Source organism: Nostoc sphaeroides (genome assembly GCF_003443655.1).
Classification (GTDB): domain Bacteria; phylum Cyanobacteriota; class Cyanobacteriia; order Cyanobacteriales; family Nostocaceae; genus Nostoc; species Nostoc sphaeroides.
Genome location: NZ_CP031941.1, coordinates 6,426,372 through 6,483,797, shown reverse-complemented (window position 1 = coordinate 6,483,797; position 57,426 = coordinate 6,426,372). Strand labels below are relative to the sequence as shown.

Below are 57,426 nucleotides of genomic sequence, written 5' to 3'. Positions count from 1 at the left end.
AACAATTGATAAAAACGGGATGCATCTTACTTTGTACTACAAAAGTATACCTCTCAAAGACGATCCAGATTCGGCACGTCAAGAGATTATTAAAATTCTTAACATTGCTGACACCGCAGAAAAAGACTTGACTGGCAAAGACGAACTTTGAAGAAGACATTAGTGGAAGCAACCCTTGTAAAATTCAAGGCCTCTCTCCTAAAAAGCTACGGTGTACACACAAGTATTCTAAAGTTGTCCCACAGGCTTTTGATCCCCCCAACCCCCCTTTTTAAGGGGGGCAAAAACTTCTCAAAGTCCCCCAATTTATCGGGGGATTTAGGGGGATCTTCAACAGTTTTGGTTTTATACAAAGATGTGTGTACACCGTAGCCTAAAAGGGGAGAGGAATGGAAGCGAGGTTTTCTTTCTAAGAGTGAAAATTCAGAAATGAATTTTGACGACTAATTCCTGAATTTTTCTTGATAAATCAATACGATTCAATATTACAACTTATAGAGTGATTTAAATTATGTGGACTAAATCAGCCCAAAGAATTGTTGTATTCTGCTTGGCTTTCTTGCTCAGTCTGGGGTTTTGTATAAATCACGCGACAGCGCAATCAGTACCTTTTTATTGGGAATTTATTAATGTTGATATTGCCGTCCAAAATAACGGTGATATGTTAGTTTCAGAAACTCAAAAATATACATTCACCGGAGATTACAATAATCAACGTTATCGCTACATCCTCATTGATAAAGTAGACGAAATTACCGATATTTCTGTCTCTGAAAATGGTCAATTGCTACCCAGCGAAACAGGTATAGAAAATCAGCAATTCTGGATTCGTTGGTCACATAAACTCAAAGCACCTGAAAGCCATACTTTTGTTTTGAAATATCGCGTTGTTGGTGGATTACATGTAGATGAAAATGATGTAAAAGTATACTGGAAAGCAATCTTTGCTGACCGTCAAGCTCCCATAAAACAGGCAAAAGTGCGAATTGAACTCCCTCAAGAAGTTACTGATAGTATCAATAATTATGAAAGTTTTGGAGTTCCTGCAAAACTTCGCAAAGTCGATGCTAAAACCATTGAGTTTGTTGCTCAAGGAACTATTGAACCACAGCAAGAGTTAGAAGTACAAGTAGCATTTAATAAGTTAGGTACTGACATAAAAATTCCTCAATGGCAAAGTTCAAATTCGTTTAATCCCTTGATTTTTTTGGGAATTTTTATTTTCATAATATTTAGTATATTCCGTGGAAGTTCTGGCAGTAGTTCCACAGGCAGCCCTTCTGGTGCTAGTGACGGAGGTGGTGGTGGCGGTGATGGGGGTGGCGGTGACGGGGGTGGTGGTTGCGGTGGCGGTTGTGGTGGCGGTTGTGGTGGCGGTGGTTAAATGAGTTTGGTTGCTACTCTTTGGACAGAAACAAACGCTGTACGCATTTGAAAATCACTGGTTGTAAAAAAAAGCGTTCCTTGTTACCGTCTTTGATGGTTTCTACTAATGCCCTGCGCTTTAAGGATAAAAGCGCAGCCAAAATATCTCCATTTGAAGCATAATTTCCCAGGTGTAATAGTATTTCTTCACGAGTTAATCCCTGCACTTGTGTAGCCAAACACTTGATTAGGGTTTGTTCCAATATCGAAATATGTCTCAACCATTGCGCCACTAGTGGCTCAAATTCACCAGTAACTATGGTTCCAGAGGCTAAAAACTCTCCCACATCCCCAGCAAATAATTCGTGAATAAAATTTGCTGCCATGTTCAAAAATAAGGGATTGCCACCATATTGATTTACCAAGGCAATCCACTGCTGGGCATCAAAGGTGAGTTGATGATGCTGCAAAAGCTCGATCGCACCTTCCATCAAACCACCGAGTGGGAAAATAACTGCACCATTCCCACTCAAGAGATTTAATCCCTCTGGTTGTTCTCGACTGGTTAAAATCACACAACTTGAATGATTTGTTTGGACTAGCGATCGCAGAAAACCAGCGTAGAATTCGTATTCTAAACGATATTGCCCCGCGCGTTGGCGTAGATCACCACCTAAAATCCGATCCCAACCATCAAAAACTAACAGAGTTTTTGGTGGTAAAGACGGAAGCGAATCTATTGTTGGTGGAGTCAAATGAAACCCAAACCACAAAGTTTGCTGAAAACTAGATTCAGAAGCTGCGGCAAGTTTTGCTGCTACTGCCGTTTTACCGATGCCCCCCATTCCGGTAATTGCAATCAAGCGCGTTCCTTGCTCAATTGCCTGGGTGAGTGTCGCCAGTTCATAACGCCGCCCAAAGAACAAAGGAATATTTGGGATTTGGGTTTTACCAGATAGAGACGAATTGAGGGGACGTTCGAGCAAGTCTTGCCAATTCAAACTCAAAACTTGACAAAACGCTTTGAATACAGAAGCATCAATGGCATTACCTTGGAGAAAGCGTTTCCATGTCGGTAAAGATATACCTGCTGCATAAACTTCCGCATTTTCCCAGTCACGCCCAGGTTCGAGAATTTGACTTGCTTCCTCTAACCAGCGTGGATTATCAATTGTCCAACCTTTTTCCTGACGAGCTTGTTTGACAATTTGCAGTCCATTCAACGATAGTTTCAGGCTAGGCATTTAGACGACAGATAAGCAATTCAAAATTCACGCATTCAAGATTAAACTGTATTCTGACTGCCGACTCTATGCAAATTAAATATAGAACAGGTTATCAAATCCCACCTACAAGCTACAGTATATACCTATAACATAAGAATGAATTAGGTAATATTTGCCTCTTGACTAATGACTCAAGTAGATATTCTCATCCTTTCAAATGGCCCTGGTGAGGTAACAACCTGGGTGCGCCCAGTAGTAAAAGCGTTACGGCAAAAATTCGGCGATGACCGAAATCAAGTGAGGATCAGTGTAGTTCTATCGCCTTGCTCAAATGCTAGTGGAAAAGAAGCTGCGATCGCTCTTTCTTACCCAGAAGTAGATAGAGTACAAGGAGCAGAGCATTTTTGGCAATTTTTGCTTTGGGGTAAAACCTTTGAGAATTGGGATTGGAGAAGTCACGGTGTAGTTGTGTTTCTCGGTGGCGATCAAATTTTCCCCGTAGTCATAGGCAAAAAGCTGGGATATCGCACAGTAGTTTACGCCGAATGGCAAGCCCGTTGGCATAAGTGGATTGATCGCTTTGGCGTGATGAAACCTGAAGTTGCTGCCCGTGTCCCCCAGAAATATGCTCACAAATTTACCGTTGTCGGTGATTTGATGGTAGAAGCACAAGAAGAAGTCAGCACTCCCTACTCCCGTTCGGCTACGCTCACGGCAAGCCTACTCCCTACTCCCCACCCCCCAATCATTGGTTTACTCCCTGGATCAAAAGCGGCAAAATTAGCCCAAGGAGTGCCATTATGTTTAGCGATCGCTCAATACATTTACGCTAAAAGGCCCCAAACTAAATTTGTGATTCCTGTAGCCCCAACTTTGGATTTACAAACTTTAGCTAGTTTTGCTGATCCCAAAAATAACTCTATTGCTGAAATCTTTGGCTTTGGCGGTGCTGATTTAATTATCCCAGAAGACGCTAGCAGTAAGGCATTGCTCAAAACAACAACGGGCTTAACTGTGGAACTGTGGCAAGAAAACCCTGCATATCACTTATTATCCCAGTGCTGCATCTGCTTGACTACAGTGGGGGCAAACACTGCTGAACTCGGTGCTTTAGGAGTACCAATGATTGTTTTGTTGCCAACACAGCAACTTGATGCCATGCGTGCTTGGGATGGTTTACCTGGGTTGCTGGCAAATCTACCAGGTGTAGGTACGCCCTTTACCAAGGTAATTAATTGGTTATTCCTAAGATTTGTCAGACGCAAAGGTTTATTAGCATGGCCAAATATCTGGGCACAGGAAGAGATAGTTCCAGAACTTATGGGTAAACTTCAACCGCAAGAAATTGGGGAAATGGTTTTAGACTTTTTGGCGCATCCAGAAAAATTGGTTGATATCCGCGCTAAACTCCGTAAGATTCGTGGCGAAAGCGGTGCAGCCCAAAAGATAGCAACTTTAGTAAGGGAAGAGATTGTTAAATAATTCGTAATAGCTAAAAAAAGAGTTCAACAACAGATTAATGCCACAGATAGACAAATAAATCAATTAGTGTATGAACTCTATGGATTAACTGATGAGGAAATAGCTATTGTTGAAGGTGTATGAATTTAATCCGAAGATTCGCCATCCCTGCGCCCAAGTTCATAAATACCGGCACCCATACAAGCTAATATACCTGTACTAATTCCCCAACTTTCACCTAAACTAATTTCTAGAATCCAGTTACATAAAGCACCGACTACTAAAAAAGGTACAATGCTAAATAATGAAGCGTAGAAAGAGTTTTGGGATTCTCTAGCTTTACGAGTCTTTTCAAATTCTGTCTGGCTGGTATAAAGCGATCGCTCGGCAAAGTTAAACCAGCGATTGAGTTGCTCGATTACCCATTCATTAACTTGGGAAAAACCTAGATATAGCGCCAATGACCACAAACTCGCTCCGGCGATCGCGATCGTGTCTAACTCAAAGGAAAAAGGTAAAATTTCAGTCAGCATTGCTTATGGGAGTCCTGCAAAGGGTTGACTTTAGCTTTTAGTAGATGCTAAATAAACCTCTTGTGTAATTTTAAGCATAAAGGTTGACAAGATTTCAACTAGTTGCTAACTCTTTTGCTCTTTTAATCCTCCGTTACTTCACAATCTGTCAACAACTCATCTAAACTGTCTGGAAATGTCCCTCGTTCAACCATCTTAGTAAACATCTGGTAGCAGTCATTTTTCGCTCCTTCTTTACGTGGAAATCCTAACCACAAAATTACAATCACTTTCAACTGTTCCGTATCAAACGCCTTAAAAAACAGGCGATACCGTTCCGGTAAACCCATCTTTTTCACCCGTCCATAGCGTTTTAACGCCCCTGTCAAAGCAAAATGACTTGCAAACGGGTCAGAGGGAATCTTAGTTTCAATTGCAACAGTAATTGCTGCAAACAATTTTACCGTTGCATGGGTTTTATATTCAGCCTCTGGTAATTGCTCCCGTAAACGGGAAACGCGCTCAAATAATTCTTGATATTGAGTACCAAATAGTTGTGGGTGAAAATAAACTTCCCATCCACTACTGACAAACTTAGCCATCTTCTAATGACTCATCGTCTAATTCTACACCTGCAATTAGTTCGTGGGCAGCCTCAGACATTTCAGTTGTATAAGGTTGCAGTGTATTATTCTTGAGCGCTTCTTTCATAGCAAAATCGAGAAACAGCCGCATCATTACTGAGTCTTCTGCGTCTTCATCATCACCAGATGGAGTTAAAATCCGCAAAATTGCTGTATCCGGCGACAATACCTCTATCCAACCATCTGCATTGGCAAACTGAGGATGTTCCCGATAAAACTCAGCTGGTAGCCTAAACCCTGCACTGTTACCAATTTTGGTACTACGAATGCTGTAGGAGTTGCTCATCTTCAAGCGTATGTACATCACGTACTTACATGATAGCAATTTATAAACTGTTATCGATTTTGGTGCTATTTTCGCTACCTGAACACGCAATACATCGGTCTGCATTCTTAAGGAAATGCGGTGATACATGTCGTTTGCCAAATTAAATGACCACTTGACAAATTAATGTCTTCAAAAATATTGAGTTTAAAACCCTTACTTGATAAGGGTTTTACTATTTTAGCCTGAAAATAAGCTACTAGAGGCTTATTGCCAAAATACCTGTCCTCTTTTGGAATTTTGACAAAATATCTGTCCTTTCTTCAAAAATGCTGTGAGCATACATTTTTATAAAAATTGACAAAATAAATGTCCTTTAAATAGTACAATACAACTACGTTTGTATTAAACAATTATGTAAAAATGCTGGACGATCATACCAATAGCGAGCAAGAGGCAGAAAAGGATGAGATCGTGACGGAACTCTCAGCAGCTGATAGGCATTTGCTGGATATGATTCAGCAACTACTAGAACCGTGCGATCGCATCACCTATGGAGAAAGACAAAGGGAGGTCGCAGCCAAACTAGGCAAGTCTGTGCGAACGGTACGGCGACTGGTAAAAAAATGGGAAGAGGAAGGTTTAGCTGCACTTCAAACTACGACACGGGCTGACAAAGGCAAACATCGAATAGACACTGATTGGCAACAGTTCATCATCAAAACTTATAAGGAAGGCAATAAAGGTAGTAAGCGAATTACTCCCCAACAAGTGGCAATCAGAGTACAAGCAAGGGCGGCTGAATTAGGACAAAAAAAATATCCCAGCTATAGGACTGTGTATCGAGTTCTACAACCCATTATTGAGCAGCAAGAACAAAAAGCAGGTGTTAGAAGTCGAGGTTGGCATGGTTCTCGATTATCAGTTAAAACCCGCGATGGTAAAGACTTATCAGTAGAATATAGCAACCATGTTTGGCAGTGTGACCATACTCGTGTAGACCTATTGCTGGTAGATCAGCATGGTGAACTTTTGGCTCGTCCTTGGCTGACAACTGTTGTTGATACTTACTCCCGTTGCATCATGGGGATAAACTTAGGCTTTGATCCTCCGAGTTCTCAGGTAGTAGCATTAGCACTGCGCCATGCAATTTTGCCAAAGCAGTATGGGTCAGAATATGGACTTCATGAAGAATGGGGAACCTACGGGAAACCAGAACATTTTTATACCGATGGTGGTAAAGATTTTCGCTCAAACCATTTGCAACAGATAGGTGTGCAATTGGGATTTGTTTGTCATTTACGCGATCGCCCCAGTGAAGGTGGTATTGTTGAGCGTCCTTTTGGCACTTTTAATACCGACTTCTTTTCTAATATGCCGGGATACACAGGATCAAATGTGCAGGAACGTCCAGAGCAAGCTGAGAAGGAGGCTTGTCTGACTTTACGGGAGTTGGAACATAGGTTTGTACGCTACATCGTGGATAAATATAACCAGCGTCCTGATGCGCGTCTTGGCGATCAAACTCGCTATCAACGATGGGAAGCAGGGTTAATTGCTTCTCCTAATGTAATTTCAGAAGAGGAGTTACGTATTTGCCTGATGAAGCAAACTCGACGCTCTATTTATAGAGGTGGATATCTGCAATTTGAAAATCTGACGTATCGGGGAGAAAATTTGGCAGGTTATGCAGGTGAAAGCGTTGTACTGCGCTATGACCCCAAAGACATTACAACTGTGTTGGTTTACCGCCAAAGTGGTAATAAAGAAGAGTTTTTAGCTAGGGCATTTGCTCAGGAGTTGGAGACTGAGCAATTATCTTTGGATGAGGCTAAAGCTAGTAGTCGTAAGATTCGGCAAGCAGGGAAGATGATTAGCAATCGCTCAATGTTGGCAGAGGTACGCGATCGCGAAACTTTCCTGACCCAAAAGAAAACCAAAAAGGAACGTCAAAAAGCGGAACAGGCTGTAGTACAAAAAGCTAAACAACCATTGATAGTTGAACCAGAAGAAATTGAAGTGGCATTGTTTGATAGTGAGCCAGAATACCAGATGCCAGAGGCCTTTGATTACGAACAAATGCGTGAAGATTACGGGTGGTAAAAGATGACTTCAAAACAAGCTCAAGCAGTTGCCCAACAATTAGGTGAAATTTCAGCCAATGGTGAAAAATTACAAGCAGAAATTCAAAGATTGAACCGGAAGACTTGTATCCTCTTGGAGCAAGTTAAAATTCTTAATGACTGGCTAGAAGGAAAGCGTCAAGCACGTCAGTCTGGTCGTATTGTAGGAGAGTCCAGAACTGGTAAAACAATGGGTTGTGATGCCTACAGACTCCGGCATAAACCCAAGCAAGAGGTAGGAAAACCACCATTCGTGCCTATTGCTTTTCTCGAAGACATTCCGTCTGATTGTAGTGCTAAAGATTTGTTCAATGAGATTCTTAAGCATTTAAAGTATCAGATGAATAAGGGAACTGTAGCTGAGATTAGAGAACGCACATTTCGAGTTCTTAAAGGTTGCGGGGTTGAGATGCTGATCATTGATGAAGCTGACCGCTTGAAACCCAAAACTTTTGCTGAAGTGCGAGATATTTTTGACAAGTTAGAAATTGCGGTGATTTTGGTGGGTACTGACAGATTAGACGCTGTAATCAAGCGAGATGAGCAAGTTTATAACCGCTTTCGTGCCTGTCATCGGTTTGGTAAGTTTTCTGGTGAAGATTTTAAGCGAACTGTGGAGATTTGGGAAAAGCAAGTTTTAAAACTGCCAGTTGCTTCTAATCTTTCCAGCAAGACGATGCTAAAAACTTTAGGTGAGGCAACGGGGGGTTATATTGGTTTGCTAGATATGATTTTGAGAGAATCAGCAATTCGGGCGTTAAAGAAAGGATTACAGAAAGTTGATTTGGAGACGCTGAAGGAAGTTACGGCGGAGTACAAGTAATGGAAGTTGTAGAAATTCAACCTTGGCTGTTTCAAATAGAACCTTTACAGGGAGAAAGTTTGAGTCACTTTTTAGGGCGTTTTCGACGGGCAAATGATTTAACGCCTACTGGATTAGGTAAAGCCACAAAACTTGGGGGTGCGATCGCCCGATGGGAAAAATTTCGGTTTAATCCCCCACCGTCTCGCCAGCAATTAGAGGCATTGGCTAAGGTTGTAGAGGTTGATGCTGATAGGCTAGCGCAGATGTTACCGCCTGCTGGGGTGGAGATGAAGCTTGAGCCGATTCGGTTATGTGCTGCTTGTTATGTTGAGTCAGCTTATCATAAGATTGAATGGCAGTTGAAGATAACGCAAGGGTGCGATCGCCACCAATTAATTTTGTTGTCAGAATGTCCAAACTGTGGGGCAAGATTTAAGGTTCCAGCAGTGTGGGCGGATGGTTGGTGTCAACGGTGTTTTCTGAGTTTTGCCGAGATGGTAAAGTATCAAAAGTCTTATCGATGACAGAGTTTGTGCAAATAAAGTAGTACTTTTCAAATGTTAGCTACAAATTATCCCCCCGTACTTTCATGGAAAAAAATGAGCAAGGGGAGATATCGTATGTTTCAATAAACAAGAGAATTTGCTACAAGTTAAGTTGACTTCCAGAACGACAGAATCATGGGGTAATTTGCTCTGGTTGCTCGACTGCTGGATTGAAAATGATTGTGAAAGTTGCACTTGGTATCAGTCGGTGTAGAGCTTGTGAATGAGCCTCTGCGTCACTGCGGCGACGAAAACGAGCAACTATTTGATGTTGCATACTAGGAAAATGGCGAACTATACACCAAGGATTTAGCTTTTCAATGTAGGTCATAAAAACCTCCTGCTCATACTTATGATTTAGCTGGTAAATTGCAGTCGAATAATAGACAAAAGTGACTTAAACATTCTCAAAACTAAAGCCACCCTACTGTGAGAGTGGCTGGTAAAAAAATATCAGTATGACATTGCAATTTGTTGACTTTTCGATTCCTACTGATGCCCTGTCAGAGAACAGAGTATCTTCAGAAATTCTTCGGGAATTTCCTCGAAGTGTTCTAGCAGGAAGTCCATCAGGGCAAGATGGCGTAAATCACTGGGCATGGGACTGCGGTAATTGCGACCCTTGGAAAACCAACGCCGGACAGTTGAAAGTGAACGAGAGCAAATACGAGCGATCGCTTCATGATTAACATCCCATTTGGCATAAAAATTCTTGGGTGTCATTCCTAATTGACAATGACTGTATAGATCAATCAAATTTTGCTCTCTTACCTGTAAAGGACGCGGATTAGTCATAGCAGCGACCCTTCCACTGGTTCTAAATCTTGTTCCCAAGCAATATCGGCAGATGTCCAAGTGGCACTAGGGCTATCTTTGCTCAACCAAATCAGGTAGCACCAAGTCCAGCAGCAAAGATGGGGAGCAAAGCTATAAAATCTGCCGATCGCAGTTCCCCAATCAGTGTCAGATCCAATCCAACGCAATTTGTCGCCATATAAGAAGCGGGGTGTCTTTGCTGTAGTAGGAAAGTCGTCAGGTAAATCAACAGAACTAGCAGAAAATTTCTGGTTGATTATTCTTGGGAGTAAATCGTGGCGATTGAGCGCGATACCTTCGGCAAGGCTAGGAGCCAACGCACTCAAATAACTAGCAACTAATTCAGCATCAAGACTCTGAGTTAATTGGGAAATCAATAACCCTGCTAAACTTTCTTGCTCTTGCTGTTCACAATAATTGCTGAGTTTCGCCAATAGTTCAGCAATACCGAAGTCATCTAAAGCTTGTAGATAACTTCTGTGTTCATCTGTTTTGTGGCAAACAGGTCTTAACATGGAATATGTCTCCTGTGAGAAGGAGCCAGAAGCCAGTGCGTCAGCCCTGAGAAAGTTGCGCCCTGGCTTTTGACTTATCAGTAATTATACATAAATTTTATGTGCTTCTATTTAAATTTATTTGTTTTTAGTGATTTAATATAAAAACACATAGAGAAGCTGATAATAGTTACATGGGAAAAGTAACATTGAGTATTTACATGGAAGAAGAAGACAAAGAAGCTCTGCAACAACTGGCGGATGCAGAGGAGCGTTCTTTGTCGCAAATGGCAGTGTTAATTCTGAAACGAGCTATTAAACAAGCGCAGGCGGATGGAACGATTTCGCCGCCTGGTAAGGGCAAGTGAGGCGATGCACGATGGAAAAGTTTCGTTTTAATCCTCCTCCTTCTCGCCAGCAGTTGGAGGTATTGGCTAAGGTTGTGGGGGTTGATGCCGATAAGTTAGCGCAGATGTTACCACCTGCTGGGGTGGGGATGAAGCTTGAGCCGATTCGGTTATGTGCTGCTTGTTATATTGATTCGCCCTATCACAAGATTGAGTGGCAGTTTAAGGTGACTCAGGGCTGTCAGCAGCATAAATTAATTTTGCTGTCAGAATGTCCTAATTGTGGGGTAAGGTTTAAGTTCCAGCATTATGGGGTGACGGTTAGTGTCAAAGGTGTTTTTTGCCGTTTGGTGAAATGGTGAAGTACCAAAAAGGAGTAAATTAGAATTTCACTAAAATTAAACCTAAAAATTATTTCCATACTTTAAAGAGTAAAGAACTAAAGTAAATGAATACAAATAAAATTACACTTTCCCAGTTAGAAAACTTCTTAATGGGAGCGGCGGATATTCTGCGGGGCAAAATGGACGCATCCGAATATAAAGAATATATTTTTGGGATGCTGTTCTTGAAACGGATGTCTGATGTTTTTGATGAAAAACGGGCTAAAATTCGTAAAGATTATCGGCATCTGCCCGAAGATACTATTAATGAGTTATTAACAGACAAAAATAGCTATGGTGAGACTTTCAGTTTGATATTGTAATTGCTAATCCGCCCTTTGCTCAAAATTATAATAGTGCCGCACTCCAGCATCAAAACCGTTTTAGTTATGGATTTGCACCGGAAACGAAAAAAGCTGATTTAATGTTTGTGCAGCATATTCTGGCTAGTTTAAAACAGGACGGACGGGCGGCGGTAGTTATGCCTCATGGGGTGTTATTTCGCGGTAGTGATGAGAAGAAAATCCGCGAGAAAATGTTAAAAGATAATGGTGGAGTGATTGAAGGCATTATTAGCTTACCTCAAAAATTGTTTTATGGGACTGGTATCCCTGCGGTGATTTTAGTATTGAATAAAAATAAGCCAGATGCACTACAAAATAAAGTATTTTTTATTAATGCTGATGCCGAATATGGAGAAGGGAAGAATCGTAACTTTTTAAGGTCTGAAGATATTGAAAAAATTGATTATATCTTTACCCGTAAGGAAGAAATAGACAAGTATTCTCGGTTGGTGGATATTGCAGAAATTAAGGGTAATGATTGGAATCTTAACGTGCGTCGTTATGTTGATAATACCCCAGAACCCGAACCGGAAGATGTTAGGGCGCATTTATTGGGGGGTATTCCTAAGCCAGAAGTGGGTGCTAAGTCTCATATACTGGCAAAGTTGGGTTTAAAATCTGATTTGGTGTTTCAAGATAAAGATGCTGATTATTATGATTTTCATGCTCATTTTCAGGGAAAAGATGATTTAAAAACTCTAATTGAAAGCAATCAGGATTTATGTAAAATTATTGATAATATGGATATTTTGTTAGTGGATTGGTGGCAAGAAGCTAAGAATGATTTTGCTAGTTTAGCCCCAAGTTCACCCAATGCTAGAGAAGTCAAAAATAGCAATCAATTACCTCATGTCCGACAAGAATTGATTGATTCTTTGAAAAATAAATTAGTGCCTATGAAGGTGTTGGATTTGTTTCAAGTAGCGGGTGTGTTTGTTAATTGGTGGGATAATATTCGATATGATTTGAAAACGATTATCCAAAATGGTTGGAGTCCTACTTTAATCCCTGATTCTTATATTATTAGGGCATTTTTTCAAGCTGAGGCTGATGAAATTGAGCAGTTAGAAAGTGATATCGCTCAAAAGGATGCTGAGATTGATTCGTTGCTGGAAACAGCACAAGAATTATTAGAGTATGAAGCTGAAGAAGATGAGAAGATTACAGCTAAGTTAATGAAGGATGAACTAACGGCAAGGGTTAAAAGGAGTAAGGAAAAAATCGCTCTGCCTTTATTTTCTGGGGAAAATGCTAAGGAGTTAAAAGCGGAAGTAAAGGGATATGAGCAAGTTTTGAAACAATTTAAAAAAGCGGACGATGAGTTAAAGAATTTTAAGGCAACTCTTAAGCAGAAACAACTGGAGTTTGAGTTAAAGATTTTATTAAAGAAATTTGGGGCTGAGGATCAAATTTATGAACATAAACAGTTATTAATACAAGCTAGGAAAGAGTTGGCTGAGTTGGGGACGGAAGAGGAAGTTAAAAAGGATAAGGATAAGGATAAAAAGAAAAAGTTTACAGCTTTGACGGGGGATATTAAAAAGTTAGAAGCAAGAATTGTGAATATTCAGGATTTAATGGCAAGTTTTGGGGGTGTAATTACGGAGGAGGAAGCGAAGGAGTTAATTTTGCAAAAGCATTATGATTTAGTATCTGAACAGTTAGATAGATTTTTAAATGGAATTAGAAGAACGGTGATTTTTGTGTTTGAGAATTTTTGGGATAAATATGCGGTGGCGGCTGGGAGTGTGGAACGGGAACGGGAGGAGACGTTACAAGAGTTAAATGATTTTTTGAGTAAGCTGAATTATATTTAGAGGTTGTTTGAAAAGTCGCAAAGTATCCTAGAAACCCCTCTCCAAACCTCTCCCCGAAGCGGAGAGAGGCTTTGAATTGTTCCCCATTCCCCCTTCGGGAAGGGGGAATGGGGGTTAGGTCTATTTGGATACTTGTACCTCACCGGATTGAAAATAACTATAATTGTAGGTTAGCTATAACGCAGTAAAACTAAACCTACAGCTTAATACATAATCATGAGGAAAAATCATCATGGTACTGTCATTATCTAGTAGGTTATGTATAATGCAGTGAAAACCAATATTTTCGTGTTTTTGTTGGGTTTCGTTCCTCAATCCAACCTACAAAGTATATTTAATTTTTTATAGGGTTTGTGGTGGTTAATCAATTGGATGATAATCGAGAGTCAAAAGATTCAGCTTTAGGGATGATTCCAAGGGATTGGGATGTTTGGAATATTGAATAAATAATTTATACAATTATTGATTTTAGAGGAAAGACACCGCTAAAAATTGGTATGACATGGAGAGGTGGAGATATACCCGCTTTATCTGCGAATAACGTGGAAATGGGAAAAATTAATTTAGCAAAAGAAACAAACTATGGTTCAGAAGCTTTATATAAAAAGTGGATGAATAAAGGAGATACAAAAAAAGGCGATATTATTATTACAATGGAAGCACCATTAGGTAATATAGCTCAAATTCCAGATCACAGAAAATACATATTAAGCCAAAGAGTTATATTACTTAAAACAAAAGAGGATTTAATTTATAATGACTTTTTGAAAAACTTCCTACTCTCTGATTTATTTCAGAATAGGCTAAAAAGTTATTCTAGTGGAACAACAGCAACAGGGATTCAACAATCAAAACTACTTAAATTACCTATAATTGTTCCACCTATTCCACAACAGCAGCAAATAGCGAGAATATTAGACACAGTAGATAAAGCGATCGCACAAACAGAAACCCTCATCGCCAAGTACAAAAGAATCAAAATCGGGTTAATGCAAGACCTTCTAACTCGCGGGATAGACGAAAATGGTCAACTGCGCGATCCAAGAACTCATAAATTTAAGCGATCGCCTTTAGGGATGATTCCCGATGAGTGGGAAGTGAAAGATTTAAGTAGCATTACATTTAAAATTATTGATGGGACTCATTTTACTCCAAAGTATATTGATCATGGAGTTCCTTTTCTCAGGGTAACGGATATACAGGATACTGAAATACATTTTGATCATGTTAAGAAAATCTCTTTACAAGAACATCAATTTTTAACTCAAAGATGTAAACCTGAGTATGGAGATATTCTTTACTCAAAAAATGGAACTATAGGATTAACTAAGGTCATTGATTGGTATCGAGAATTTAGTATTTTTGTAAGTCTTTGTTTAATTAAACCAATTTTATCATTAGTTAACCCCTGGTATTTAGAAGAGATTTTAAAATCTCCCGTTGTGAATGAACAAATTAGAATGCGAGCTAAACAAGGAACTATTATAAATCTTCATTTAGAAGAAATAAGAGAGTTTTTAATTCCTGTTCCTAGCTGTAATGAACAAAATAGATTAATAGAAGCTTGGAAAAAGTATAATAATTGCCTTATTAACGAAGAGTTATACTTAACCAAACTCCAAAAAATCAAAACCGGATTAATGCAAGACCTCCTAACCGGAAAAACCTCCGTCAAACCCTTACTAACAAACCAACCATGAGTGCATCCAAAAGCCAAAGAGAAAACCTCCGACTGGATGAAAAAAACCACGTTGAAGAACCCTTATTAAACCAACTAGAAGGCTTAGGCTGGACAGTCATCCGCCTAGAAATGCACCAACAAAAACCCAGCGATAGCTACCGTAACAACTTCAGCGAAGTTATCCTTTTACCCCAACTCCAACAAGCCTTACAAAAAATTAACCCATTCCTGCGAGACGAACAAATAAACGAAGTCGTCCAAAAAATTATCACCTTTCCCAGAAATACCTTAATCGAAAATAATAGATATATTCTCAACCTACTCCTAGAAAATACTAGCGTCTCCATTAACCACAATACCCAAGAACAAAGCCCCACTGTTCGCTATATTGACTTTAACCCTCAAACTTTTTTACAAAATAACTCCTTTATTGCCATCTCTCAATTTAAAGTCCGCATTCCTGGCACAGACAACCATATTATTCCTGATATCACTTTATTTATTAACGGTCTTCCCGTCGTCGTCATTGAATGTAAATCACCAAAAGTTAAAGATGCCATTCCCGAAGCTATTGACCAATTAATGCGCTATAGTCAACGACGCGGCGAAACATCCGAAGGCAACCAAGAACTATTTTATTATAATCAGTTTATTATCACCACTTGCCGACAAGAAGCGAAATTTGGCACAATTACTACCCGCACCGAAAAACGCTTTTATCGCTGGATAGATCCCCATCCTTTTAAATTAAATGATATTCAAAATAATATCGGTACATCCCCCAACGATCAACAAAGATTGGTTACAGGGATGTGTTACCCCGAAAACATTTTAAGCATTATTCAAATCTTTACCATATTTAGCAACAATGACAAAGGCGAAACCATCAAAATTGTTGCCAGATACCAACAATTCCGCGCCGTCAAACTAGCCGTTGAACGCTTAATTACCGGAAAAAATCGCAAACAACGCAGTGGAATTATTTGGCATACCCAAGGTTCAGGCAAATCTTTAACCATGCTGTTTATGGTGCGAGAAATGCGAAAACATACCCAACTAAGTAGTTGGAAAATAGTTTTTATTACCGATAGAACTCAACTACAAGACCAATTACAAGGGACAAGTCAAGGAATTGGGCAAAATATCAAATTAGCCGAATGGATAAAACCCAAACCAGACGAACCTAATAAAAGTTTACATGAACTACTTGCCAATGATACCCCCGATATTGTCATGGCAATGATCCAAAAATTTCAAGAAAAAGACTTAGAGATAATTTTCCCAAAATTAAACGAAAGCCCAAATGTTTTACTGATGATTGATGAAGCGCACCGTTCCCAATATACACAACTGGGGACAAATTTAGACCGAGCTTTACCCAATGCAACCAGAATCGCCTATACAGGAACTCCCATTGATAAAACCGAAGAAACCTTTGGCGACTATATCGACAAATACACCATGAGGGAGTCCATTGCAGACGGAACAACCTTAGAAATTGTTTACGAAGGACGTACCCACAACGCCGAAATTAGCGATAAAGCCGGAATGGATGCTAAGTTTAGCGATGTTTTCAGTGAATATAATTTGAGTGAACGCTTGCAAATTTTGGGTTATGGAACTCGTGACGCTTATTTAGAAGCCATGCCCATCATCGAAGCAAAAGCCCGTGATATGGTAGATCATTATATCGAATATGTCTTTTCTGGAGGATTTAAAGCCCAAGTCGTCGCTACATCCAGAGAAGCAGCTTGCAGATATAAACAATGTTTCGATGCAGCCATTCAAGCTAAAATTACAGAATTAGAAGTCAACAATCCCTTCAATATCAATATAGCCAGACTGCGAGAATTAGAGACAGCTGTAGTGATTTCTGGGAATAATAACGATTTGCCTCATATTAAAGCTTACACCAATAGTAATTATCACAATACCAGCATTCAACGCTTTAAATTATCCTTTGATGCAACTGAAACAGCCGGAAATACTTCTATCAATGGCAAAGTCGGGATAATTATCGTCAATAATATGCTATTGGTTGGTTTTGATGCTCCCATCGAGCAAGTTTTGTATTTAGATAGAGTGATTCGTGATCATAATTTATTACAAGCGATCGCCCGTGTCAATAGAGTAGGAGAAGAACACAAAGATAAAGGTTTTGTCGTAGATTATGTTGGCATTGGACATCATCTCAAAAAAGCTTTAGATACTTATCAAGAGAAAGAACAACAAGAAATCATTAGCCAAATCCGCGACGAACAACAAGAAATTAATGATTTAATCTTAGCAAATCGAGAAATCTGGAACTTCTTAGAAGAATACAACTTAACAGATTTTTCTGATGCTGATGCCTTCTATGATTTATTCTATGATGAAGATATCCGCTTTGCCTATATTCTCGCCTTCAAAAAACTAACCAAAGCCTTTAATGTAGTTATGCCACGTAAAGAAGCCCTGGATTACTGGCAAGATTACAAAAATTTTATTGTGATTAATCACCTAGCTTATAAGCATTTTCGGGATGCACGTTTTAGTCTCAAAGGCATACCTAAAAAATTGCGTAACATTGCTGATGAGTTTCTCAAATCTCACGGCATTGAGCAGAAAGTCGCACCAATTTCTATTATAGATGATAACTTTGAAACCCTTACCAACAGCCGCACCCGCACAAAGACTAAAGCCGCCACAGTAGAACACGCAATTAGACATTATATCAACTTAAATCTTAACGAAGATCCTGAATTATTCCTTTCCTTCGCTGAAAAATTAGAAGAAATATTAACAGAATTTGCCGATAATTGGGAACGCATATATGAAGAAGTAGAAAAACTGAGAAAAGAGATTAAATCAAAGGAACAGGAAAATACTTACGGGCTAGATCGGAAAACTCAAATGCCAATTTTTCGGATTTTTAAAGCCCAACTATTTGATAACCGCGAACTTAATGAAGATGAGATTGCTCAAAATGTCAACTTAACTTTACATACCTTCAATTTAATTAAGCAAGAAGTTCAAACTGCTGGATTTTGGGCTTCAATACCCGCACAAAGGGTTCTTGCGTACTTAACGTGCTAAAATATTAAGATACATCTTGATTTATTTAGTAAAATAAATTATGAAAAGAATCCTTACCCAACTTTTAAATTTACCTGAAGTAGTAGTGGAATCAAGTATAGAAGAGGATTTAATCCTCTTTTTAACAGTAAGTAAAAAGGCAAAAAGCGCAGTATGCCCGCAGTGTGGGAAAAAGTCAGAACATCTACACCAAAATCAAAAATACTTAGTAAAAGATTTACCGATGGGAGATTTTGAAGTAATACTAAACGTAAATAGACGAAGATTTAAGTGTAAAATATGTCGAAAAACATTTAATGAAGAGCTTGATTTTGTAGGGGCGAGAAAAGGGTATACGCATCGATACGCGGAAAATATTGTTAAACAACTTATTAATAGTAATATAAGTAATGTAGCAAAAAATAATGGATTAACCGATGAAGAAGTTAATTCAATGCTTGAAGATATAGCCAAAAATGTGCTGCCAATAGATGTGAGCAATTTAAAAAGGTTAGGAATAGATGAAATTAGCTTGGTCAAAGGGCAAGGAAAATTTATTGTTGTACTCGTAGATATAGATTCAGGGAAATTAATAGGGTTAGTAAAAGAAAGAAAACAAATTGAAATAGAAAATGTTATGAAAAAGTGGGGTAAAGAAGTTTTAGAACAAATAGAAGAAGTTAGTATGGATCTGACCGGGAATTATAAAAATTTAGTGCATAAGATATGCCCAAACGCCCTTGTGACAGTGGATAGATTCCATGTTACAAAAATCATACATGAAGAGTTAAACCAAGCTAGAATAGCAGAAAAGAAAACAGCATCGTCATTAAATGTTGAGTTGAGAGAAAAAGTATTTGATAGTTTAAAAGGTAACAAATATACAATTTTAAAAGCAGAAGAGAATCTAACAGAAAAACAAAAAGAGAAATTAGATATAATTAGAGAAGCGTCTCCTTTAATAGGAATGATGCATTCATTGAAAGAAGAGTTTCGTAATTTATTTGATAGGAGTGAAGATTTAGGAGCAGGAATGTTAGGACTAATTGATTGGTTAAAGAAAGCTGAACCTTATTATCAAAAAAGTGTTAAGACAATTAAACGGTGGTTTGGAGAAGTAGTAGGATATTTTGAAAGAAAAACTACTAATGGGGTAGTAGAAGGAATTAATAATAAATTGAAGTTAATAAAGCGAAGTGGATTTGGCTTTAGAAATTTTCGTAATTTTGAAATTAGAGCTTTACTTTCTTGGCACTATAATATTAATTTAGCACGTTAAATACGCAAGAACCAAAACTGGTTACGCGATAACGGAAATAGCTTAGAAGTAGATTTTTTAGACAAAAAGTTGGAATTGACTACAGCAACAACTGATTAACCTATATATAGCGGTGTGCAGTTCAGTGAGATACAAAAAAAATGCTGGAATGATTTGACAGCAAGGACTTTGGTGTTCTCATCCAATCGATAACCGCTATAATCTAACTTTTCTTATTTGATAGCTTCAATTCTAAACGGCTATAAATAACATCCAACCACACTGGAATTACAGGCTTACCTTCATCCAAAGATGCGATCGCTTTTTTTCTGTCAAACTCCACAAGCTCAAGCGATCGCTCATGCGCTTGGGACAACAACATAAACCGCTTACCTTTACCTGAAGTAAATAACTCCGGTTCTTGGTCTTTCAGCTTTTTCAGCGTGGTGCTGGCTATGTCAAAACTTAACCCCACAGATAGCCAATATGACATTGCAGCTAGTTCCAGCAAATTAGACTTTGAGTAATAAATACTACGTCCTGTTCCAGTATCACTGATTACAGGAACAATCACCCCTCTCTCTCGCCAATACTGTAGCTGACGAAGGGTGCAGCCTGTGATTTCAGCAGCTTCCTTGCTTGTAAAAAATGTCTCCTGCATACAATTTATTTTACAGAAGACTTGTTTAATACAAATATGTTAGTATTAAACAACAATGTTTTAAAGCAATGAGCCAAATCACTATTCAGTGTCTTCTTGTAGCCTTAGAGTCATCACGCCAGCAACTATGGAAGTTGATGGCTGAGTTAAATACGCCATTGATTAATGAACTACTACGTCAGGTAAGTCAACACCCAGAGTTTGAGACTTGGCGACAAAAGGGCAAACACCCCACTAGTATTGTCAAAGGACTCTGCCAACCTTTGAAAACTGACCCTCGCTTTATCGGTCAGCCTGGACGGTTTTATACGAGTGCGATCGCATTGGTGAACTACATCTATAAATCATGGTTTGCCCTAATGAAGCGATCGCAGTTCCAACTAGAAGGCAAAATTCGCTGGTTGGAAATGCTCAACAGTGATGTTGAATTGCTAGAAAGTAGTGGTGTCAGCTTAGATAGTCTTCGCACTAAAGCTGCTGAAATTTTGGCTCAATTTTCTTCTCTCAATACTGCTGAAACTCCATCAACAAATGTAAAAAAAGCTAAAAAGCGCAAAAAAGCTCAAAACTCAGATAGCGATCGCAATTTATCAAAGAATTTATTTGAGACTTACCGCAATACAGAAGATAACTTGACTCGTTGCGCCATCAGCTATTTGCTCAAAAATGGTTGCAAAATAAACGATAAAGAGGAAGACGCTAAAAAATTTGCTCAACGTCGCCGTAAACTTGAAATTCAGATTGAACGCATCAGAGAACAGCTAGAAACACGAATTCCCAAAGGTCGAGATTTAACCGTTATCAAATGGTTAGAAACTATTGTTGTTGCCACTCACACCGTTCCAACAAATGAAGCCGAGGCAAAATCTTGGCAAGACAGCCTTTTAAGGCAATCTAGCAAAGTACCTTTCCCGGTAGCTTACGAAAGCAACGAAGACATGACTTGGTTTAAAAACCAGTTTGGGCGTATCTGTGTAAAATTCAACGGTTTGAGTGAGCATAGTTTTCAAGTCTATTGTGATTCTCGCCACCTTCACTGGTTTCAACGCTTCCTAGAAGATCAACAAATTAAGAAAAATAGTAAAAACCAGCACTCTAGTAGCCTGTTCACCCTGCGTAGTGGGCGTATTGCTTGGCAAGAAGAGGAAGGCAAAGGCGATCCTTGGAATGTTAATCGCTTAACCCTCTACTGTTCTGTGGATACACGCCTATGGACGACTGAAGGAACCAATCAAGTAAGGGAAGAGAAAGCTGAAGAAATCGCTAAAATTATCACTAATACAAAAGCCAAAGGCGACCTTAATGAAAAACAGCAAGCCCACATAAAACGGAAAAACTCCACCTTAGACAGAATTAATAACCCTTTTCCTCGCCCCACTAAACCTTTATATAAAGGACAATCTCATATTCTTATTGGTATTAGCCTCGGCTTAGAAAAGCCTGCAACGCTAGCGGTAGTAGACGGCACTACAGGTCAAGTAATTACCTATCGCAGCATCAAACAACTACTGGGTGATAATTACAAACTGCTAAATCGACAGCGACAGCAAAAGCATTTTTTATCCCACCAACGCCAAATAGCTCAAACGCTTGCTGCACCAAATCAGTTTGGAGAATCGGAGTTAGGGGAGTATATTGACAGATTACTAGCGAAAGAGATTATTGCGATCGCCCAAACATACTCTGCTGGAAGTATTGTTCTACCTAAGTTGGACAATATGCGAGAGCAAGTTCAAAGTGAGGTTCAAGCCAAAACTGAACAAAAATCAGACTTAATAGAAGTTCAACAAAAGTATGCTAAACAGTACCGAGTTAGCGTCCATCAGTGGAGTTATGGCAGATTGATGGCAAATATTCACTCGTCAGCTGTTAAAGCTGGAATTGTGATAGAGGAGTCAAAACAGCCAATTCGAGGTAGTCCACAAGAGAAAGCGAAAGAATTAGCGATCTCCGCTTACCATTCCCGCAAAATAAACTGATTGACAAAACACCGAACCTTGATAATAAAATAAGAAAATTCAACAGCGCCGCAGTTCATGCTTGTTATAAGCCTCTGTGCTGTGTAAATTTGGGTTAGTTTGACTGCTGCTAAACAGTCTTGCTTTCTGACCCTGGTAGCTGCCCACCTTGATGCTGCTATCCCTTGTGGATAGGAATTAGGTGCGCCCCCAGTGATAGAGGTGCGGGTTTACCGCAGTGGTGGCTACTGAATCACCTCCGACCAAGGAGGAACCCACCTTAATTATTTTTTGGCATGGTAAAGCGGGGGCGATTTCCCTGGGACTCCTGCCAAAACTTTAAATCGCTTGTTTAATAAGGTTTATAGCCTTTAATGTGTGAGTTGATTTACTTTTTTTAAATGTTAACTGACGGGCGATTTTGGGAGACGTGACAAAAATGCCTTCAGAACTATTGGTAAATCAAGAGTTTGAAGGGCAGAGTTTCAACACCCCTCCCAGCTAGAGGCGGGTTGAAAGTAGCTGCTGTGGATTAAGTTGGGCGACAGCCGCGTTTCAACACCCCTCCCAGCTAAAGGCGGGTTGAAAGATTATGAGTTACTGGTTAATTTCGTGAAGAATTATTTGTTTCAACACCCCTCCCAGCTAGAGGCGGGTTGAAAGAGGGAGACATGGAGAGAAGCTTGCTCCGAAACTCATGTTTCAACACCCCTCCCAGCTAGAGGCGGGTTGAAAGGTACATAGCATTGGCGGGATTTTCTGCCATAGGCTAGTTTCAACACCCCTCACAGCTAGAGGCGGGTTGAAAGCAAGAACAATTCCGAAACGAATTCTATCTCACTACTCAAGTTTCAACACCCCTCCCAGCTAGAGGCGGGTTCAAAGGATAAGGTAAGTAATCGGACGCAATTAATTACACCAAATCTGGGCAAAAATTTTAGCCCAGCAAATAATTAGTATGTAATTAATTCTGTCGAGTTACTTATACACAGGCTTTATTGAGGGTTGTGAAGTTTCAACTGCAATATCAGAGTAAGGTGGGTTGAAAGATGGGGCAAATTGAGAATAAAAAAGTTAAACACAACGTGAATTTTAAAAGCTGTGTTATTATGTAGCAAAATAATGTATTAAATAACACACTATGTTGAAAAATCTAACGATATCATTTTGTTAATGGTTAGCTAACACAATTTGATGGCATAGTTAATGGGGACATTATTTTGGCAATACGGACATTAATTTGTCAACGCAGACAAATAATTTGGCAATCGACATATATCAATCCAGATTTTGCAGCCCCATCGCAATCTTACTATGCTTCTCAATTTGCCCCATCACTTGTTTTGCTCGTTGAATAACTACGGCTGGTAAACCCGCCAATCTTCCCGCCTCAATTCCGTAAGACTTATCAGCGCCTCCCGGTTGGACTTGGTGCAAAAAGATAATTTGGTCGGGTAATTCTTTCACCGTCACTTGATAATTAGCCACATTCGGCAAAATACTTGCCAATTCGTTCAATTCATGATAGTGAGTAGCAAAAATCGTTCGCGCCCGAATATCCACTGCTATATATTCCGCCACCGCCCAAGCTATGGAAAGACCATCAAATGTTGCTGTTCCGCGACCAATTTCATCTAACAATACTAGCGACCTAGATGTGGCATGGTTGAGAATATTCGCCGTTTCGTTCATCTCCACCATGAACGTAGATTGACCAGTTGCAAGATCATCTACTGCACCTACACGGGTGAAAATGCGATCGCATATTCCCAATCTAGCAAACCTAGCTGGTACAAAACTACCAATCTGCGCCATTAACTGAATCAATCCCACCTGACGCAAATAACAACTTTTACCACTGGCGTTTGGCCCAGTCAGGATAATTAAATCGGGGAGTGGGGAGTGGGGAGTGGGGAGTGGGGAAATTTCTTCTTCACTACTCCCTACTCCCGATTCCCTACTCCCCAATTGAGTCGAATTTGGCACAAAGAAACCCGCAGGTAAAGACTGTTCCACCACTGGATGACGCCCATCCACAATGTTTATCTCCCTTCCTGACAACATTTCTGGACGACAGTAACCTTGATGCACCGCTAACTCAGCCAAACCACACAACACATCCGCCGCCGCCACTGCCCGAGACAGATTGCGAATTACTTCGGCCTCTTGTGCTACCTCTTCTCGCAAAGCTGTAAAAATCTCATATTCCAACTGATTTAAATCATCCCGCGCTGTGAGAATTCGGGCTTCCCGTTCCTTCAAATCTGGGGTGATGTAACGTTCTTCATTGGTCAGAGTTTGCTTGCGGATATAATGAGCGGGTACTTGGTCAGCTTTCGTGCGGGAAATACTGATATAATAACCAAAGGTTTTATTAAATCCTACCTTCAGAGTGGAAATACCCGTTTTAGCTCTCTCATCAACTTCTAAATTGGCAATCCATTGCTGATCCGCTTCTACAGTTGCCTTTCTCTCATCCAACAAGGGATTTACACTAGGGCGAATCAATCCGCCTTCTTTGATTAGTATGGGTGGCGACTCGACAAGATGCGCGTGTAACTTGTGTGCTAATTCCTCCAACACACTTGGGACTTTCTGCAAAGCTTTGAGAAATGGAGAACGTGCTTCAGTTACCAAGCTGGATAATTCTGGTAAGCGTGAGAGGGAATCTGCCAAAGCTACTAAATCTCTAGCATTAGCTGTACCAGAACCCGCCCTACCTGTGAGTCGTTCCAAATCATAAATTTGGCGTAACAATTGCCGCAAATCTTGACGTAGGGGCGTATTTTCCATCAATTCTTGGATGGTATCAAGACGTGCCCGAATGCCTTTAATATCGATTAGCGGTTGCAACAACCACCGCCGCAATGCCCGCCCGCCCATCGCTGTACTAGTTTTATCTAATGCCCAAAGTAGGGAACCGTGAAAAGTTCCATCCCTGACGGTTTGGGTAATTTCCAGGTTACGGCGGGTTTGATTGTCAACAATTAAATAGTCCGTGACAGTGTAGCTGCGGAGTCTTTGAAGGGGAACTGGGTTTTCTTTTTGAGTATCTTCTAAGTATTCCAGAAGACCGCCAGCCGCACGAACGGCGAGGGGAAGATGATCGCAACCGAGGCCTTCGAGCGATCGCACCTTAAATTTCTGCAATAATCTAGGTCTAGCTTCGCCTTGGGAAAATGGTACTTGCGATCGCAAACTATAGCAAAATGATGGTGGCAAACACTGGGGGAGATGTGGCGAAGTTTCTCCGGGACGTAGCAAACTACCTAAATCGGGCGCATTTGTCGGAACTAGCACCTCTGAAGGTTGCAAGCGCATTAATTCTTGTGTCAGATGTTCTAAATCACTCCCTTGAGTTGTGAGAAATTCCCCTGTAGAGATGTCTGCATAAGCTAAACCCCAATGATTTGCGGCAATTACTACTGCTGCGAGGTAATTATTGCGACTTGATTTGAGCATTCCTTCTTCTAGCAAAGTGCCAGGAGTCAGGATGCGCGTTACTTCCCGCCGCACCAATCTACCAGCAGCTTCTGAAGCATCTTCTACTTGGTCGCAAATTACAACTGCATAGCCTTTTTCTACCAACAGCGTTGCGTAGCGTTCCCAAGCGTGATGCGGAACACCAGACATCGCCACTCGTCCCTGTTCCCCAGCTTGTTTACTAGTGAGAACTAATTCCAATTCTTGCGCTAATTTTACAGCATCTTGGAAATAGCATTCAAAGAAATCTCCTACCCGATACAACAATACCGCGTGAGGATATTTATCCTTCGTCTCGACATAATGCAAGTACATTTGACTTAGCTTACTGCGATCCACCTGTTGATGGTCAGAAATAAAAGTACTTGCATCAGGCTTGGTAGATGGAGTTTCAGAGTGAGAGGCGGTCATAGATGCTATCGAGTTACGCGCGGAAATTCCCCAATATCCGATGATAACGTGATGTTATAGGCAAAGGGCGATCGCTCAAGGATATTTTACCTTTTTGTTCGACTGCTACGACGTGTAGGTGCTGGGGTAGCTGGTTCATAAGCCTTGAGTCCCCCATCGCCCGTAAAAATTTCTACTTGAAATGTACTACTAGTTTTGGCGTAATATTCAGCCACAGTCTTAATTGTTGCATCTCCGATAGAAATCTTTCTAGATGCTAGAGTAGGCCATTCAGTAGCCAACTGTTTCAATTGTTCTGAATTCCAAAGTTCACCTACTTGAGTTTCAAAAACTCCCCAAGGTATAACTCCATCTGCTACTTTAACCAAAATATTACCGAAAGCTTGAGCAATTTCGTATCGCTTAGAATTAGCTTGTGCAATGTGATTACCAGTTTCTATAATTGTTGCTATTGGTAGTATAAACTTTGCACCTTGTTTTTCTTCTTGCTGAAAACGGGCTTCAACTCTTTTTTTATCCCATTTATCATTATCATAACCACAAGTCTCTTTGCCAGGTACACCTAAGTAAACGCAAAGTATTGATGTGTCAATAATCAAAACCTTTCTCATATTTAACTTTACTTATTATTAGAAAGGCTTTTTTCAATTGCGCCTTTAGTTGCTAGTTTGCCTAAAGTGCCTGATGCTAACAAAAGAGGAAGATTTTCAATATCTTCTAAAAGTGTAAGCTGGCTTTCTCCAGTTTCTTTGTCGCGGTGTGCGACAACCACAAAAGGAACTATCTCTGGGCCTAAAGCATCAAGTAAAGCTGGATTATGGGTAGTCAGTAAAATATCAATTTTTCTTTTGCTGCCAATTTCCCTTAGTATTTTGACTAACAATTCCGCACGCGAAGGATGAAGTCCATTATCTATTTCTTCAATTACTAGCTGACTGCCTTCTGGGCGTGTAAGTAATGCTGTGAGAATCGCTAGAAAACGTAAAGTTCCATCAGACATACTTCTAGCATCAATCTCTGTAATATGACCTGGTTTCCATTCTTCTTGACAATAAAGCATGGCATCAGTACCAAATCTGCCAACCTTTTCTGCCCATACTTTCTGAATATCTCCTTCCGGCAAATCTTTGATATATCTAGAAAGAGTTGCTTCTATCTCGGCTTTATTTTTTTCAGGTAATGTTGCTAACACTCCTGCCATATTGGATGCATCACTTTCATATATCTCAGAAACTTTCACATAATCACGCATTTTAGATGGAATAGGATTTAAAATAAAAATATTTTCAATATGTTTTAAAATTTCGTTAAGTGTTATTTCTACTTGGGATTCTCCATCATCTAAAAAAGAAAAATTCATAACATCTAATTTTTTCTGCAATAAATTATATTCATAAGTATGCTTGTGTAAAAAATAACTGGTAACATTTTTTTGATCAGATTCTGTGTCTTCTCTAGCAAGTGTATAATTTTCCAAAATATGAGGAAAAGGTTTTGTCCCTACTGTAATACTATGAATATAATCACTACTATCGTTTTCAAACTGAACCACTACCTTTAGTGTAAATTTTGTTTCAGTTTGATATGCTGCCCACTCGATACCACCTCGAATGGATGGTAGCCTTTTGTCTCCTGCTAAAGCTACTTCAACTTTTTCACCTTGTACTATTCTCTTCAAAAATTCCAAAGCCTCAACTACATTAGATTTACCACTGGCATTTGTACCAATAAGAACAGTCAACGGGTCAAGTGGAAGCTCTGCATAACGGAAACTTTTCCAGTTTTCTAAAATGAGTTGCTTAAGCATGATCAACTCCAAAACTCTAACTACTTAAATTTAGCTCCTATCAGTGGCGATCGCTCCAGCATTCTTACCCTTTTGGTGCGATCGCAGTATAAAGCACTTTCACCCAGGCATGACCGCTTGGTAATTTCAAAGCCATTAAACCAAGCAATACCAAGATCAACACATGTTGAACAGGTATACTTCGGTGTTCTAGACCTTCAATTACAGCCAGTGAACCGCACAGGTGAGCATCACCCATTCGGTGTAGAGCAAAAAGCGAAAAGGATTGGGGCGGATGGGAAGTAACAGACTCATAGAAGTAGCTGAATGCAAAGCTTTCTTTCATTAATACTCTCAACTGTATCTTTAGCATTACAGCAATTCATAAGTTTATAACTTTCGTTGTAACAGATATTTTGATCTATGACGAAAGATATAGAGACATTTACTTAGCAAAAAACTATAATTAAAAAGAAGTTGTCTAATTAGTCTGTGGTGAAATTAGAGACGTTTTTCAGATGTTTATCTTTTCTGGAATCTCTACGATAAATACAGGTCATCAAACATAATTTTGCAATTGCAAAGGATAAGTAGCTATGGCGAATATTGTTGGAAATGATGGCAATAATATCCTGTCTGGTACAGGCAACAACGACTTTATTGATGGCAGGGGAGGAAATGACTTTATCTATGGATTGGGGGGTAATGACACTCTTGCAGGTAGGAATGGAAACGATAACCTTTATGGTCGTACAGGCAATGACATTTTAATAGGCGGTAATGGCAGTGATTTCTTAGATGGTGGTCGAGGTATTGATACACTCACGGGCGGATCTGGCCAAGATACTTTTGGCTATTACGATCCCCCATTTGCTAATGGTTCCCCAGTGCAAAGCCCCAACGGTATTAGCGTGTTGAATCAGCCAGATAACATTACCGATTACCAAATTGGTGTAGATAATTTCATCTTTGAAACTGGGCAACTCGGACTTGATTTTGGTGCCCAAGTTAAATACAATGAAGGCGTTAGCTCTAGACTATCGGGTAATGCTAATGTACTAGTGTTGCTCGATGCATTTCCCAATGCTGCTGCTGCTGCCAAAGCCATTGCTGATAACAATAAGATTACATCTGATGAAGGATTATTTGTCTATTACAACTCTACACTTGGCATTTCAAGAGTAGTGTTTTCTAATGACTTAGATGACGGCGGCCCAATCAGCGTTTTGGCTAATCTGACTAATCTTACAAGCTTGTCTAACCAGGCTAAATTTTCACCTCAAGACTTCTCCTTTATCACCCTGTAATATCAACTCTTGATATTTGATTTTTGAAATACATGTAGGGTGTATTAGACGAAAGTACGGCATCGTCTGAAGACTTTGATACGTTACGCTTTGCTAACACGCCCTACTACATAAGATTTTTGCAAAAATTAAATTAGATTGCAATATATTCTTTCACTAAAAACAACAAAGCCAGCAGACAAAGTAAAAAATTGCATAATTACTCTATCTAACTGGCTACATCTCATTGTGATTTTGGCGATTTATTTTTCTGGCGATAAATCTACACTGTAAACAATTTTTCCTACCAAGTTACGCAGTGTTACCGTCATCACTTTTGTATTTCCATTAATTTTAACTCCTCCAAAGAATTGCAAACCTTCACTTGGGGGACGATTTGCTTTTGTACCTGGAGGAAGACTTTGAAATACCAATTGTGGGCCAAAGGTATTTTCTAATTGATTGGGGCCAAATGTGCCAGAGTTAAGAGGCCCAGCGACGAACTCCCAAAAAGGCTTAAAGTCGCTAAACTGTGCTTTAGCCGGGTCGTAATAGTGGGCTGCTGCATAATGTACATCAGCAGTTAACCAAACAACATTCTGGATATTTTTATTTTTGATAAATCGTAGTAAATCGGCAATTTCTAGTTCTCTTCCTAAAGCTTGGCCATCTCCGTTAGCCCAAGCTTCAAAGTCCGTGCTACCGTCTCGAATTATCAGTCCCAGAGGCATATCACTAGCAATCACTTTCCATGTTGCTTTTGATGATAACAATTGCCTTTTTAGCCATTGTATTTGTGTTCTGCCCAGCATTTCTGTTTCTTTACTTGGTACTGGCTGACGATTAGGCGTGTTTGGCCCCCGGTAAGTACGTTCATCCAGCATGAAAATGTCTAACAATGGGCCATAGTTAAAAGAGCGATAAATTTTCGCTTTATCTGGATCATTTGTTTCATACCCAATAGGCAGATATTCTAAAAACGCTTGCCTTCCTCTTTCTGCTAGTAAGTTAACATCCTTAACTGTGTAGCGGTCATCGTTGAGGAGAAATTCTCCAGGATACCAGTTATTTGTGGTTTCGTGGTCGTCCCACTGTGCCAATATGGGAACTTCAGCGTTGAAACGCTTGATGTTTTTATCCAGTAAATTGTAGATATAGTTACCACGATATTCTGTGAGAGTTTCTGCTACTTTGGATTTTTCTGGTGTGGTGATGTTTTTCCAAATAGTGCCGTCGTCTAAAGTTACTTCTGATTGAATGGGGCCATCGGCGTAAATATTATCCCCAGAATGAATAAAAAAGTCGGGATGTAGTTGGCGCATAGTTTCGTAAATTTTCATCCCACCAAACTCAGGATTAATCCCCCATCCCTGACCGGCGGTGTCACCACCCCAAACAAAGAATACATCTCGCCCAGATTTGGGGGGAGTGCGGAAAGTGCCTTTGACAGGAGCGCTGTAAGTGCCTTTATAATCTAAATCTTGGAAAATTACCCGATAAAATAATTGTTGGTCTGGTGGCAGGTTCCTTAAATAAAGTCGTGCTGTAAAGTCGCTATTTTTTAAAGCATTGGGCCCCACAACTCGCCGGACATTTTTAAAGGATTCGCTGGTGGAATATTCTACGATCATTTTGGCGGGGCGATCGCTCCGGCTCCAGATCACAATGCTATCTTTGGAAATATCTCCGCTAGCTACACCATAAGGTATAGTAGGACGCATTTTTTCAGAGGTAATAATGGCAGGCGCTTGAGCAAAAACTTGTGATTTCGATACAAGATTTGTGGCAATAATTCCACCTGCTGTGATAGTTGAACGGAGCAAAAACTGGCGGCGGTTTAGTTGCAATGGGCGATTGGATTCCATGATAAATAATGGCAAGCTTAAGAAGTATTACAAGATAAGTTCTTAGCATATTCTGTTATGCCAAAAAGTAAAGATTGGGTTATCTAAGGGTTAACAAAAAAGTAAGTTCATTTTAAAATTACACTTAATATAAATTAACTCGTGGTTGAATACTCAATAGGAAAACAACATCACAAAAAGCTAAAGTTAAATCTTGGTTTTGGGAACAGCTAATATAGTTGGAGCTTCAGTTATTTTTATGGAGCAGAATAATAAATAAAATCTAATCACAGCCTATATTCCTTGCTATGACTGGATTTTAAATTTTTGAGCCTTTCTATAAAATGGCTATTTTAATGCCGTACCATAAAAACAACGCAAGAGCCATATAGTTTTTAGCGATCCATTAAAAAAATCGATAATTGATTCAATAAAAAATAATTAAGTATGAAAAAATTGTACTTATTTATTTACTATATCTCAGAGTTTGTTCATTCTATATTGAAAATATAATTCTGAAAAAGCGATGTCTAACGACAAGCTGCTAAAAGTCTACGCTGCCAGAAAATTATTGAATTTCCTGAAGTACTCTACATTTTTACATCTTGCTTGTGAATTTTGGGTAGTAATGTGGGAAAGATAAGTTTGCCACTATTGATTAACTTTAAAATTATAGAGATGGATATTCAGGATGTTACCAGAAATATTACCTCTGTTCAGCAGTCAAGAGTTGAGAATATCCTGGCTATGCGTGACGTGACAAATGCTAACAAGTCGAATTTGCGATTAGAGTCAACTTTGCAAGAATTACCCTTTTGGCAAGTTCACATCGAAGTAGAGCATCCAGGCAATGATTTGGCTATCCTCTTTAAGCAACAGCCTTTACTACCGGGAATTATTCTAAATAATAATCAACAGTATGTAGGGATGATTTCGCGGCGGAAATTTTTTGAGTATATGAGCCAAACCTATAGTTTGGCATTATTTTCTATAAGACCGATTAAGAGGATGTTTGAAAAGTCCTCTTGTCGGTATCAAAAATTTTAGATCCCCCTAAATCCCCCGATAAATTGGTGAGCGACTTGCCTTGAGCGAAGTCGAAAGGAGTCGAAGTATTACTCATTCGTCATCAGTAAGGGATGCAAAAATTTGCATTCGGACTGAACTCACTGATGACAAACAAGTAATTATTCGCATTTCCGATAATGGGACGGGAATTCCAGAGAGTTCCCAAAACCGATTGTTTGACCCCTTTTTCACCACTAAACCTGTTGGCAAAGGAACTGGATTAGGTCTATCTATCAGCTATCAAATTGTTGTGGAAAAACACGGTGGTCAACTGCAATGTATATCGGCTTTGGGCGAAGGGACTGAATTTATTATTAAAATTCCAGCTAAACTTAATTCTTAACAAATTCAGAAGATTAACTGACATATTAAATTTTAACTATAAGTTCCTGCCGTCTCACTGGTAATCTTTATAGGTTCTGCCACGATATCATCTATCTTGTTAAACTCTCCAGCCCGCCAGCTATCTGTTATATCCTTGATAAAACTGGCAATAGGAATCGCAATTAACAAACCTAGAACTCCTCCCAACTTTGCCCCTAAAAGCAAAGAAATTACTACCCAAACGGGATTTAGCCCAGTCAAATTGCCAAGAATTCTTGGTGCTATAAAATTAGAATTAACTTGGTCGATCGCAACAGCTACACCTAAGACTTCAACTCCTAACCAAAAGTTTTGCAGCGCTACCAACAAACTTACTATAGCGATACCTACTCCTGTACCAAAAGGGAAGAGAGAAAATAAACCAATACCGATACCAAAAAGTAGAGCCAAGGGAACTTGGAGCGCTAAAAATGCCAGTGTAATTGTTACTCCTAACACTGCTCCTAATGTTGCTTGACCAATAAAGTAATTGTGGAAATCCTCTCGCAGTAATTCCCGCACTCTTAGCCCAATATTAGCGGGAAGCCACTGAAAAATTCCGTCCCAAAGACGTTCACCGTTCAATATTAAGTAGATAGTCAGCACTACCGCCAGCAGCACGTTCAGGACAATACCAATGGTATCGACAGCAAAACCAAGAATTCTACCAGTGAAGGACTGAAGCTGGTTAGATAATCGCTCAAGAACTTGGGTAAATAAACCACTTAAATTAATCGGAAGTTGTTGTTGACTTAACACCCAATCTTGGAAAGTTTGCAACTGTTGAGTACCAGAATCAATCCAACTGGGCAATATATTAGCTAGCTCAACGAGCTGTTGGATAATCAGGGGAACCAAGGTGATGCCTAAAGCCACTAAAACCACTAGAGTCAAAAGCAACACTACTGCGATCGCTAGGTTGCGTTTTACCCCTTGTTCTTGGAGAAACTGGATTGGATAGTTCAAGACAAAAGCTAGCAGGATGGCGGCGGCGATAATGCTAACCAAAGGTTGAAAATACTGTACAACCTGGAGCAATAGCCAGCCGTTGAGAATAATAATGGGAAATGCCAATCCTATAGTTAACCATCGCGGTAGTTTATTTGCTGATTGCATTAGTGATGACTCCACAAGAGTTCTAACTCTATTTTGGCTTCGATTTTGATTCATGAAAAAGCATATAACCATTTAAGAGATCGTGCTGCAATTACAATATACGCAAGCAGGGTAAATTAGTACCCTACGGCGGAAATAGAGCAACCATTTAAAATAGCTAAAGAGCTTATTACATAATACTTTTGACACTTCGACTTCGCTCAGTGTTAACTTTTGACTTCCCCCAAGGGGCTGACTTACACCTTGCAGCACTAGGTTTGTTGGTTTGTCCGAATAAAATCCAACATAATTTTTTGATGCATATTCCCCAAAGGTCGCACTTCACCAGCGTTTTGCGAATAACAGCTACCTTGGTAAATATTTTCTAGGGTCAATAATCCCATATCCCAGCCTTCATTCAAAACCAGTTGATTTAATTCCACCGAGAGTGGTGCATGAAAGACATGACGAACAACTCTTTCGTCGGTATAACAGCCAAATTCAACAACGGATGGAAGATTATAGCCGATTTCTTCTAAAATTTCTCGCTTCACCGCGACCTCTGGCGTTTCCCCAGGTTCGATATGACCGCCAAATAGCGCCCAGTAACCAGGGTAAAGAATACCGGGGATGTTATCTCGCAGTTGCATGAGAAACTTGTTTTGTTGGTAGAGAATTGCGATCGCTACATGTACCGGTTCATTGTTCATTTGTTATTTTTAATTGCTAATTACTCTTCTTCTAGATAAACTTCCCCCAATTCTTTCCCAGCTAAGGGGATACTTCGGTAGCGAACTTTACCTTTAATAACGACTTGTGCCCCCTCCTCTAGATTCTTTTGATTGGTGACAACCCAAATTTTGCCAGTCGAGTCACTAATTTGATAAGCCCACTGCTTTATCAAAGGAGCTTTCTTTTCCACCTTACCTTGGATGTAAACTGTAGCCTTATTGTCTTGTTTTGGTTTAATTTGTCGAATTGGGGTGACATTGGTACCAATTGTAAAATTAGTTCCATTCAAGCCAGACGAGGTTAAACTACCACAACTACAAAGTCCCACCACTAATAAAAAAATCAACCCCAAGCGGTAGGGAACAATACTGCGTCCGTACAAGAACAAAAGGGACATTCTCGTTTTTTGCATGAAAGCCACCGATTGAGCAAATTTTTGCTTCACTGCTTGTGTCGCCAGTTTCATCAGGTCTGTTCCCATCTATACTATTCTTTGCACTTTCAGAAACACACTCTCAACTGAGCAAAAAATGTTCTGAATTTCATCCTTAACTCTTTATTCTTCAGATAACGCCATTAATCTGAGAAAATAAAGATTATGGATTCACTGTAAGAAAAACGCTACGACACCAATTAAGAGGCAGGGGGCAGGGGGAAAGAAAGACTTGTTGCAAGTGATTTGACAAAAGGCGAATATAGCTGGGAATTCTTATGGAAACAAAAACTGCCAAACTCCTTGATGGTAAAACTTTAGCTGCAAAAATTCAGCAAGAACTTTCTGTTGCTATTACACAATTACAACCAAAAATTGGGCGATCGCCTGGTTTAGCAGTGTTGATGGTTGGCGATAATCCAGCATCAGCAGCTTATGTTCGTAATAAAGAAAAAGCTTGCGCTAAAGTTGGTATCGCCTCTTTTGGAAAGCATTTTCCCAGCCAAACGACCTTTGAGGAGTTAGAAGAAGTCATAGCTGCACTAAACCACGATGAACGGGTGGATGGAATTCTCGTGCAGCTGCCCTTACCTAACCACTTGGATGCTGTGGCTCTGCTACATCAAATTGATCCCGATAAAGACGCTGATGGACTGCACCCAGTTAACTTGGGGCGACTAGTCCGGGGAGAAGCAGGTTTACGCAGCTGCACCCCGGCTGGTGTGATGCGGCTTTTAGAAGAATATGAAATTTCTTTGCAGGGAAAACAGGCAGTAGTGGTGGGACGCAGTATTTTGGTAGGTAAACCAATGGCACTGATGCTACTAGAAGCTGATGCTACAGTCACGATCGCTCACTCGCGATCGCATGACCTCAAAACCATCACCCAAAATGCTGATATTCTAATTGCAGCAGTAGGTCGTCCTGGACTAATCACTGCTGACATGGTAAAATCGGGCGCTGTTGTGGTAGATGTGGGAATGAATCGCGTCACCGATGCTAGTGGCAAAAGCCGTTTAATTGGCGATGTCCACTTTGAATCAACAGCTGCTGTAGCAGAATTTATCACCCCCGTTCCTGGTGGTGTTGGCCCTATGACTGTCGCCATATTGTTGCAAAATACATTTGCCAGCTATTCCAAGACGGCAAGAAAAGAAAAAGAGTGAGGAGTGATGAGTGATGAGTTAAAAGTTAAGAGTTATTAATCCTAACTCCTAACTCCTAACTCCTAACTCCTAACTTAATTCCAAACTCCTAATTCTTCATTTTTTCAGCGCCACAGCACCTTAAAATTGTGACGTATAAGACAAAAATCCCAAAATTTCAGGAATTAAAGAATGGTAGCAACTGATAACGTTCAAAAGACACCACCAGAGGAAGCCACATTTAACTTAGCAGCTTATCTCAAAGAGCGACAAAAGCTTTGTGATACTGCTTTAGATCAGGCTATCCCCATCATTTATCCAGAAAAGATTTATGAGGCGATGCGCTACTCGTTATTAGCTGGAGGCAAGCGTGTACGTCCCATTCTTTGCCTTGCTACCTGTGAAATGATCGGTGGAACCATCGAAATGGCCATGCCAACCGCTTGTGCAGTGGAGATGATTCATACAATGTCATTGATTCATGACGACCTACCGGCGATGGATAATGACGATTACCGTCGTGGGAAGCTGACAAATCATAAAGTCTATGGCGAAGATGTGGCGATTTTGGCTGGCGATGGCTTGTTAGCTCTCGCTTTTGAGTTTGTTGCCATTCAAACCCCCCAAAGCGTTAACAGAGAGCTAGTCTTGCAGGTTATTGCCCGTCTTGGTCGGGCGCTGGGGGCAGCCGGTTTGGTCGGCGGTCAAGTTGTCGATTTAGAGTCGGAAGGTAAATCAGATATTTCCCTAGAAACGCTAAATTTCATCCATCAACACAAAACAGCCGCTCTTTTGGAAGCTTGCGTAGTTTGTGGCGGGATCATAGGTGGGGCATCACCTGAAGATGTGCAGCGACTGACCCGTTATGCTGAAAATATTGGGCTAGCATTCCAAATCATCGATGATATTTTGGATATCACTTCTACCCAAGAGCAATTAGGCAAAACTGCGGGTAAAGACCAAAAAGCGCAGAAAGTGACCTATCCTAGCCTTTGGGGACTTGAAGAATCTCGCTCAAAAGCCCAAGAGTTAGTTCAAGCAGCTTGTGCGGAATTAGAACCATTTGGAGAGAGAGCCAAATCACTCCAAGCGATCGCTCATTTTATCATCAGCCGCAATAACTAGTAACGCTTTGGGTAATTCGTAATTCGTAATTCGTAATTCGTAATTCGTAATTCGTATACCGCAAGCGTTTCATTGATTTGGAATGGGTGGTTTACTTACGCCATGCTATACTACACCGTCTAGCGAAATTCAAAATTCGCTCATATCAAAATCCAAAAAGCTTATTAAGTAGGCTTTTGGGTGAATTTGAATAATTGGTCTGTTTCCACCGTGATGTACTAGGTTAATTTTGGATTTTGGGTTAAATCTAGATGTTTCCTCAACCAACAACTGCTGCTAATATTTACTAACCTAACCAAAATACCATGCAGGACATAGGCAACATTTTAGACAACCGGGTGCTGCTGGTTGCTTTGATAGCTTGTTTAATTGCTCAAGCCCTAAAGCTCGTAGTCGAGATCGTCAAAAATCGCAAACTGAATGTGCGTGTTTTGGTGACAACCGGAGGTATGCCCAGTGCCCATTCAGCTTTAGTTACAGCTCTAGCCGCCGGTGTAGGGCAAACACTCGGTTGGGCATCTCCTGATTTTGCCGTTGCGATGATTTTTGCCATCATCGTCATGTATGATGCAGCCGGAGTTCGCCAAGCAGCTGGGAAGCAAGCTCGTATCCTGAATCAAATGATTGATGAATTATTTCATGAAAAACCAGACTTTAGCCAAGACCGTCTCAAGGAATTACTCGGACATACACCAGTTCAAGTAATAGCTGGGTCGGCTTTGGGCATAACCATCTATTGGTTAGCTAGGTCTGCTTATTAGTCAATAGTCTACAGTTTATTAACCAATGACTAATGACTAATGACTAATGACTAATGACTAATGACTACAACCGTACAGTTGAGCGTAGCAAAATTACCTTACGACTATCTACTATGCTGGCAACAAAACCGCCATTGTTCAGCTTCTGCAAGGTGTTGTATGCTTCAGTTTGGTTAGTCGTATAAACTGCCAACAAGTAAGGGCGTTGTCCATAAGAAACAAAACCTACGTTCCCTCCCACTACTTGTTGCACACTATTTACTAGTTCTGGACGGTTGTAATAATCTACTAGCACTGCATAACCTTCTCCTAATGTTTGAGGATTATAAACTGTTTGCTGAGGTTGCTGTAGCTGTGCCTGTTGCTGTGGCTGTGGCTGTGGCTGCACATCTGGCGTTGTTGGTCGAGTGGTGATGATGGCAGACAACCCAACAATATTGCTGACATATCTTGCCCATCGATTGGCATCATCAATTTTATTAAAGCCCCCTATGCGCGTCACAGTTTCGTTGAGATATTTGCAGTTAATCGTCTTCAGTTCTGGCGGTAAGGCACTACGTAACTGCTTTTGATTATCTGCTGTGGGACTGACTACTAATAAAAGATACTCACCCGCAGTTGGTGGTTGACAAAGGGGAACGGTTTGTTGGGCAAAGACAGAACTCATGCCACCAATCAACCCTGCGTAAGCGAAGCTCATCGTAGACATCGCTAATCCTAAAACACTTGGTAAAATCTGAAATCTATGCACAAAAGTTAGATTATGTAAATTAAGGTGTCTTAGAAGATTTTATAAAAAAATATTTTGTTTCCCCAAAATAATATAGCACTTGTCTCTACGTAGTAATTGATTGACCATCGCCCTTTTGGTAAACTTTTGCGACTGGGGAATTGGTGCGGCTGTTGGTATTTTTGGTGAGGGTATGGTGAATTTGCTTCTTGAGATAATCTGTGGTAGCTTTATGAAAAATAAATTACGGTTTTTCAACAGTAAAACGGTAGTTAATGTCACTACCCTAGAGAAAAAGGCTTTTATAACTAGGTAGTCTCGATATTTTCCATAGGTTAAAAAGGTAAATTAGCAATCGGACAGAGAGTTCTGCTAAGACTGAAACCATTGCTATATAAGCGTTTTCTCAATATATTTTTAATTTTTAACTACCAATTAACCTATATTTTTGACTGTAATGCTATTCTTTAATCCTATGCTTAATAACAGCCCATAAGAGTAGATAAATCAGTCGTATGCTGAACAAATACCTTAAAGTAGTTCTTTCGTCTACCTTACTCGTTAGTGTCGTAATTACTTTTAGTGAAAAGGCTAAAGCTCAAGTTTTCGTTAACGATACTTATACCGACGGTGGCCGTACTAATGGTGCCGATCCGTTAGATATTTCCTGGTTTGAAATTTCATCAAATTTTTATCAAACAGTTTCAACTCCTCCTCAAATTCAATTAGACGTAGTTAACGATCCGATTCTTGGAACTGGAAACGCTTTGAACCTTGACACTCCCTCTTTTGTTAGCTTTAACTCTTCTTTTCTTCCTGCTCACTTTGCGCTTGGAACTTTTGCTCCCGTTAGTTTGGGGAATAATATAGGCGATGCCCTTGATTTAAGCTTTGATTTTCGCTTCACCACTGAGCCTAGTCTTTCTGGCACCTCTGCTGAGTTTCCGCAAATTCGTAGTAGTGGTTTGCGTTTTGGTTTATACAACTCTGGTGATACACCTGTCACGACTGATATTTTAAATTCACTTGTTGGCAGTGGCACTCCCATCGAAGATGACGGTGGTTATTGGGTGTTGTCTGGTCTAGCTGGTACCAAATCACTGGGAATTAATAAAGAAAACTTCGGCTCTGGGGATAGCATCACTGGTGGTGATGGAAATGTTCCGTTAGCATTAACTACCTCTGTACCTACTATTAACGACACAGCACCTCATACTGCAAACCTCCTTCTCGAACGCTTAACTCCGCAATTAGTTCGACTAACTGCATCAGTTGATGGTTTTTCTATAGAAGCATCTGATTCTGGTTCTGGGATCATTAGCTCTTTTAACGAGATTGCAGTCAGGAGTGTTTTCAGTAACCTTGATGTCAACATCGACAACGTGGTACTCCAAACGCGTACAAATACCTCAGTTCCAGAACCGTCTACTAATATTGCAATTTTCGGCTTCGGTCTAGGTTGGCTATTAAAGCGGAAGCTCAATCGGTTGATCAATTGAAGACATTACATTGCACGTCTACCCATGAGGGGTTATCCGGGCATCCTCACCCCTAAACAGTATGCAGCAATTACTCTTGATGCTGTCAGCAAGAAACTACATTTATCAACTTAATCAAGCGAATGGGTGATGAGGAAGGCAAAGGGACAATGAGATAACGAGAATAACCCAATGCCCCATAGCCAGATTAGGAAACAGTAGCAAGCGATGCCAATGCATCGGGTATTGTCTCAGAAGGAGCTTGGAATTCACCAGTGATGACGTACTCTAAACGCAGTTTTAACCAAGTAATAAATTGCGGATTGGTAGAAATAATTGCTACTGCTGGTTGGGGACACTTCGCCTTTAGCTCTTTAAATTGCGGTGTTTCCAAGAAAGCTGGTTGCGGAACCAACCAAAAATCTATTTGCTTTTCTTGTTCGTGGTAGTGGCGGGTGCGTTCTTTGAGAACTTCGTGTGTCGGTTCTTCTTCGAGAAGAAATTTTTTACTAGCCAAAACGTAATAATATGTTTGCATTTTCATCCTTTGGTTTGCTATGTGAATAATTTAAGGGCACAGTGCTGCACTCTGTACCCCTAAAAACTAACTCTTGTGGGATTTCTTGAACCAAGAACTGAACGGACAAGCACTTCCCTGCTTTTGGGCATTTATCTGTTTGCCACCAGATGTTAGCTTTTCCAAGAACAGATTATTGTCGAAGTAGTGTTCCAAGGAAATAACCTTCAAGTCATCGGTAACTTTTGCAATGCTCATGCCGATAATTTCTACTGTCTCTCCAGTAGGTGCATGGCCTTTGTATTCTCCTTTAAAATGTCCCCAATGCCGCCATTTGAATGTGACATTTGGTGGCCCTGAGAAAACTTCCAGCACTTCCCAAGGAAATCCTTGGGGAAATGTTGTGTGGAAGACTTTTGCGGATGATTCAAAGCTTTCTTCTGAAGCCTTGTAGTGTTCTGAATCAGCCATAAATAAATTGTAAGTACCTTGGGCTGATAAATCTGCTGCTGTGTACTCGACTCCGCCATTGGTACTCACACGAAACTTGTCATTCACAATAGATAACCACTGTTGCGGGTTAGCTTTAAAGGATACCTCCATCTCGAAGGTTCGCACCAAGTTTTGCACGATCGCTTCTAGTGTACCTTCAAGGTGATTATAGGTACTTTCTTGAGCGAGATTCTCATTTGAACGGGAATAATCAGGCGGTGTCTCATAGCGCCACTCAACATCAGTGCTTTCTGCTATCACCTTATCTCTATCCTGTACCCAAAGCGGCAGGTTGTTAGACTGTGTTGCGCTCATAGAAGTTTTTGCTGAAGATTTGCTATTTGCTCTCAATTTCTAGATTTCGCAGTAGACAACCCCTCTTTTAGTTATAGGGGAGTGGGGAGTGGGGAGCAGGGGAAGCAAGAAAAAATAACTAATTCCTAATGCCCATTCCCCATTCCCAATTCCCTACTCCCTGTGATAGCTTGCTTCATCTCGCGGACTGCCCTTTCTATACCTACTAATGCTGCCCGACTGATGATGGTATGACCGATGTTCAGTTCTTCCATACCTGGAAGCGCAGCCACCGGATAGACGTTCCAGTAGGTGAGTCCATGACCGGCGTTAACCCGCAATCCAGCTTGAATCGCTTGTTCACACCCTTTAGCTAATATGGCTAATTCTCGCTGGCGATTTGTTTCATCCTTAGCCTCAGCATATTGTCCGGTGTGCAATTCAATAAATCGCGCCTGCACCTTGACAGATGCTTCGATTTGTGATGTGTCTGCGTCGATAAATAAACTAACTGGAATGTTAGCGCTTTGCAATTTATCGACTATCTCACCTATTCTAGCAATTTGTAGGGTAATATCTAATCCGCCTTCTGTTGTGACTTCTTCGCGCTTTTCGGGGACTAAAGTTACATAATCTGGTTTGATATCGAGAGCGATCGCTAGCATTTCATCTGTAGCGGCCATTTCTAAATTAAGATGCGATCGCACTGTTTCTCGCAATATCCGCACATCCCGATCTTGGATATGCCGCCGATCTTCCCGCAGATGCACCGTAATCCCATCTGCACCCCCTAATTCTGCCAGCACCGCCGCCGCCACAGGGTCAGGTTCCACTGTCCGCCGTGCTTGCCGGATGGTGGCGATGTGGTCAATGTTAACGCCAAGTGTAGGCACCCCAAATTTCTCCTAAATCCACAGTCCTCAGAATTTGATTTTACCGGAAATACTGGTCTTGCATAGCGAAGTAGTCAACATACTAGTAAATTTCAGGAATATTTTACACAAGCAAAAGATCCAAGAGCGGAAAGAACGAGATGGCACTTACTCACCGATATCATCACCATAGCGATTTTAGCGCTAGTAGCAGGAGCTATCTCGTTCAATTGAAAACTGCTGTAAATATCACTGTGTAATACAAAACTAAAGCTATTTACTGCTCAAAAACCCCAAACCAAGTACCATTGCCGTATCCTACATTAACTAAGTCGTATCCTTGATCCCACCTGCTCTGAATAGCATCTGTAAAATCACTAAGATTACTTGCATAGTTATAAGCACTAGTACCTGGTGTGTCTTGAAAAATCCCAAACCAAGTACCATTGCCGTATTCAACATCAACTAAGTCGTATCCTTGATTCCACCTGTCCTGAATAGCAGTTGTTAAATCACCAAAACTACTTGTGTAGTTATAAGCGTTACCACCTGGTTTGTCTTGAAAAGTCCCAAACCAAGTTCCATTGCCGTATTCAACATCAACTAAGTCATAACCTTCATTGTACCTGCCCTGAATCGCAGTTGTAAAATCACCCAAATTACTTGTGTAGTTATAAGCGTTACCACCTGGTTTGTCTTGAAAAACCCCAAACCAAGTACCATTGCCATAGTCAACATCAACTAAGTCATAACCTTCATTGTACCTGTCCTGAATCGCAGTTGTAAAATCACCCAAATTACTTCTGTAGCTATAAGCACTATTACTTGGTGTGTCTTGAAAAACCCCAAACCAAGTACCATTGCCGTATTCAACATCAACTAAGTCGTATCCTTCATCCCACCTGCTCTGAATTGCAGTTGTAAAATCACTAAGATTTCCGTTGTAACTGTAGGCGTTCGTAACCATAACTGTATTTTCCTCTAACTATTAAAGTTTCTTCAAATATGACGCTAATAATTAGGGTGCATCACAGTTTTTATTTCGCTGCTAGAGAATACAATCCTAATCCTGCTAAAGTGCAGTGTTTGATGATTAGTACTTTTGCTTTACTCTAAAAAGCGGGATACTCCTCTAATAATTCGTCATTTCAAAAACTATAAATCTGGGACAGAACTGGATTTTAATTGAGTAATATAACTTATGAATAACTTGTGATTTAAGTAAGTCTGCGGAAATATTTATAGTTTGAGAAGGCAGGAGGGAGAGGGTTTTATCTAGTTAATCTTTTTACCTAGTTTGGTTTTATTGTACCGATTTACTTAGTAATTGCATTGACCAATTATTCCTTGATGGTACAAGCCCCTAAATTTATTTATGGATAGATAAATTTTAAACAATGCAGGGTTCAAGCCCCAGGATAAATCCTGGGGCTTTAATTGCGAATGGGCGAAAAAGCGAATTGCGAATTGTGCTGACTGAATAATGCGATTGTTTTGGCTAACAATGCCATTGCATTGACTAACAATGTCTGCATTAGTGACAGAATTCCGGGACGATCGCACTTCTACAATACACAAATTTGCCCAATTTATTGTTAAATATTATTGGTACATATTTTTACTAGATTCTTTTTTTACTTTGTCCACTGTAAAAATGCTAAAATCCTCAAGTAGACAGTTAGGATACCTAGATGCCAGTTGTAGCTAACTCAATCAAGTTTGGCACAGACGGCTGGCGGGGCGTTATTGGTGATGAGTTCACCTTTGAACGCCTAGCCCTGGTCGCGCCAGTTGCAGCTAAAGTATTATATGATACATATTTTTCTACGGTGGGTAGCCGGACAATAATTGTCGGTTACGATCGCCGATTCATGGCCGAAGATTTTGCTCGTGCTGTTGCTGATACTGTCACATCTGTCGGATTTGATGTGCTACTGAGCGAAAGCTTTGCCCCAACCCCAGCTTATAGTTGGGCAGCAAAACAACTCAATGCTTTAGGGGCGCTGGTAATTACAGCTAGCCATAATCCTGGTAAATATTTGGGGTTAAAAGTCAAGGGTTGTTTTGGTGGTTCGGTGCCGCCAGAAGTCACAAAAGAGATCGAAGCGCAGTTATCGGTTGGAGTAGCTGCTAGTGGTACTCCAGGGAAGCAAGAGAAATTTGATCCTTGGCCGAGTTATACAGAAGCACTAGAAGGTAAAGTTGATATTGCCAAAATTCGAGAAGCGATCGCCTCTGGCAAATTAACATTATTTGCCGATGTTATGCATGGTGCGGCAGCTGGCGGATTGGCGAGACTACTAGGGAATCAAGTCAAAGAAATCAACAGCAATCGTGATCCTCTATTTGGTGGTGGTGCGCCGGAACCCTTGCCTAAATACCTTTCAAAGCTATTTGAAGTCATCAAAGCTCACCGAGAAACAGATAAATCAGGTTTAACGGTGGGGTTGGTATTTGATGGAGACTGCGATCGCATTGCAGCTGTAGACGGGGAAGCCAACTTCTTGAGTTCTCAAGTCTTAATCCCCATATTAATCGACCACTTAACCCTACGGCGTGGCTTTAGTGGTGAAATAGTCAAAACTGTTAGTGGTTCCGACTTAATGCCCCTGGTGGCAGCACTACATAACCTGTCAGTTTTTGAGACAGCAGTTGGTTATAAATACATCGCTGACAGAATGTTAGCAGCAAAAGTGTTGCTGGGTGGCGAAGAGTCGGGGGGAATTGGCTATGGTAGTCATATTCCCGAACGCGATGCACTGCTGTCAGCATTGTACGTCTTAGAAGCGATTGTAGAATCTGGTTTGGATTTAGGTGAGTATTATCGCTACTTGCAGAAACAAACAGGGTTTACCTCAGCGTACGATCGCATTGATTTACCCTTAGCAAGTATGGAAGTGCGATCGCGTCTTTTGCAACAACTGCAAACTCAACCCCTAACAGAAATTGCCTCTTTAGCAGTGATTGATTGCCAAACAATCGACGGCTACAAATATCGCCTCGCTGATAAAAGCTGGTTAATGATTCGGTTTAGCGGTACTGAGCCAGTTTTACGCTTGTACTGCGAAGCCCCGACAATTGAGCAAGTCCATCAAACTCTTGCTTGGGCGAAACACTGGGCGGAGTAAAATTAATTAGTTAGTCATTAGTCATTAGTCCTTTGTCCTTGGTAAATGATCAATGACTAATGACCAATACTTCGACTACGCTCAGTACAAGTGACCAATGACCAATGACTAATGACCAAATTACTCGTAGTAGCTACAGGAAATCCAGGTAAGTTGCGGGAAATGCAAGCTTATCTGGAAAATTCTGGTTGGGAATTAACCCTTAAACCTGAAGAATTGGAAATTGAAGAAACGGGCGAAACCTTTGCCGCCAACGCTTGTCTAAAAGCCTCACAAATTGCTAAAGCTACAGGAAACTGGGCAATTGCTGATGATTCGGGTTTGCAAGTAGATGCCTTAAATGGCGCACCAGGGGTTTATTCTGCACGTTACGCTAAAACCGACTCAGAACGCATTGCTAGGATATTGAGAGAATTAGATAACGAAGTCAATCGACAAGCTCAATTTGTTTGTGCAGTAGCGATCGCTCGTCCTGATGGTGCGATCGTATTAGAATCTGAAGGTATTTGTCGTGGCGAAATTCTCCATGCGCCGCGTGGTGATGGTGGTTTCGGCTACGATCCAATTTTTTATGTCAAAGAGTTGCAATTGACCTTTGCTGAGATGACACGAGAATTGAAGGGGTCAATTAGCCATCGAGGCAAGGCTTTTACAGCTTTACTTCCGCAGCTAGAGAGAGTTAGGAGTTAGGAATTAGCGTTTCCCATTGTTGGGTTGAGACTTCCATACGATTTACGATCCGGTTGCTGGCGATCCTGATTCGGGAATTGCACCTAGTACACCTTTTGAAGAAATTCCTGATGACTGGAAGTGTCCGATTTGCGGTGCTAGCAAAAAAACTTTTAAACCATTTGAGGAAAAAGTTGCAGCTTAAGACGGCAATCAATTAAGTACTCTTTTTGCACATAAACGCGAAGAATCTTTTAAGATGCTTCGCGTTCTTGATTATTTATATCTCGTTTCCAGCCTCTGGCTGGAAATGCTAATCGTTGCGGCTCTGCCGCGAGTTCGGGAGGCGGAGCCTCAATGATGGGCATTCCCAGTCGGAGACTCTTGACGAGGCAATCTTTTAAAGCTTTGTCTAGATTGGTTTTTACGTTAAGTTGACACCTGTGGGCAGTGCCGTGCCCCTACACCTGGCGATATAATGTTGTATTGGAACGGCTATATCTGCCTTAAAATGGCGTTGTTGCACGAACTGACTTTTCCCGTTATCTCCTTGATTGAGCGATCGCTTACTATACCCCTAGCCCAAAGCCCTATTCTCTCGTAAATTATTGTCAGTAATATTAATTTATTGAGAATAAAGTCTAGTCTGAAACTCTTGCTGCTTCGTTGTTTCATGACTTAACGGGAAAAGTCAGGTTGCACGAATGGGGAAAAATGGTAAGAGGAAGTAATTGAACAGTAGCGCTTCATAATTACCAATTACAAGAACCAACCAAACTAGCCACTATCTCTACTAGTTCTTCAGGATCAATCGGTTTAGATACATGAGTGTTAAAGCCACCTTCCAAGGCACGGATACGATCCTCACTATCAGCAAAGGCTGTTAAAGCAATAGCCGGGACTCGTCCACCATTGTTTGGTTTGAGCGCACGAATTTTGCGGATCAGAGTGTAGCCATCCTCCCCAGGTAACCCGATATCAGAAATTAAAACATCGGGTTGCAATTCAGATAATACTTTGCGTGCCGCATCTGCTGATATCACTGCTATAACTTTTGCTCCATCCATTTCCAACACAGAAGTAATGAAGAAGCGAGTATCATCATCATCCTCAACTACCAGAATGTCTAAACCAGCAAGAGTTCCAGAAGGTTCCATAATGACATTTTGTTCTAACTTTCTGTGACTTTTACCTGCTAATGATAAAATTAGGGCTTGAGAAACCCTCAAAATGACCTTTTTGAGATGGTGTGAAAAGTCAGAACTATATAATCAACGGTAAAACAAACAGAAAACGACTTCTAATCAATTTTAACAATTTATTGGTATGTAAATGTACATTTAATTTATAACCAAAAGTCCTCTAAATGGTAGGTATAATTTATTTTTTTATCGAAGTAAAGGAGGCTCTATCTATGGATTACTTGCCCAAGAAAAATTGGGGCAAAAATTCGCTTTATAGTTGCTTATCAAACTATTAGTGATGATTTGAATATAGCGCTTCCCATTCAGATGCGGTAGATATTGTATCACCAGTTGTAGGGTCTACCTCACGTAAACGAGAACCGCTATAATTTATGCGATCGCAGTACTTTGTGATTTACAAGTTCATAAACACACGGCTTCGATATTCTTGAGAGGTTCGATGGTTGGGCGATTGACTACGGTATTGGGAAGAGGGCGCGATCGCAATGCGATCGCTCTCTACTCCAAAACGCAAATAATGCTTCATTCTCGAAGCAACTTTACGATAAATACCTATAGTTCCTGTGTCGCAAGGTTTTCAGCGATTTTTCTCGCTATTTCCCGACAGGTCTATTATGAATTAGCAATTATTAATGATGAATTATTCTGACAAGTCTTGTCTACCATCAAGCTAATTGAAACTTTCATTCTCTCTCTTGGTTAAGTTTTATCCAGTGTAATTTCCTTTCCTTTTAGGTTTTTCACTCTTCACCTTCAGTGGTCAGAGTGCGAATTAATTCCCGAATTACATCGGTTGCCGGTCTGCCAGTGCTTGAGCAATATTTTTCCAATTTCTCAGCCTCACCTGATGTGAGATTGATTGTAAGTCGTTTAACAGCCCATTTTTTATTCATAATATTAGACAAGTTCGATTTTTCAACTACTTTTCTAATATCAATCACTTAATCTGTTACTACATGGGTATTATCAAGGAATTTTAATTCAAGAAATGATGAAGCACATTAATATGTTTTTCCAAAGAATAGTGAATATGTAAAGTCGATTTTAGAATATAAAGTTTAACTCCCTTAAAAGTAGTAACTATAAAGCAAGTGTTATGCAAGTATAAAATAAAGTCATTTGAACTAAGTAATTTACCCCAATCTACGCTAGCCCACATCAGCAGTCCAAGCTAAAGTACTACATTGGAGAGCTGAGGTAAGCCGAAGTGTCACGCCAAAGTCTAAAAATTAAAAATGGTTGCGAGTAAGCGAATTTATACTCGCTCCGCGAGAAGCAAGCTATGTGATATCATTTCACTTTGGGAACTCCAAAAAATAAATTATTCCACATTCAAGTCGTTGACTGTTGACTGTTGACTGTTGACTGAAAACTCGTGAACCGTCAACGGTCAACAGTGAAAAATAGCAATGGAATATTTTTTTACTTGGAAGTCCCTTTAATAATGATACAAATACGCTCTTTTGGGGCAAGACATCGCTACTTGAGCACTTCAGCAGACAGAATACAGCATAGGGCGACAATGCAAAAACTCCTTTTTAATGACAGAGATAGATTTAGAGCGCAGGCCCTATTCCTTGGTAAGAATATTAACTTACAGAACTTGGAAAATTACGTGTGCTTGGCGACTATGCCAGTAATAGTTACAGTCGGTGAACACGGCTGTGCGGTACTGCTGAACTATGGTGCAGTTGTCCTGTTTAACCTTGAGCCTGTGGAAAAGGTAGCCTTTTTGACCAAACTATCCTCTCAAGTTAGTGGCTCTTTTGCCAACCCAGAAACAGAAGAGGTAGAAATTCATCTCAACGTAGCAGAGAGTGAGCGAGTTAAGGAAGGAAAAATTTTACTGCATGAATTTAGTGTAGAACGCTTGCAGATAGTAGCTGATATTCTCGCCAAGAGTGTTGTGCTGTCTCACTATGAAACCAGCCTAGCGGCTGTATTTGATCAAATTGAACCGTTTGCAGCTAGTCTCCAGCGTGAAGACAGGAGTAGACGCCAGAGCCGCGAATTATTGCGTCAACTTGGGACTACCCTATTAGTTCAACATAAGATTGTTGGTCAAGTAGAGATTATCGATAAGCCGGAGTTACTCTGGGAAACCCCACAGCTAGAAAACTTATATCTGCGCTTGGAAGATGAATACGAAATTCGTGAGCGTCACCATGCCCTAGAACGTAAACTAGAGTTAATTTCTCAAACTGCACAAACGGTGCTGGAGTTCATGCAGCATAGCAGTAGTCAGCGAGTAGAGTGGTATGTGGTGATTCTGATTGTGGTGGAGATTCTGCTATCACTGTACGACATCATTTTCAAAGGTTAACGCTAAATTTGCAGAGCGTAAACCCATTAGACTCACTGAAAACCGCTATCTTCCACCGAACGATTTAGAATCACCTGCGCTAGGTACAAAATGTTAGTTAAAAACATTCTTCCCTACGAACGTGATAGAAAATACTTGTATGATTTATGATTTTTGACTCATAGTGTAAGGATTACAGATAATGCACGTTCTCAAAAGATCCATCAAACCATCCACCTATATATCGTTCCTCCACATTTACCAAACGACTTGGGGGACTGCTGGTGATATTTGTTTAATCCGTGAATCTGTAGCTAATGATAGTACAGCGAAGTTTATCGGGCACAAAATCCAACTAGTAGTTCCAAAAGGGCTGGAGCGCGATCGCATCGCCAACTGTCCAATAATTAAAGTTGCAGGTAATGTCGGCGACGGACATCCTAAAGAGCATCCGTTGGAATGGGAGGCTTATGAAGGTGTAAGTGAAGAAATAGCTTTAGCGGCTCTCAAACCTTGGGCCTTCAAGTTAATTGAACTCTAATGTGGCAATCTGACAAGCTCAACTCGCTTTGGTTCTTCTGAAACTATTTTTTCCCCTACTACAGCATGGCGTAAATAAACATACTGTTTCAAATGGCGCAAGAAGCTCGGAATATAATTCTTTTGAATGCGTGACTTTTTTACTCTGAGCGCAGCCGTTCGCGTAGCGTCCCGTAGGGAAGGGTGACTTTTGAACGCCAGTTGCAACTAGAGTGGCTCGCCGCCCAACGCACTGGCTCCTTTTGACTTCCGCCTTGCGGTACTAGCACCATCAGACATTGGCTCAAATGGAAAAATTCATCTAATAGACATAGGAGTGAAATTAATTATGCGTTGCCCGAAATTCTTGGTAGGCATAATTCATAAATTGTGCTTACGTCATTTTCACTCCTATGTCTAATGTACCAAACCAGGTTTCTAAATCCGCGTAGTTTACCGCCGTAGGCATCGCCTGAAAATCCAACAATGCTTCACCGAGATTTTCTAATTGTTCTAAAGAGAGAGTTTCAATACGATCTAGCACCTCTGGGGGTAATTCTCCCACCCGTCGAGTAAGTTGACGGAGAATCAGCAATTGCCCCTCTGCTTTTCGTCCTTCTTCCCGTCCTCGTTGTTCCCCTTCTCTTAGAATTTCTTGATAAATCACTGACTCGCGCATCATACCCTCCCGAAATAATTGTCGAATCAAGTCTTGATTGTATTTTAACCCCGCTAAGATTTGGGTGTAAGCAGAAATTTCTGGTCGTTGTCTTGGCTCAAGTTGATTAACTTTGATCACAACTTGCTGCAACAAGGCTTGGGGTTGCGTGGTTGCGGCCAGTGGTGCTAATGGTAACAAAGCTGGCTCATTGAGGAATAGTTCAGGATTTTCTTCCCATAAGCGAATCACGCGATATTCATGACGGGTAGTTTCGACACAGAAGACAGTTTCAATTACTGTTCCTGGTGCAGGGGGAAGTAATAATACGACAACTTGCGTTATTGGTAAACGATATAAACGATATAAGCGTACCCAGTAATCTACCATCCGCAGGGGTAGGGGTGGCGTAGATTCTAGTTTGGTTTGAAATTCCAGATGCAGAATGCGTCCTTGTAGCTGTAGGAATGTGACGTAATCAGCGCGAATCGGTTCGATGCTCAATTCGGTTTTGAGAACTGTGACGGAAGTTTGCGGTGTTCCTAATACCCAACTGGCAAAGGTAGCAGGATGTTTTTCGGACAGTAGTTTGCAGAGGTTATCAAAAGACATTGACGATCGCTAACAATTGAACGAGGTATTGTTATTAGGGAACTCCAAAAAATAAATTATTCCACATTAAAGTCGTTGACTGTTGACTGTTGACTGAAAATTCGTGAACCGTCAACGGTCAACAGTGAACAATAGCAATTGAATATTTTTTTACTTGGAAGTCCCTTATCTCGTGCAGTGGTTTGAGTAGGCGATGTCTACGACGGGCTATTCGGCGTCGCACCATAGATCACGGAAGCTCAATACTATACTCTGAGCGTATCTTTTTTAAATTCCTGTACTATTTACATTAATATTCCATTTCTAGCTAGGTTGAGTTATCAGACAGTAAAAAGATAACTGTAGCGGTTCCTGATTTACTAGTAAAAACCTAACTCCCTTCTCTTTCCCTACCAAGGAAAGGGCAGAAACAGCCTTTATTACTAAAGAAATTACAAATTACAAATGCATCTACAGATAATTAAAAAGCGTTCGTCGCCCTTTTTCCTTTTTCCCTTTACCCTGCTGTTGACACTCCTCCTCGCCCTGCCTTGGGTAAGTGCGAAAGAACCGCCTCGTCCGAAGCCAGAAGCTTGGCAGATTAACGGTATCGTTGCTGCTTTGGATGATAGATATGACGGAGTAAAGAAACTCGCTTTTGAAAAATTTAATGAATATGATCTAAAAAATTTGAAATCGGTGGTTCAAAAACCAGAGGATATTGCACAGAAAGTTTTCAACATCCTCAAGGATAAAACCGTTGACCCCGATATTCGTCAAAGTGCAGCAAAGGCATTGGGAAATCTAGGGGAGGCAGCCAAACCCTACGTCAAAAACATCCTCGACTTCCTCAAGGATAAAACCGTTGACTCCGGGGTTCGTATGGGTGCAGCTTATGGATTGGCAAATCTGGGGGAGGCAGCCAAACCCTACGTCAAAGACATTCTCGACTTCCTCAAGGATGAAACCGTTGACAAAAGTGTTCGTTTCAGTGCAGCAAATGCATTGGGAAATCTGGGGGACGCTGCCAAACCCTACGTCAAAGACATTCTCGACTTCCTCAAGGATGAAACCGTTGACAAAAGTGTTCGTTTCAGTGCAGCAAATGCATTGGGAAATCTGGGGGACGCTGCCAAACCCTACGTTAAAGACATCGCTGACATCCTACTGGATAAAACTATTGACCCAAGTCTTCGTTCCGGTGCAGCTTATGCATTGACAAATTTGGGGGAGGCAGCCAAACCCTACGTCAAAGACATCCTCAACTTCCTCAAGGATAAAACCGTTGACTCAGGTGTTCGTTCCAGTGCAGCTTATGCATTGCTAAATCTGGGGGAGGCAGCCAAACCCTACGTCAAAGACATCCTCGACTTCCTACTGGATAAAACTATTGACCCAAGTGTTCGTTTCCCCGCAGCAAAGGTATTGGGAAATCTGGGGGAGGCAGCCAAACCCTACGTTAAAGACATCGCTGACATCCTACTGGATAAAACCGTTGGCTTAGGTGTTCGTTCCGGTGCAGCAGTGGCATTGGTAAATTTGGGGGAGGCAGCCAAACCCTACGTCAAAGACATCGCTGACATCCTCAAGGATATAAATTTTGACCTAGATGTTCGTTCCCGTGCAGCAGTGGCATTGGTAAATTTGGGAGAGTCAGCCAAACCCTATTTCAAAGACTTCTTCGACTTCCTCAAGGATAAAACCGTTGACCCCGATGTTCGTATATTAGCAGCAGTGGCATTGAGAAATCTGGGGGAGGCTCCCAAACCCTACGTCAAAGACATCCTCGACTTCCTCAAGGATGAAACCGTTGATAAAGATGTTCGTAGAAGTGCAGCAGTGGCATTGAGAAATCTGGGGGAGGGTGCCAAACCCTATGTCAAAGACTGATGAAGTCAAAACACTGCTGACATGGTTGGGTTTTCCTAACACTAAAACGATTCCTGCTCAATTGAGTCATGAGCAAGGTAATAAAACTCTTAAAATATTTGCCCAAGCCTGGGAACCCAGCCGAGATTTTACACGATTACGAGAAGACTTAGCCAAGCAAATTGCTGTAGTTGCGAAAAAAGTCTCTTGGCGATCGCAAGACATTCTCATCCTAGAAACTCACTACAACAATCTCAAAAAAGCTGGATACAACGAAGCTGATTCGCTGCAATCAGTAATAGTTAACCTCAAGGGTCAGTAGTGGTTTTTCAGGTTTTGGCTATTATTTGCGTAAGTCCTGCTCTTGATTTAATTAAAATCTGACTTTTCACGTCGTGTAGAAAAACTAACGCTAAACCTAATCCCTGAGCAAGCTGCCCTACTAGGGAATGGAAGCGAGGTTTTCTAGATAAGAGTGAAAAATCAGATATTGGAATAAGTGGAAAAAGAGATTGTGTCTGTCCTACCGCCAAGTAGAATCAATGCTCAGTTCACCTAGAACCAAGCTTAATAAATGAAGGCGGAAGGATTAACCACGATCCCAGTTGCGATCGCGCTCATAGCGATGGTTATTGTCACGAATGTTGCGAAGGTTATTATCGCGCTCATAGCGACGGTTATTGTCGCGTTCATAGCGACGGTTATTGTCACGAATGTTGCGAAGGTTATTATCGCGTTCATAGCGGCGATTATTATCGCGCTCATAGCGATGGTTATTGTCACGAATGTTGCGAAGGTTATTATCGCGTTCATAGCGACGGTTATTGTCGCGTTCATAGCGGCGATTATTGTCGCGTTCATAGCGGCGATTATTGTCGCGTTCATAGCGGCGATTATTGTCACGCTCATAGCGGCGATTATTGTCACGCTCATAGCGACGGTTATTGTCGCGTTCATAGCGGCGATTATTGTCACGCTCATAGCGACGGTTATTATCGCGTTCATAGCGACGGTTATTATCGCGCTCATAGCGATTATTATTGTCACGAATGTTGCGAAGGTCGTTCTGGCGGTCATAATCACCATTTCTGTGGTGACGACTTTGACCTTCGTACTTACCATTATCGTTGCGTTGATAGCCGTAGCTATCTAATCCAGCAAGATAATCCACTGGTGTATTAGCATCAGCTTTTGGAGAAATAGCCAAAGCTGAAGCAGATGCTATCAAGCCTGCGAGCAAAATAGAGGTAAAGCGGTTCATGATGTGAGTCAAAAATTGTTGATAGTAATTTATGCAAGTCCAGTCTGTTTAGGAAAAGCAGATTCCACAAGTCTTTAAATCAATCCTAACAGTGTTGAATAACTCGAAAAGTTTTCTTGGGTGCGGTGATTGAGAAAAGTTTTGTTGTCTGTGGTACTCTAGACATCGCACCTTTGACCAAACCTACCAACTAGCCAATAATCTGATCTACTAGACAAAACGCACACCAATTGTGATTAGTGTGCGTCTGTGCTTAGATTTTAGAAGTTCTCGAACTTAGCGATCGCATCTTTCATCTTATCCACCACCTCATCTACAGGGATAACTCCCAATTCCCCAGAGGCGCGGGTACGGATACTCAAGGTGTTGGTTTCCACTTCTTTCGCTCCCACCACAGCCATTACGGGTATTTTTTCTTTCTCTGCATTGCGAATCTGTTTACCCAAGCGATCGCCACTGGTATCAACTTCTGCACGGATGCCTAACGCTCTCATCTTCGCTACCACATCTTTAGCAAAGTCTAACTGTGTGTCACCCACTGGCAGTAATCTAGCTTGCACTGGCGCTAACCACAAAGGGAAATCGCCTGCATATTCTTCAATTAAGATCCCAATCAACCTTTCCAGCGAACCAAAAGGCGCACGGTGAATCATCACTGGGCGTTTGCGAACACCATCTTCGGCGACATACTCTAATTCAAAGCGTTCTGGCAAGTTGTAATCTACCTGTACAGTTCCTAATTGCCACTCCCGTTCTAAGGCATCACTAAAGATAAAGTCAAGTTTTGGCCCATAAAAAGCCGCTTCTCCAATACCTTCAAAGTGATCCATCCCCAAGGTTTCAACTGCACGGCGAATTGCACCTTCGGCTTTGTCCCAAACTTCATCTGAACCGATGTATTTATCACTAGCTGGATCGCGGAAACTGAGTCTAGCTTTAAAGTTCTTCAGTTGCAGACTATTAAACACCGACAAAATCAAATCCACCACACTGAGGAATTCACTATCTAGCTGTTCTGGGGTGACGAACAGGTGAGAATCATCCACAGTAAAACCGCGCACCCGCGTTAAACCGCCCAATTCCCCTGATTGTTCGTAGCGGTAAACAGTACCAAATTCCGCCAAGCGCATCGGTAGTTCTCGATAAGAGCGTAATTCACTCTTATATATTTGGATGTGGAAGGGGCAGTTCATCGGCTTCATGACGAAGCCCTGTTCCTGTGCAGCAGCTTCAGAGTTATCTGCCATTAAAGGGAACATATCTTCTTTATATTTCTGCCAATGTCCAGAGGTTTTAAATAAGTCTACTCTGGCAATGTGAGGCGTTACTACGGATAAATAACCCCGTTTTAACTGTTCTTGCTTGAGGAAGTCTTCTAAAGTACTCCTTAACAAAGTACCTTTTGGCGTCCACAAAGGTAAACCCGGCCCCACTAGATCAGAAAATATAAATAATCCCAGTTCCTTACCCAGTTTTCGGTGATCTCGCCGCAGCGCTTCTTCTTTGCGCCGCTTATATTCAGTGAGTTGTTCTGGACTTTCCCAAGCGGTGGCATAGATGCGTTGTAATTGGGCTTTAGTTTCATCCCCACGCCAATAAGCACCAGCAACGCTTTCTAGTTCAATTGCCTTGGGGTTTAATTCGCTGGTATTTTCCAGGTGAGGCCCCGCACACAAATCCCACCATTCATTTCCCAGGTGGTAAATCGTAATTGGTTCGTTTTTGATATCTGCCAGAATTTCTAGCTTGTAAGGTTCCTTAATTTCCTGAATCCGGCGTTCGGCTTCTTCGCGGCTGACTTCTTCTCGAATAACCGCCAACTTGCGATTAATAATCTTCGCCATCTCTTTTTTGATGGCTTTGAGATCATTTTCGCTAAATGGTTCTGGATTGTCGAAGTCGTAGTAAAAACCGTTTTCAATCCAAGGGCCGATTGTAACTTGCGCCTTGGGAAACAGCTTTTGTACCGCCATTGCCATTACATGGGAAGCAGTGTGGCGAATCTTTTTTAGGTTCTCCGATTCGCTGGTACGCGGTAAATAAATTTTTTCAACTTGTTCTGACTGTTCGGACTGATTTGATGAATTTGGCGACATTGGCTGCTGAACCATTGGCGAAGTGATTACAAAAGGTGATTTATCTGAATCTGTAGGCTTATGTCAACTATAACGACTTTGATTTTTGGCAGTTCAGCTTTATTTTGCAACTACTGACTTAATTTGTGATAGGGGATAAAGATAAATTTTTGAGCGGTTGGGTGAGTCTTAAATTCAGAATTCCACGCGACGCCGAATAGCCCGCACTTCGGCAAGCTCAGTGACCATCGTAGACATCGCTAAATTATCTGATGAATTGCAACTCAATGGCATATATACCTATAAATGCCTCTCCAAAGGAACTGTACAAACCTTAGATCAAGACTATATAATAAAATCTGTGTTCTTTGTTACAAATTTTTACATCCTCTAATTATGAGGAAAATCAAAAAAGTGTTAAGAAACGTAAATAACGTTAATATTAGTAAGAAAGTTTGAAATATCCTTCCCATTTATGTCAGACTCAAATTTACCAGGGACAGATTTGCTAGAAACGGTTTTAGAACCCCTGCTGGAAGATTTTCAGCATTGGTTTGCGCGATCGCGTCATTTACTCGAAACCGAGCAACTATCATTCATAAGTCACCAAGAGCAATCTGACTTGCTTTTGCGGGTTAAGCAAGCGCAGGATGAACTAAATACGGCGAAAATGCTGTTTAATGCTACTGATAAACAAGTCGGGATTGATATGGCAACGTTAATGCCTTGGCATGAATTAGTAACAGAATGCTGGAATGTTGCAATGCGCTTTCGCCAAGGGCGTGAAGCCTAAGCAACAGATGGGAGCATCTGCTAAATTTTGGCAGACTACTTAACGATGTCTCAAGACTTGCCTCTTTGTGTCTACACAAGACGGTAAATCAGCCGTTAAAGAAATAGTAAAAAACTCTTAACAATTTCTTAACACTCTTTGGATTAACAAAGTAATGTATCCTATGCTACCGTAAGTGGAATAACGGTTGACAAATAGCTTCATATAAATGTAATAGCACCAAGGGTGCGTCAAATACTCGTCTTAACTGTGAGTCACAGTATCGGCGAAGCAAAGCGTTACAAAATAAAGTTTTAAAAATTGCTGTCCTGGAGGAAAATTCAATGTTACACCTACTTTACATTCTTGCTTTTACAATCCTTGCATTTATAGCTGTTGGCAACTTAATTCGTAACCTGATCATGTTCAGTTTTGATCGGGAGCGAACTTACCCGACGAATTCCTCGCCAATGAATAATCAAGGCAACTATGGTTATTATTCATCAAAAAAACAGTTTGTACCGCATCCAGAGTTATTAGATAGTGCTGGCAAGTTAATAAAAGAGCCACTTTTGGTAATGCGTTCAATTAACGTTGAAGATGCGCGTCAACATCTCGATGCACTTTACGAAGCATCCCCAGGACATAAAAGAGAAAATTCTGAGGAAGCATAAAAAAAGTTAGAAGTTAAGAGTTAGGAATG

Annotated in this window: 56 protein-coding genes, 3 pseudogenes and 1 CRISPR repeat array (1 of these 60 cut by a window edge); of the genes and pseudogenes, 33 read left to right on the top strand and 26 right to left on the bottom strand. The window is 40.8% G+C overall.

Features of this window, described 5'->3' with window-relative positions:
* Both D1367_RS28930 and D1367_RS28925 read left to right on the top strand, forming a co-directional pair.
* Nucleotides 1-151 carry the 3' portion of a hypothetical protein gene (locus D1367_RS28930; protein WP_118170786.1) on the top strand. The gene continues 332 nt to the left of window position 1, outside the view, so 151 of the gene's 483 nt are visible here — the last part of the coding sequence; the start codon falls outside the window, past its left edge; its stop codon occupies nt 149-151.
* A gap of 360 nt (nt 152-511) precedes the next feature.
* A complete protein-coding gene (locus D1367_RS28925) occupies nt 512-1,384 on the top strand; it encodes a DUF2207 domain-containing protein (protein ID WP_118170781.1) in 873 nt (290 codons plus the stop codon).
* Nucleotides 1,385-1,397: 13 nt separating this feature from the next.
* On the opposite strand, the gene D1367_RS28920 is transcribed toward D1367_RS28925, so the two are convergent.
* Nucleotides 1,398-2,609, bottom strand: a complete 1,212-nt coding sequence (locus tag D1367_RS28920; protein ID WP_118170777.1) for a P-loop NTPase family protein — start codon at nt 2,607-2,609, stop codon at nt 1,398-1,400.
* Nucleotides 2,610-2,777: 168 nt separating this feature from the next.
* Here D1367_RS28920 and D1367_RS28915 point away from each other — a divergent pair, with 168 nt between their 5' ends.
* Entirely contained in the window at nt 2,778-4,073 is a 1,296-nt protein-coding gene (locus D1367_RS28915) for a glycosyltransferase family protein (protein ID WP_118170772.1), read from the top strand.
* Nucleotides 4,074-4,198: 125 nt separating this feature from the next.
* On the opposite strand, the gene D1367_RS28910 is transcribed toward D1367_RS28915, so the two are convergent.
* The 3 genes from D1367_RS28910 to D1367_RS28900 all read right to left on the bottom strand — a co-directional run bounded on the left by D1367_RS28910 (nt 4,199) and on the right by D1367_RS28900 (nt 5,635).
* A complete protein-coding gene (locus D1367_RS28910; protein WP_118170767.1) occupies nt 4,199-4,585 on the bottom strand; it encodes a hypothetical protein in 387 nt (128 codons plus the stop codon).
* Between the two features lie 122 nt (nt 4,586-4,707).
* A complete protein-coding gene (locus D1367_RS28905; protein WP_118170764.1) occupies nt 4,708-5,166 on the bottom strand; it encodes a type II toxin-antitoxin system YhaV family toxin in 459 nt (152 codons plus the stop codon).
* Complete coding sequence (locus D1367_RS28900; RefSeq protein ID WP_244944973.1) at nt 5,159-5,635, bottom strand: hypothetical protein; 477 nt, start codon at nt 5,633-5,635, stop codon at nt 5,159-5,161. The genes D1367_RS28905 and D1367_RS28900 overlap by 8 nt, the downstream gene beginning before the upstream one ends.
* Before the next feature lie 261 nt (nt 5,636-5,896).
* Here D1367_RS28900 and D1367_RS28895 point away from each other — a divergent pair, with 261 nt between their 5' ends.
* From D1367_RS28895 to D1367_RS28885, 3 genes are read left to right on the top strand one after another with little or no spacing between them, the layout of a single operon-like run.
* The gene (locus D1367_RS28895; RefSeq protein WP_118170754.1) at nt 5,897-7,576 is read left to right on the top strand and encodes a Mu transposase C-terminal domain-containing protein; all 1,680 of its coding nucleotides are present in this window, start codon (nt 5,897-5,899) and stop codon (nt 7,574-7,576) included.
* Between the two features lie 3 nt (nt 7,577-7,579).
* A complete protein-coding gene (locus D1367_RS28890) occupies nt 7,580-8,419 on the top strand; it encodes a TniB family NTP-binding protein (protein WP_118170750.1) in 840 nt (279 codons plus the stop codon).
* Nucleotides 8,419-8,925: a TniQ family protein gene (locus tag D1367_RS28885; protein ID WP_118170745.1), complete on the top strand. Its 507-nt coding sequence runs from the start codon at nt 8,419-8,421 to the stop codon at nt 8,923-8,925. Before D1367_RS28890 ends, D1367_RS28885 begins: the two co-directional genes overlap by 1 nt.
* A gap of 154 nt (nt 8,926-9,079) precedes the next feature.
* Here D1367_RS28885 and D1367_RS28880 read toward each other — a convergent pair whose 3' ends face one another.
* From D1367_RS28880 to D1367_RS28870, 3 genes are all read right to left on the bottom strand, one after another.
* On the bottom strand, nt 9,080-9,277 hold the full coding sequence (locus D1367_RS28880) for a hypothetical protein (protein ID WP_118170740.1): 198 nt from the start codon (nt 9,275-9,277) through the stop codon (nt 9,080-9,082).
* Nucleotides 9,278-9,435: 158 nt separating this feature from the next.
* On the bottom strand, nt 9,436-9,741 hold the full coding sequence (locus D1367_RS28875) for a helix-turn-helix domain-containing protein (protein ID WP_118170736.1): 306 nt from the start codon (nt 9,739-9,741) through the stop codon (nt 9,436-9,438).
* Nucleotides 9,738-10,277 (bottom strand): hypothetical protein, encoded by a 540-nt coding sequence (locus D1367_RS28870; protein ID WP_118170731.1) that lies wholly within the window; start codon nt 10,275-10,277, stop codon nt 9,738-9,740. Before D1367_RS28870 ends, D1367_RS28875 begins: the two co-directional genes overlap by 4 nt.
* Before the next feature lie 173 nt (nt 10,278-10,450).
* On the opposite strand from D1367_RS28870, the gene D1367_RS28865 reads away from it, so the two are divergent.
* The 7 genes from D1367_RS28865 (at nt 10,451) to D1367_RS28840 (ending at nt 19,161) form a co-directional block, all read left to right on the top strand.
* The gene (locus D1367_RS28865) at nt 10,451-10,624 is read left to right on the top strand and encodes a ribbon-helix-helix domain-containing protein (protein ID WP_118170726.1); all 174 of its coding nucleotides are present in this window, start codon (nt 10,451-10,453) and stop codon (nt 10,622-10,624) included.
* A gap of 11 nt (nt 10,625-10,635) precedes the next feature.
* Nucleotides 10,636-10,965, top strand: coding sequence for a cytochrome c oxidase subunit Vb family protein (locus D1367_RS28860; RefSeq protein ID WP_228674696.1), 330 nt, complete (start codon nt 10,636-10,638; stop codon nt 10,963-10,965).
* An 86-nt stretch (nt 10,966-11,051) separates the two neighbouring features.
* A complete protein-coding gene (locus D1367_RS31940) occupies nt 11,052-11,309 on the top strand; it encodes a type I restriction-modification system subunit M N-terminal domain-containing protein (protein WP_220450989.1) in 258 nt (85 codons plus the stop codon).
* Nucleotides 11,303-13,147, top strand: coding sequence for an N-6 DNA methylase (locus tag D1367_RS28855; protein ID WP_220451051.1), 1,845 nt, complete (start codon nt 11,303-11,305; stop codon nt 13,145-13,147). Before D1367_RS31940 ends, D1367_RS28855 begins: the two co-directional genes overlap by 7 nt.
* Before the next feature lie 497 nt (nt 13,148-13,644).
* On the top strand, nt 13,645-14,847 hold the full coding sequence (locus D1367_RS28850; RefSeq protein ID WP_118170722.1) for a restriction endonuclease subunit S: 1,203 nt from the start codon (nt 13,645-13,647) through the stop codon (nt 14,845-14,847).
* Nucleotides 14,844-17,903 carry a type I restriction endonuclease subunit R gene (locus tag D1367_RS28845; RefSeq protein WP_181984997.1) on the top strand — a complete coding sequence of 1,020 codons (3,060 nt, stop codon included), beginning with the start codon at nt 14,844-14,846 and terminating at the stop codon, nt 17,901-17,903. The genes D1367_RS28850 and D1367_RS28845 overlap by 4 nt, the downstream gene beginning before the upstream one ends.
* 40 nt (nt 17,904-17,943) lie before the next feature.
* Nucleotides 17,944-19,161, top strand: a complete 1,218-nt coding sequence (locus D1367_RS28840) for an ISL3 family transposase (protein WP_118170717.1) — start codon at nt 17,944-17,946, stop codon at nt 19,159-19,161.
* A gap of 202 nt (nt 19,162-19,363) precedes the next feature.
* Here D1367_RS28840 and D1367_RS28835 read toward each other — a convergent pair whose 3' ends face one another.
* The gene (locus D1367_RS28835) at nt 19,364-19,801 is read right to left on the bottom strand and encodes a MerR family transcriptional regulator (RefSeq protein ID WP_118170712.1); all 438 of its coding nucleotides are present in this window, start codon (nt 19,799-19,801) and stop codon (nt 19,364-19,366) included.
* Between the two features lie 68 nt (nt 19,802-19,869).
* Between D1367_RS28835 and cas12k the strand changes: the two genes are divergently transcribed.
* Complete coding sequence (cas12k, locus tag D1367_RS28830) at nt 19,870-21,780, top strand: type V CRISPR-associated protein Cas12k (protein WP_118170709.1); 1,911 nt, start codon at nt 19,870-19,872, stop codon at nt 21,778-21,780.
* A 460-nt stretch (nt 21,781-22,240) separates the two neighbouring features.
* A CRISPR array of direct repeats spans nt 22,241-22,644; the repeat unit is 38 nt; unit sequence TGTTTCAACACCCCTCCCAGCTAGAGGCGGGTTGAAAG.
* 393 nt (nt 22,645-23,037) lie between these two features.
* Here the strand turns inward: cas12k and mutS are convergent.
* The 3 genes from mutS to D1367_RS28815 all read right to left on the bottom strand — a co-directional run bounded on the left by mutS (nt 23,038) and on the right by D1367_RS28815 (nt 27,460).
* Nucleotides 23,038-25,653 (bottom strand): DNA mismatch repair protein MutS, encoded by a 2,616-nt coding sequence (gene mutS / locus D1367_RS28825; protein WP_118170704.1) that lies wholly within the window; start codon nt 25,651-25,653, stop codon nt 23,038-23,040.
* Between the two features lie 86 nt (nt 25,654-25,739).
* Nucleotides 25,740-26,264: a hypothetical protein gene (locus D1367_RS28820; RefSeq protein ID WP_118170700.1), complete on the bottom strand. Its 525-nt coding sequence runs from the start codon at nt 26,262-26,264 to the stop codon at nt 25,740-25,742.
* A gap of 8 nt (nt 26,265-26,272) precedes the next feature.
* On the bottom strand, nt 26,273-27,460 hold the full coding sequence (locus tag D1367_RS28815) for an AAA family ATPase (protein ID WP_118170696.1): 1,188 nt from the start codon (nt 27,458-27,460) through the stop codon (nt 26,273-26,275).
* Between D1367_RS28815 and D1367_RS30235 the strand changes: the two genes are divergently transcribed.
* Nucleotides 27,449-27,745, top strand: a complete 297-nt coding sequence (locus tag D1367_RS30235) for a hypothetical protein (RefSeq protein ID WP_147337405.1) — start codon at nt 27,449-27,451, stop codon at nt 27,743-27,745. The genes D1367_RS28815 and D1367_RS30235 overlap by 12 nt on opposite strands.
* 290 nt (nt 27,746-28,035) lie before the next feature.
* Nucleotides 28,036-28,746 carry a calcium-binding protein gene (locus tag D1367_RS28805; RefSeq protein WP_118170688.1) on the top strand — a complete coding sequence of 237 codons (711 nt, stop codon included), beginning with the start codon at nt 28,036-28,038 and terminating at the stop codon, nt 28,744-28,746.
* A gap of 242 nt (nt 28,747-28,988) precedes the next feature.
* Here the strand turns inward: D1367_RS28805 and D1367_RS28800 are convergent, their stop codons facing one another.
* A complete protein-coding gene (locus D1367_RS28800) occupies nt 28,989-30,590 on the bottom strand; it encodes an alkaline phosphatase D family protein (protein ID WP_118170683.1) in 1,602 nt (533 codons plus the stop codon).
* 624 nt (nt 30,591-31,214) lie between these two features.
* Here D1367_RS28800 and D1367_RS32535 point away from each other — a divergent pair.
* Both D1367_RS32535 and D1367_RS32530 read left to right on the top strand, forming a co-directional pair.
* Nucleotides 31,215-31,616: a CBS domain-containing protein gene (locus D1367_RS32535; RefSeq protein WP_244944972.1), complete on the top strand. Its 402-nt coding sequence runs from the start codon at nt 31,215-31,217 to the stop codon at nt 31,614-31,616.
* A gap of 100 nt (nt 31,617-31,716) precedes the next feature.
* Nucleotides 31,717-31,980 (top strand): annotated as a pseudogene (locus D1367_RS32530) (sensor histidine kinase); the annotation flags it as partial.
* A 32-nt stretch (nt 31,981-32,012) separates the two neighbouring features.
* On the opposite strand, the gene D1367_RS28790 reads toward D1367_RS32530, so the two are convergent.
* From D1367_RS28790 to D1367_RS28780, 3 genes are all read right to left on the bottom strand, one after another.
* Nucleotides 32,013-33,116 (bottom strand): AI-2E family transporter, encoded by a 1,104-nt coding sequence (locus tag D1367_RS28790; RefSeq protein ID WP_118170679.1) that lies wholly within the window; start codon nt 33,114-33,116, stop codon nt 32,013-32,015.
* 251 nt (nt 33,117-33,367) lie between these two features.
* Nucleotides 33,368-33,805, bottom strand: coding sequence for an NUDIX hydrolase (locus D1367_RS28785; RefSeq protein ID WP_118170675.1), 438 nt, complete (start codon nt 33,803-33,805; stop codon nt 33,368-33,370).
* Between the two features lie 20 nt (nt 33,806-33,825).
* Nucleotides 33,826-34,293 carry a hypothetical protein gene (locus D1367_RS28780; protein WP_225892391.1) on the bottom strand — a complete coding sequence of 156 codons (468 nt, stop codon included), beginning with the start codon at nt 34,291-34,293 and terminating at the stop codon, nt 33,826-33,828.
* Nucleotides 34,294-34,538: 245 nt separating this feature from the next.
* On the opposite strand from D1367_RS28780, the gene folD reads away from it, so the two are divergent.
* From folD to D1367_RS28765, 3 genes are all read left to right on the top strand, one after another.
* Nucleotides 34,539-35,426: a bifunctional methylenetetrahydrofolate dehydrogenase/methenyltetrahydrofolate cyclohydrolase FolD gene (gene folD / locus D1367_RS28775; RefSeq protein WP_118170671.1), complete on the top strand. Its 888-nt coding sequence runs from the start codon at nt 34,539-34,541 to the stop codon at nt 35,424-35,426.
* 171 nt (nt 35,427-35,597) lie between these two features.
* Nucleotides 35,598-36,530 carry a geranylgeranyl diphosphate synthase CrtE gene (gene crtE, locus D1367_RS28770; protein WP_118170668.1) on the top strand — a complete coding sequence of 311 codons (933 nt, stop codon included), beginning with the start codon at nt 35,598-35,600 and terminating at the stop codon, nt 36,528-36,530.
* 305 nt (nt 36,531-36,835) lie between these two features.
* Nucleotides 36,836-37,291, top strand: a complete 456-nt coding sequence (locus D1367_RS28765; RefSeq protein WP_118170665.1) for a divergent PAP2 family protein — start codon at nt 36,836-36,838, stop codon at nt 37,289-37,291.
* 64 nt (nt 37,292-37,355) lie between these two features.
* On the opposite strand, the gene D1367_RS28760 is transcribed toward D1367_RS28765, so the two are convergent.
* Nucleotides 37,356-38,042 carry a hypothetical protein gene (locus tag D1367_RS28760; RefSeq protein WP_118170660.1) on the bottom strand — a complete coding sequence of 229 codons (687 nt, stop codon included), beginning with the start codon at nt 38,040-38,042 and terminating at the stop codon, nt 37,356-37,358.
* 100 nt (nt 38,043-38,142) lie between these two features.
* Between D1367_RS28760 and D1367_RS31445 the strand changes: the two genes are divergently transcribed.
* Together D1367_RS31445 and D1367_RS28750 are read left to right on the top strand one after the other, a co-directional pair.
* Entirely contained in the window at nt 38,143-38,337 is a 195-nt protein-coding gene (locus D1367_RS31445) for a hypothetical protein (protein WP_118170655.1), read from the top strand.
* A gap of 199 nt (nt 38,338-38,536) precedes the next feature.
* Nucleotides 38,537-39,520, top strand: a complete 984-nt coding sequence (locus D1367_RS28750; protein ID WP_118170650.1) for a PEP-CTERM sorting domain-containing protein — start codon at nt 38,537-38,539, stop codon at nt 39,518-39,520.
* A gap of 187 nt (nt 39,521-39,707) precedes the next feature.
* Here the strand turns inward: D1367_RS28750 and D1367_RS28745 are convergent, their stop codons facing one another.
* From D1367_RS28745 to D1367_RS28735, 3 genes are all read right to left on the bottom strand, one after another.
* Nucleotides 39,708-40,037, bottom strand: coding sequence for an MgPME-cyclase complex family protein (locus D1367_RS28745; RefSeq protein ID WP_118171684.1), 330 nt, complete (start codon nt 40,035-40,037; stop codon nt 39,708-39,710).
* A gap of 66 nt (nt 40,038-40,103) precedes the next feature.
* On the bottom strand, nt 40,104-40,823 hold the full coding sequence (locus D1367_RS28740; RefSeq protein ID WP_118170645.1) for a nuclear transport factor 2 family protein: 720 nt from the start codon (nt 40,821-40,823) through the stop codon (nt 40,104-40,106).
* A 125-nt stretch (nt 40,824-40,948) separates the two neighbouring features.
* On the bottom strand, nt 40,949-41,695 hold the full coding sequence (locus D1367_RS28735; protein WP_118170640.1) for a pyridoxine 5'-phosphate synthase: 747 nt from the start codon (nt 41,693-41,695) through the stop codon (nt 40,949-40,951).
* A gap of 147 nt (nt 41,696-41,842) precedes the next feature.
* On the opposite strand from D1367_RS28735, the pseudogene D1367_RS33410 reads away from it, so the two are divergent.
* Nucleotides 41,843-41,908, top strand: a pseudogene (locus tag D1367_RS33410) (hypothetical protein); the annotation flags it as partial.
* A gap of 43 nt (nt 41,909-41,951) precedes the next feature.
* On the opposite strand, the gene D1367_RS28725 reads toward D1367_RS33410, so the two are convergent.
* Nucleotides 41,952-42,641, bottom strand: a complete 690-nt coding sequence (locus D1367_RS28725; protein ID WP_118170635.1) for a hypothetical protein — start codon at nt 42,639-42,641, stop codon at nt 41,952-41,954.
* Nucleotides 42,642-43,365: 724 nt separating this feature from the next.
* Between D1367_RS28725 and D1367_RS28720 the strand changes: the two genes are divergently transcribed.
* The 3 genes and pseudogenes from D1367_RS28720 to D1367_RS28710 form a co-directional block, all read left to right on the top strand.
* Nucleotides 43,366-44,802, top strand: a complete 1,437-nt coding sequence (locus D1367_RS28720) for a phosphoglucomutase/phosphomannomutase family protein (RefSeq protein WP_118170631.1) — start codon at nt 43,366-43,368, stop codon at nt 44,800-44,802.
* A gap of 111 nt (nt 44,803-44,913) precedes the next feature.
* Nucleotides 44,914-45,492: an RdgB/HAM1 family non-canonical purine NTP pyrophosphatase gene (rdgB, locus tag D1367_RS28715; protein ID WP_118170628.1), complete on the top strand. Its 579-nt coding sequence runs from the start codon at nt 44,914-44,916 to the stop codon at nt 45,490-45,492.
* Nucleotides 45,493-45,532: 40 nt separating this feature from the next.
* Nucleotides 45,533-45,676, top strand: a pseudogene (locus D1367_RS28710) (rubredoxin); the annotation flags it as partial.
* 547 nt (nt 45,677-46,223) lie between these two features.
* Here the strand turns inward: D1367_RS28710 and D1367_RS28705 are convergent.
* The 3 genes from D1367_RS28705 to D1367_RS28700 all read right to left on the bottom strand — a co-directional run bounded on the left by D1367_RS28705 (nt 46,224) and on the right by D1367_RS28700 (nt 47,569).
* Nucleotides 46,224-46,628 (bottom strand): response regulator, encoded by a 405-nt coding sequence (locus tag D1367_RS28705; protein ID WP_118170624.1) that lies wholly within the window; start codon nt 46,626-46,628, stop codon nt 46,224-46,226.
* Nucleotides 46,629-47,070: 442 nt separating this feature from the next.
* Nucleotides 47,071-47,202, bottom strand: a complete 132-nt coding sequence (locus D1367_RS33020) for a hypothetical protein (protein ID WP_267255591.1) — start codon at nt 47,200-47,202, stop codon at nt 47,071-47,073.
* Nucleotides 47,203-47,416: 214 nt separating this feature from the next.
* Nucleotides 47,417-47,569, bottom strand: a complete 153-nt coding sequence (locus tag D1367_RS28700) for a ribbon-helix-helix domain-containing protein (protein ID WP_118171683.1) — start codon at nt 47,567-47,569, stop codon at nt 47,417-47,419.
* Between the two features lie 629 nt (nt 47,570-48,198).
* Between D1367_RS28700 and D1367_RS28695 the strand changes: the two genes are divergently transcribed.
* Nucleotides 48,199-48,999 (top strand): RMD1 family protein, encoded by an 801-nt coding sequence (locus D1367_RS28695; protein ID WP_118170619.1) that lies wholly within the window; start codon nt 48,199-48,201, stop codon nt 48,997-48,999.
* A 181-nt stretch (nt 49,000-49,180) separates the two neighbouring features.
* Nucleotides 49,181-49,519 carry a hypothetical protein gene (locus D1367_RS28690; protein WP_118170614.1) on the top strand — a complete coding sequence of 113 codons (339 nt, stop codon included), beginning with the start codon at nt 49,181-49,183 and terminating at the stop codon, nt 49,517-49,519.
* A 372-nt stretch (nt 49,520-49,891) separates the two neighbouring features.
* Here D1367_RS28690 and D1367_RS28685 read toward each other — a convergent pair whose 3' ends face one another.
* Nucleotides 49,892-50,767, bottom strand: coding sequence for a DUF4351 domain-containing protein (locus tag D1367_RS28685; protein WP_118170611.1), 876 nt, complete (start codon nt 50,765-50,767; stop codon nt 49,892-49,894).
* A gap of 444 nt (nt 50,768-51,211) precedes the next feature.
* On the opposite strand from D1367_RS28685, the gene D1367_RS28680 reads away from it, so the two are divergent.
* On the top strand, nt 51,212-52,636 hold the full coding sequence (locus D1367_RS28680) for a HEAT repeat domain-containing protein (RefSeq protein WP_228674700.1): 1,425 nt from the start codon (nt 51,212-51,214) through the stop codon (nt 52,634-52,636).
* Complete coding sequence (locus D1367_RS32525; protein WP_228674701.1) at nt 52,623-52,937, top strand: hypothetical protein; 315 nt, start codon at nt 52,623-52,625, stop codon at nt 52,935-52,937. The genes D1367_RS28680 and D1367_RS32525 overlap by 14 nt, the downstream gene beginning before the upstream one ends.
* Before the next feature lie 267 nt (nt 52,938-53,204).
* Here the strand turns inward: D1367_RS32525 and D1367_RS28675 are convergent, their stop codons facing one another.
* Together D1367_RS28675 and thrS are read right to left on the bottom strand one after the other, a co-directional pair.
* On the bottom strand, nt 53,205-53,876 hold the full coding sequence (locus D1367_RS28675; protein ID WP_181984995.1) for a hypothetical protein: 672 nt from the start codon (nt 53,874-53,876) through the stop codon (nt 53,205-53,207).
* A gap of 260 nt (nt 53,877-54,136) precedes the next feature.
* Nucleotides 54,137-55,987, bottom strand: coding sequence for a threonine--tRNA ligase (thrS, locus tag D1367_RS28670; RefSeq protein ID WP_118170607.1), 1,851 nt, complete (start codon nt 55,985-55,987; stop codon nt 54,137-54,139).
* A 439-nt stretch (nt 55,988-56,426) separates the two neighbouring features.
* Here thrS and D1367_RS28665 point away from each other — a divergent pair, with 439 nt between their 5' ends.
* Together D1367_RS28665 and D1367_RS28660 are read left to right on the top strand one after the other, a co-directional pair.
* Entirely contained in the window at nt 56,427-56,744 is a 318-nt protein-coding gene (locus D1367_RS28665) for a DUF2605 domain-containing protein (protein WP_118170602.1), read from the top strand.
* Between the two features lie 323 nt (nt 56,745-57,067).
* The gene (locus D1367_RS28660) at nt 57,068-57,397 is read left to right on the top strand and encodes a DUF2973 domain-containing protein (protein WP_100897881.1); all 330 of its coding nucleotides are present in this window, start codon (nt 57,068-57,070) and stop codon (nt 57,395-57,397) included.
* Nucleotides 57,398-57,426 lie beyond the last annotated feature (29 nt).

Coding starts and splice junctions, on each gene's coding strand:
- D1367_RS28910 (WP_118170767.1), bottom strand. CDS start 4,585: ATGCTGACTGAAATTTTACCTTTTTCCTTTGAGTTAGACACGATCGCG.
- D1367_RS28660 (WP_100897881.1), top strand. CDS start 57,068: ATGTTACACCTACTTTACATTCTTGCTTTTACAATCCTTGCATTTATA.
- D1367_RS28665 (WP_118170602.1), top strand. CDS start 56,427: ATGTCAGACTCAAATTTACCAGGGACAGATTTGCTAGAAACGGTTTTA.
- D1367_RS33020 (WP_267255591.1), bottom strand. CDS start 47,202: ATGAAGCATTATTTGCGTTTTGGAGTAGAGAGCGATCGCATTGCGATC.
- D1367_RS28685 (WP_118170611.1), bottom strand. CDS start 50,767: ATGTCTTTTGATAACCTCTGCAAACTACTGTCCGAAAAACATCCTGCT.
- D1367_RS28745 (WP_118171684.1), bottom strand. CDS start 40,037: ATGCAAACATATTATTACGTTTTGGCTAGTAAAAAATTTCTTCTCGAA.
- D1367_RS28845 (WP_181984997.1), top strand. CDS start 14,844: ATGAGTGCATCCAAAAGCCAAAGAGAAAACCTCCGACTGGATGAAAAA.
- D1367_RS28720 (WP_118170631.1), top strand. CDS start 43,366: ATGCCAGTTGTAGCTAACTCAATCAAGTTTGGCACAGACGGCTGGCGG.
- D1367_RS28680 (WP_228674700.1), top strand. CDS start 51,212: ATGCATCTACAGATAATTAAAAAGCGTTCGTCGCCCTTTTTCCTTTTT.
- D1367_RS28875 (WP_118170736.1), bottom strand. CDS start 9,741: ATGACTAATCCGCGTCCTTTACAGGTAAGAGAGCAAAATTTGATTGAT.
- D1367_RS28815 (WP_118170696.1), bottom strand. CDS start 27,460: ATGCTTAAGCAACTCATTTTAGAAAACTGGAAAAGTTTCCGTTATGCA.
- D1367_RS28785 (WP_118170675.1), bottom strand. CDS start 33,805: ATGAACAATGAACCGGTACATGTAGCGATCGCAATTCTCTACCAACAA.
- folD (WP_118170671.1), top strand. CDS start 34,539: ATGGAAACAAAAACTGCCAAACTCCTTGATGGTAAAACTTTAGCTGCA.
- D1367_RS28870 (WP_118170731.1), bottom strand. CDS start 10,277: ATGTTAAGACCTGTTTGCCACAAAACAGATGAACACAGAAGTTATCTA.
- D1367_RS28700 (WP_118171683.1), bottom strand. CDS start 47,569: ATGAATAAAAAATGGGCTGTTAAACGACTTACAATCAATCTCACATCA.
- D1367_RS28860 (WP_228674696.1), top strand. CDS start 10,636: ATGGAAAAGTTTCGTTTTAATCCTCCTCCTTCTCGCCAGCAGTTGGAG.
- D1367_RS28850 (WP_118170722.1), top strand. CDS start 13,645: ATGACATGGAGAGGTGGAGATATACCCGCTTTATCTGCGAATAACGTG.
- crtE (WP_118170668.1), top strand. CDS start 35,598: ATGGTAGCAACTGATAACGTTCAAAAGACACCACCAGAGGAAGCCACA.
- D1367_RS28780 (WP_225892391.1), bottom strand. CDS start 34,293: ATGAAACTGGCGACACAAGCAGTGAAGCAAAAATTTGCTCAATCGGTG.
- D1367_RS28835 (WP_118170712.1), bottom strand. CDS start 19,801: ATGCAGGAGACATTTTTTACAAGCAAGGAAGCTGCTGAAATCACAGGC.
- D1367_RS28765 (WP_118170665.1), top strand. CDS start 36,836: ATGCAGGACATAGGCAACATTTTAGACAACCGGGTGCTGCTGGTTGCT.
- D1367_RS28890 (WP_118170750.1), top strand. CDS start 7,580: ATGACTTCAAAACAAGCTCAAGCAGTTGCCCAACAATTAGGTGAAATT.
- thrS (WP_118170607.1), bottom strand. CDS start 55,987: ATGGTTCAGCAGCCAATGTCGCCAAATTCATCAAATCAGTCCGAACAG.
- D1367_RS28820 (WP_118170700.1), bottom strand. CDS start 26,264: ATGAGAAAGGTTTTGATTATTGACACATCAATACTTTGCGTTTACTTA.
- mutS (WP_118170704.1), bottom strand. CDS start 25,653: ATGACCGCCTCTCACTCTGAAACTCCATCTACCAAGCCTGATGCAAGT.
- D1367_RS32525 (WP_228674701.1), top strand. CDS start 52,623: ATGTCAAAGACTGATGAAGTCAAAACACTGCTGACATGGTTGGGTTTT.
- D1367_RS28740 (WP_118170645.1), bottom strand. CDS start 40,823: ATGAGCGCAACACAGTCTAACAACCTGCCGCTTTGGGTACAGGATAGA.
- rdgB (WP_118170628.1), top strand. CDS start 44,914: ATGACCAAATTACTCGTAGTAGCTACAGGAAATCCAGGTAAGTTGCGG.
- D1367_RS28790 (WP_118170679.1), bottom strand. CDS start 33,116: ATGCAATCAGCAAATAAACTACCGCGATGGTTAACTATAGGATTGGCA.
- D1367_RS28705 (WP_118170624.1), bottom strand. CDS start 46,628: ATGGAACCTTCTGGAACTCTTGCTGGTTTAGACATTCTGGTAGTTGAG.
- D1367_RS28750 (WP_118170650.1), top strand. CDS start 38,537: ATGCTGAACAAATACCTTAAAGTAGTTCTTTCGTCTACCTTACTCGTT.
- D1367_RS28905 (WP_118170764.1), bottom strand. CDS start 5,166: ATGGCTAAGTTTGTCAGTAGTGGATGGGAAGTTTATTTTCACCCACAA.
- D1367_RS28880 (WP_118170740.1), bottom strand. CDS start 9,277: ATGACCTACATTGAAAAGCTAAATCCTTGGTGTATAGTTCGCCATTTT.
- D1367_RS28925 (WP_118170781.1), top strand. CDS start 512: ATGTGGACTAAATCAGCCCAAAGAATTGTTGTATTCTGCTTGGCTTTC.
- cas12k (WP_118170709.1), top strand. CDS start 19,870: ATGAGCCAAATCACTATTCAGTGTCTTCTTGTAGCCTTAGAGTCATCA.
- D1367_RS28725 (WP_118170635.1), bottom strand. CDS start 42,641: ATGGTTACGAACGCCTACAGTTACAACGGAAATCTTAGTGATTTTACA.
- D1367_RS28865 (WP_118170726.1), top strand. CDS start 10,451: ATGGGAAAAGTAACATTGAGTATTTACATGGAAGAAGAAGACAAAGAA.
- D1367_RS28840 (WP_118170717.1), top strand. CDS start 17,944: ATGAAAAGAATCCTTACCCAACTTTTAAATTTACCTGAAGTAGTAGTG.
- D1367_RS28690 (WP_118170614.1), top strand. CDS start 49,181: ATGCACGTTCTCAAAAGATCCATCAAACCATCCACCTATATATCGTTC.
- D1367_RS28800 (WP_118170683.1), bottom strand. CDS start 30,590: ATGGAATCCAATCGCCCATTGCAACTAAACCGCCGCCAGTTTTTGCTC.
- D1367_RS28920 (WP_118170777.1), bottom strand. CDS start 2,609: ATGCCTAGCCTGAAACTATCGTTGAATGGACTGCAAATTGTCAAACAA.
- D1367_RS31940 (WP_220450989.1), top strand. CDS start 11,052: ATGAATACAAATAAAATTACACTTTCCCAGTTAGAAAACTTCTTAATG.
- D1367_RS28805 (WP_118170688.1), top strand. CDS start 28,036: ATGGCGAATATTGTTGGAAATGATGGCAATAATATCCTGTCTGGTACA.
- D1367_RS28695 (WP_118170619.1), top strand. CDS start 48,199: ATGCAAAAACTCCTTTTTAATGACAGAGATAGATTTAGAGCGCAGGCC.
- D1367_RS28915 (WP_118170772.1), top strand. CDS start 2,778: ATGACTCAAGTAGATATTCTCATCCTTTCAAATGGCCCTGGTGAGGTA.
- D1367_RS28885 (WP_118170745.1), top strand. CDS start 8,419: ATGGAAGTTGTAGAAATTCAACCTTGGCTGTTTCAAATAGAACCTTTA.
- D1367_RS28675 (WP_181984995.1), bottom strand. CDS start 53,876: ATGAACCGCTTTACCTCTATTTTGCTCGCAGGCTTGATAGCATCTGCT.
- D1367_RS28895 (WP_118170754.1), top strand. CDS start 5,897: ATGCTGGACGATCATACCAATAGCGAGCAAGAGGCAGAAAAGGATGAG.